Annotated in this window: 50 protein-coding genes (1 of these 50 running past the window's edge); 23 read left to right on the forward strand and 27 right to left on the reverse strand. The window is 68.2% G+C overall.

Going from position 1 to position 57,671, the window contains the following annotated elements; translation table 11 throughout:
• Positions 1-83: 83 nt before the first annotated feature.
• On the reverse strand, positions 84-1,334 hold the full coding sequence (locus tag AB0F41_RS16395; protein ID WP_357424481.1) for a cytochrome P450: 1,251 nt from the start codon (positions 1,332-1,334) through the stop codon (positions 84-86).
• Between the two features lie 360 nt (positions 1,335-1,694).
• Positions 1,695-2,018, reverse strand: coding sequence for a hypothetical protein (locus AB0F41_RS16400; RefSeq protein WP_357424483.1), 324 nt, complete (start codon positions 2,016-2,018; stop codon positions 1,695-1,697).
• Between the two features lie 614 nt (positions 2,019-2,632).
• Between AB0F41_RS16400 and AB0F41_RS16405 the strand changes: the two genes are divergently transcribed.
• From AB0F41_RS16405 to AB0F41_RS16415, 3 genes are all read left to right on the forward strand, one after another.
• The gene (locus AB0F41_RS16405; protein WP_357424485.1) at positions 2,633-3,154 is read left to right on the forward strand and encodes a pyridoxamine 5'-phosphate oxidase family protein; all 522 of its coding nucleotides are present in this window, start codon (positions 2,633-2,635) and stop codon (positions 3,152-3,154) included.
• A gap of 5 nt (positions 3,155-3,159) precedes the next feature.
• A complete protein-coding gene (locus AB0F41_RS16410) occupies positions 3,160-4,242 on the forward strand; it encodes a serine hydrolase domain-containing protein (protein ID WP_357424487.1) in 1,083 nt (360 codons plus the stop codon).
• Between the two features lie 334 nt (positions 4,243-4,576).
• Entirely contained in the window at positions 4,577-5,626 is a 1,050-nt protein-coding gene (locus AB0F41_RS16415; RefSeq protein ID WP_357424489.1) for a zinc-binding dehydrogenase, read from the forward strand.
• A gap of 111 nt (positions 5,627-5,737) precedes the next feature.
• On the opposite strand, the gene AB0F41_RS16420 is transcribed toward AB0F41_RS16415, so the two are convergent.
• Positions 5,738-6,271 (reverse strand): hypothetical protein, encoded by a 534-nt coding sequence (locus AB0F41_RS16420; protein WP_357424491.1) that lies wholly within the window; start codon positions 6,269-6,271, stop codon positions 5,738-5,740.
• A gap of 131 nt (positions 6,272-6,402) precedes the next feature.
• Here AB0F41_RS16420 and AB0F41_RS16425 point away from each other — a divergent pair, with 131 nt between their 5' ends.
• Entirely contained in the window at positions 6,403-6,993 is a 591-nt protein-coding gene (locus tag AB0F41_RS16425; protein WP_357424493.1) for a GNAT family protein, read from the forward strand.
• Between the two features lie 119 nt (positions 6,994-7,112).
• Here the strand turns inward: AB0F41_RS16425 and AB0F41_RS16430 are convergent, their stop codons facing one another.
• Positions 7,113-7,544: a DUF6069 family protein gene (locus tag AB0F41_RS16430; protein ID WP_357424495.1), complete on the reverse strand. Its 432-nt coding sequence runs from the start codon at positions 7,542-7,544 to the stop codon at positions 7,113-7,115.
• 221 nt (positions 7,545-7,765) lie between these two features.
• Between AB0F41_RS16430 and AB0F41_RS16435 the strand changes: the two genes are divergently transcribed.
• Both AB0F41_RS16435 and AB0F41_RS16440 read left to right on the forward strand, forming a co-directional pair.
• Complete coding sequence (locus AB0F41_RS16435) at positions 7,766-8,206, forward strand: DUF2267 domain-containing protein (RefSeq protein WP_357424497.1); 441 nt, start codon at positions 7,766-7,768, stop codon at positions 8,204-8,206.
• 47 nt (positions 8,207-8,253) lie between these two features.
• Complete coding sequence (locus AB0F41_RS16440; RefSeq protein ID WP_357424499.1) at positions 8,254-9,180, forward strand: DUF5996 family protein; 927 nt, start codon at positions 8,254-8,256, stop codon at positions 9,178-9,180.
• Between the two features lie 23 nt (positions 9,181-9,203).
• Here the strand turns inward: AB0F41_RS16440 and AB0F41_RS16445 are convergent, their stop codons facing one another.
• On the reverse strand, positions 9,204-9,782 hold the full coding sequence (locus tag AB0F41_RS16445; protein ID WP_357424501.1) for a hypothetical protein: 579 nt from the start codon (positions 9,780-9,782) through the stop codon (positions 9,204-9,206).
• A gap of 342 nt (positions 9,783-10,124) precedes the next feature.
• Between AB0F41_RS16445 and AB0F41_RS16450 the strand changes: the two genes are divergently transcribed.
• Positions 10,125-10,583 (forward strand): nitroreductase/quinone reductase family protein, encoded by a 459-nt coding sequence (locus tag AB0F41_RS16450; RefSeq protein ID WP_357424503.1) that lies wholly within the window; start codon positions 10,125-10,127, stop codon positions 10,581-10,583.
• Between the two features lie 155 nt (positions 10,584-10,738).
• On the opposite strand, the gene AB0F41_RS16455 is transcribed toward AB0F41_RS16450, so the two are convergent.
• Positions 10,739-11,527, reverse strand: coding sequence for an adenylate/guanylate cyclase domain-containing protein (locus AB0F41_RS16455; protein ID WP_357424505.1), 789 nt, complete (start codon positions 11,525-11,527; stop codon positions 10,739-10,741).
• A complete protein-coding gene (locus AB0F41_RS16460; protein ID WP_357424507.1) occupies positions 11,527-12,309 on the reverse strand; it encodes a MerR family transcriptional regulator in 783 nt (260 codons plus the stop codon). Before AB0F41_RS16460 ends, AB0F41_RS16455 begins: the two co-directional genes overlap by 1 nt.
• A 233-nt stretch (positions 12,310-12,542) precedes the next feature.
• Here AB0F41_RS16460 and AB0F41_RS16465 point away from each other — a divergent pair, with 233 nt between their 5' ends.
• Positions 12,543-13,886, forward strand: a complete 1,344-nt coding sequence (locus tag AB0F41_RS16465; RefSeq protein WP_357424509.1) for a helix-turn-helix domain-containing protein — start codon at positions 12,543-12,545, stop codon at positions 13,884-13,886.
• Between the two features lie 55 nt (positions 13,887-13,941).
• Here AB0F41_RS16465 and AB0F41_RS16470 read toward each other — a convergent pair whose 3' ends face one another.
• From AB0F41_RS16470 to AB0F41_RS16485, 4 genes are all read right to left on the reverse strand, one after another.
• On the reverse strand, positions 13,942-15,231 hold the full coding sequence (locus AB0F41_RS16470; RefSeq protein WP_357424511.1) for a lipase family protein: 1,290 nt from the start codon (positions 15,229-15,231) through the stop codon (positions 13,942-13,944).
• Positions 15,232-15,532: 301 nt separating this feature from the next.
• Positions 15,533-16,132, reverse strand: a complete 600-nt coding sequence (locus tag AB0F41_RS16475) for a dihydrofolate reductase family protein (protein WP_357424513.1) — start codon at positions 16,130-16,132, stop codon at positions 15,533-15,535.
• Positions 16,133-16,221: 89 nt separating this feature from the next.
• On the reverse strand, positions 16,222-16,893 hold the full coding sequence (locus AB0F41_RS16480) for a hypothetical protein (RefSeq protein ID WP_357424514.1): 672 nt from the start codon (positions 16,891-16,893) through the stop codon (positions 16,222-16,224).
• A gap of 1,314 nt (positions 16,894-18,207) precedes the next feature.
• Positions 18,208-24,171 carry a helix-turn-helix domain-containing protein gene (locus tag AB0F41_RS16485; protein ID WP_357424516.1) on the reverse strand — a complete coding sequence of 1,988 codons (5,964 nt, stop codon included), beginning with the start codon at positions 24,169-24,171 and terminating at the stop codon, positions 18,208-18,210.
• Positions 24,172-24,898: 727 nt separating this feature from the next.
• Between AB0F41_RS16485 and AB0F41_RS16490 the strand changes: the two genes are divergently transcribed.
• Together AB0F41_RS16490 and AB0F41_RS16495 are read left to right on the forward strand one after the other, a co-directional pair.
• Positions 24,899-25,885 (forward strand): HEXXH motif-containing putative peptide modification protein, encoded by a 987-nt coding sequence (locus AB0F41_RS16490; protein WP_357424518.1) that lies wholly within the window; start codon positions 24,899-24,901, stop codon positions 25,883-25,885.
• Positions 25,886-25,950: 65 nt separating this feature from the next.
• On the forward strand, positions 25,951-26,904 hold the full coding sequence (locus tag AB0F41_RS16495; RefSeq protein WP_357424520.1) for a hypothetical protein: 954 nt from the start codon (positions 25,951-25,953) through the stop codon (positions 26,902-26,904).
• Here AB0F41_RS16495 and AB0F41_RS16500 read toward each other — a convergent pair.
• Entirely contained in the window at positions 26,895-28,805 is a 1,911-nt protein-coding gene (locus tag AB0F41_RS16500) for a prolyl oligopeptidase family serine peptidase (protein WP_357424522.1), read from the reverse strand. The two genes, AB0F41_RS16495 and AB0F41_RS16500, sit on opposite strands and share 10 nt — an antisense overlap.
• Positions 28,806-29,071: 266 nt before the next feature.
• Here AB0F41_RS16500 and AB0F41_RS16505 point away from each other — a divergent pair, with 266 nt between their 5' ends.
• The 3 genes from AB0F41_RS16505 to AB0F41_RS16515 all read left to right on the forward strand — a co-directional run bounded on the left by AB0F41_RS16505 (position 29,072) and on the right by AB0F41_RS16515 (position 31,693).
• Complete coding sequence (locus tag AB0F41_RS16505; RefSeq protein WP_357424524.1) at positions 29,072-30,406, forward strand: DUF2252 domain-containing protein; 1,335 nt, start codon at positions 29,072-29,074, stop codon at positions 30,404-30,406.
• A 128-nt stretch (positions 30,407-30,534) separates the two neighbouring features.
• Positions 30,535-30,942 carry a spore-associated protein A gene (locus AB0F41_RS16510; RefSeq protein ID WP_357424526.1) on the forward strand — a complete coding sequence of 136 codons (408 nt, stop codon included), beginning with the start codon at positions 30,535-30,537 and terminating at the stop codon, positions 30,940-30,942.
• A gap of 283 nt (positions 30,943-31,225) precedes the next feature.
• Positions 31,226-31,693, forward strand: coding sequence for a polyketide cyclase (locus AB0F41_RS16515; RefSeq protein WP_357424528.1), 468 nt, complete (start codon positions 31,226-31,228; stop codon positions 31,691-31,693).
• A gap of 5 nt (positions 31,694-31,698) precedes the next feature.
• Here AB0F41_RS16515 and AB0F41_RS16520 read toward each other — a convergent pair whose 3' ends face one another.
• Positions 31,699-31,935: a hypothetical protein gene (locus AB0F41_RS16520; RefSeq protein ID WP_357424530.1), complete on the reverse strand. Its 237-nt coding sequence runs from the start codon at positions 31,933-31,935 to the stop codon at positions 31,699-31,701.
• A 138-nt stretch (positions 31,936-32,073) separates the two neighbouring features.
• Here AB0F41_RS16520 and AB0F41_RS16525 point away from each other — a divergent pair, with 138 nt between their 5' ends.
• Complete coding sequence (locus AB0F41_RS16525) at positions 32,074-33,618, forward strand: acyl-CoA carboxylase subunit beta (RefSeq protein ID WP_357424532.1); 1,545 nt, start codon at positions 32,074-32,076, stop codon at positions 33,616-33,618.
• 251 nt (positions 33,619-33,869) lie between these two features.
• On the opposite strand, the gene AB0F41_RS16530 is transcribed toward AB0F41_RS16525, so the two are convergent.
• From AB0F41_RS16530 to AB0F41_RS16550, 5 genes are all read right to left on the reverse strand, one after another.
• Positions 33,870-34,937, reverse strand: a complete 1,068-nt coding sequence (locus tag AB0F41_RS16530; protein ID WP_357424534.1) for an acyl-CoA desaturase — start codon at positions 34,935-34,937, stop codon at positions 33,870-33,872.
• Between the two features lie 108 nt (positions 34,938-35,045).
• Positions 35,046-35,873 carry a carbohydrate ABC transporter permease gene (locus tag AB0F41_RS16535; RefSeq protein ID WP_357424634.1) on the reverse strand — a complete coding sequence of 276 codons (828 nt, stop codon included), beginning with the start codon at positions 35,871-35,873 and terminating at the stop codon, positions 35,046-35,048.
• Between the two features lie 20 nt (positions 35,874-35,893).
• Positions 35,894-36,772, reverse strand: a complete 879-nt coding sequence (locus tag AB0F41_RS16540) for a sugar ABC transporter permease (protein ID WP_357424636.1) — start codon at positions 36,770-36,772, stop codon at positions 35,894-35,896.
• A 71-nt stretch (positions 36,773-36,843) separates the two neighbouring features.
• Positions 36,844-38,151 carry a sugar ABC transporter substrate-binding protein gene (locus tag AB0F41_RS16545; RefSeq protein WP_357424536.1) on the reverse strand — a complete coding sequence of 436 codons (1,308 nt, stop codon included), beginning with the start codon at positions 38,149-38,151 and terminating at the stop codon, positions 36,844-36,846.
• Between the two features lie 160 nt (positions 38,152-38,311).
• On the reverse strand, positions 38,312-39,808 hold the full coding sequence (locus AB0F41_RS16550) for an alpha/beta hydrolase (protein ID WP_357424538.1): 1,497 nt from the start codon (positions 39,806-39,808) through the stop codon (positions 38,312-38,314).
• Positions 39,809-40,076: 268 nt separating this feature from the next.
• Here AB0F41_RS16550 and AB0F41_RS16555 point away from each other — a divergent pair, with 268 nt between their 5' ends.
• A complete protein-coding gene (locus AB0F41_RS16555; protein WP_357424540.1) occupies positions 40,077-40,475 on the forward strand; it encodes an SSI family serine proteinase inhibitor in 399 nt (132 codons plus the stop codon).
• A 16-nt stretch (positions 40,476-40,491) separates the two neighbouring features.
• Here AB0F41_RS16555 and AB0F41_RS16560 read toward each other — a convergent pair whose 3' ends face one another.
• Genes AB0F41_RS16560 through AB0F41_RS16575 form a run of 4 tightly spaced genes read right to left on the reverse strand, consistent with a single transcriptional unit; the run spans position 40,492 to position 42,920 of the window.
• The gene (locus AB0F41_RS16560; RefSeq protein WP_357424542.1) at positions 40,492-40,770 is read right to left on the reverse strand and encodes a cytochrome C oxidase subunit IV family protein; all 279 of its coding nucleotides are present in this window, start codon (positions 40,768-40,770) and stop codon (positions 40,492-40,494) included.
• A 6-nt stretch (positions 40,771-40,776) separates the two neighbouring features.
• Complete coding sequence (locus AB0F41_RS16565; RefSeq protein WP_357424544.1) at positions 40,777-41,388, reverse strand: cytochrome c oxidase subunit 3; 612 nt, start codon at positions 41,386-41,388, stop codon at positions 40,777-40,779.
• 30 nt (positions 41,389-41,418) lie between these two features.
• Positions 41,419-42,183 carry a hypothetical protein gene (locus tag AB0F41_RS16570; protein WP_357424546.1) on the reverse strand — a complete coding sequence of 255 codons (765 nt, stop codon included), beginning with the start codon at positions 42,181-42,183 and terminating at the stop codon, positions 41,419-41,421.
• Positions 42,180-42,920, reverse strand: coding sequence for a hypothetical protein (locus AB0F41_RS16575; protein ID WP_357424548.1), 741 nt, complete (start codon positions 42,918-42,920; stop codon positions 42,180-42,182). Before AB0F41_RS16575 ends, AB0F41_RS16570 begins: the two co-directional genes overlap by 4 nt.
• Before the next feature lie 264 nt (positions 42,921-43,184).
• On the opposite strand from AB0F41_RS16575, the gene AB0F41_RS16580 reads away from it, so the two are divergent.
• The 8 genes from AB0F41_RS16580 (at position 43,185) to AB0F41_RS16615 (ending at position 50,861) form a co-directional block, all read left to right on the forward strand.
• Positions 43,185-43,934, forward strand: coding sequence for a GntR family transcriptional regulator (locus AB0F41_RS16580; RefSeq protein WP_357424550.1), 750 nt, complete (start codon positions 43,185-43,187; stop codon positions 43,932-43,934).
• A gap of 227 nt (positions 43,935-44,161) precedes the next feature.
• The gene (locus tag AB0F41_RS16585; protein WP_357424552.1) at positions 44,162-45,355 is read left to right on the forward strand and encodes an acyl-CoA dehydrogenase family protein; all 1,194 of its coding nucleotides are present in this window, start codon (positions 44,162-44,164) and stop codon (positions 45,353-45,355) included.
• A gap of 97 nt (positions 45,356-45,452) precedes the next feature.
• Positions 45,453-46,241, forward strand: coding sequence for an enoyl-CoA hydratase/isomerase family protein (locus AB0F41_RS16590; protein WP_357424554.1), 789 nt, complete (start codon positions 45,453-45,455; stop codon positions 46,239-46,241).
• Positions 46,238-47,464, forward strand: coding sequence for a CoA transferase (locus tag AB0F41_RS16595; protein WP_357424556.1), 1,227 nt, complete (start codon positions 46,238-46,240; stop codon positions 47,462-47,464). Before AB0F41_RS16590 ends, AB0F41_RS16595 begins: the two co-directional genes overlap by 4 nt.
• Positions 47,465-47,540: 76 nt before the next feature.
• On the forward strand, positions 47,541-48,281 hold the full coding sequence (fabG, locus tag AB0F41_RS16600; RefSeq protein WP_357424558.1) for a 3-oxoacyl-ACP reductase FabG: 741 nt from the start codon (positions 47,541-47,543) through the stop codon (positions 48,279-48,281).
• Positions 48,278-49,186, forward strand: coding sequence for a MaoC family dehydratase N-terminal domain-containing protein (locus AB0F41_RS16605; protein WP_357424560.1), 909 nt, complete (start codon positions 48,278-48,280; stop codon positions 49,184-49,186). The genes fabG and AB0F41_RS16605 overlap by 4 nt, the downstream gene beginning before the upstream one ends.
• Positions 49,183-50,394 carry an acetyl-CoA C-acetyltransferase gene (locus tag AB0F41_RS16610; protein ID WP_357424562.1) on the forward strand — a complete coding sequence of 404 codons (1,212 nt, stop codon included), beginning with the start codon at positions 49,183-49,185 and terminating at the stop codon, positions 50,392-50,394. The genes AB0F41_RS16605 and AB0F41_RS16610 overlap by 4 nt, the downstream gene beginning before the upstream one ends.
• The gene (locus tag AB0F41_RS16615) at positions 50,391-50,861 is read left to right on the forward strand and encodes a MaoC family dehydratase (protein WP_357424564.1); all 471 of its coding nucleotides are present in this window, start codon (positions 50,391-50,393) and stop codon (positions 50,859-50,861) included. The genes AB0F41_RS16610 and AB0F41_RS16615 overlap by 4 nt, the downstream gene beginning before the upstream one ends.
• Positions 50,862-50,995: 134 nt before the next feature.
• Here the strand turns inward: AB0F41_RS16615 and AB0F41_RS16620 are convergent, their stop codons facing one another.
• The 5 genes from AB0F41_RS16620 to AB0F41_RS16640 all read right to left on the reverse strand — a co-directional run.
• Positions 50,996-52,132, reverse strand: coding sequence for an extracellular solute-binding protein (locus tag AB0F41_RS16620; RefSeq protein ID WP_357424566.1), 1,137 nt, complete (start codon positions 52,130-52,132; stop codon positions 50,996-50,998).
• A 37-nt stretch (positions 52,133-52,169) separates the two neighbouring features.
• Positions 52,170-53,924: an iron ABC transporter permease gene (locus AB0F41_RS16625; RefSeq protein ID WP_357424568.1), complete on the reverse strand. Its 1,755-nt coding sequence runs from the start codon at positions 53,922-53,924 to the stop codon at positions 52,170-52,172.
• A 1-nt stretch (position 53,925) separates the two neighbouring features.
• Positions 53,926-55,044: an ABC transporter ATP-binding protein gene (locus tag AB0F41_RS16630; RefSeq protein WP_357424638.1), complete on the reverse strand. Its 1,119-nt coding sequence runs from the start codon at positions 55,042-55,044 to the stop codon at positions 53,926-53,928.
• A 94-nt stretch (positions 55,045-55,138) separates the two neighbouring features.
• Positions 55,139-57,256, reverse strand: coding sequence for an acetate--CoA ligase family protein (locus tag AB0F41_RS16635; RefSeq protein WP_357424570.1), 2,118 nt, complete (start codon positions 57,254-57,256; stop codon positions 55,139-55,141).
• Positions 57,253-57,671 carry the 3' end of an MmgE/PrpD family protein gene (locus AB0F41_RS16640; protein WP_357424572.1) on the reverse strand. Its footprint extends 979 nt past the window's final position, so the window shows 419 of its 1,398 coding nt (coding positions 980-1,398); its start codon lies off the right edge, out of view; it ends in the stop codon at positions 57,253-57,255. The genes AB0F41_RS16635 and AB0F41_RS16640 overlap by 4 nt, the downstream gene beginning before the upstream one ends.

Here is a 57,671-nt window from a genome sequence, read left to right on the forward strand (position 1 = left end):
AGCTCTTAAGTGAGGGGTGGTCAGGCGTGGGGGGGGGCCGCACCCGCGCCCCCCACCACCGCTTGATATCGGGCGTTACTCGATCAGACGAGACGCATCGGCGGGCACGCCGGAAACTCGACCGGTAGCGCCGCCAACGCGCGATGGAACGGCCCCTGCCGCCACGGTAGTTGCTGCGCCTCTACTTTCGGGCGGATATCCGGGAGGGCGTCGAGCAGCAGGTCGATGCCCTGCGCGGTAATCGTCTGGGCGAGGGTCTGGGCCGGGCAGCCGTGCGGGCCGCCGCCCCACGCGAGGTGCGACCGGTTGCCCCTGCGGTCACCGCCGACGACGCTGGGATCGTTGTTGCACGCGGCCAAGCTGATGATCACCGGCTGATCGGCGGGCAGCCACACGTCGCCGACGAGTTGCGGCTGCCTGGGGTAGCTCGCGCACCAGTTCGCCAACGGCGGATCCTCGAACAGCACCGCGTCGATGGCGTCCCGGGTGGCCATGGCACCGCTGAGTACCTCACCTCCGTACTGCTCGTCGGTCATCAACAGCAGCAACGCATTGAGGATGAGATTGCAGGTCGGCTCCGTACCCATCGAGAACAGGAGCGCGGCCTGATTCACCATCTCCATGGCATCGAGCCCGTCCGGATGCTTCAGCAGCTCCGAGGTCAGATCGTCGCCCGGCTCGGCCCGCTTCTGCTCGACAACTCCGATCAGAGCCTCGACGAAACGCTGCTGCCCCTCTTCGGCGCCCACTCCCTCCAGCATCGCGGCCATACCGTGGTAAGCGGCGGTCGCAGCGTCTTCGGGAAAGCCCATCAGTTCACTCAGGACCCGGAAGGTCAACGGATACGCGTAGTCCGTTCGCAGATCGGCGGTACCGCGTTCACAGAAGTCGTTGATCAGCGCATCGGCGGCCCGGGCAACCGCACCGTGAACCTTGTGCATATCGACGGTATCCAACGCCGCCATGATGGTTCGCCGGTAGCGCTCATGCTCCAGACCCGCGGTTCGCAGCGCATTCTGGCGATAGCCCAGCATCGGCACCATCGGGGAGTCCGCGGGTGCGGTCTTCTCCCATCGACGTGGATCGGCGGGGAAATGGGGCTCGTCATTGAGGATCTGCATGGCCACCTGGTAACCGATCACGAGCGTCGCCGGCACACCCGGAGCAAGCTCGATCGGCACCAATGGGCCGTGACGTCGCATTTCCGCGTAGGCGCGGTGCGGATCGGCCGCGAACGAAGGGGTATCCAGCCGGACATGTGACGACCCGGCCGATACCGGGCACCCCTGGGCGATCAGGGATTCTCCCTGCGAGCCCGGAGCTGGATTGCTCAACGCGTGACTCCCCCGCGCGACGCCTCCTCGTGTCCCGGTCGGCCTGCTGCCGCGCGGCCTGGTATTCGTTGCGTGGACATGCTGGCGCATGCTACCGGGAAACGTTACGGTCCAACATTTTTGGCGGAGCCTCGAACACAACCTGCTGCGTATACATGACTACCGGCGGGCACGGGTGCGTCGCCGCGGCAACCGGTCCGAGCTTCCGGCGGTCTCGACCTACCTGTTCACTGCTGTACCCGGGGACCACCGACCGGTCGATGACGCTCGGCCCGGCCCCGACGCCGGGTCGGCTGCCCAGTTGGATAGCACGTGACGAGTCCGCTGATCGCGCAAGTCACCGGCGCCGGGTGCCTGCGGTCAGCCGTCCACGTTGCTCACGGCCGACACTCCGCACCGGCCGAACTCATGATTACTCTTCTCGTCGGGAGCGAGCCTGGTTGTCCAATTACCGCACCCGTTCTCCGCCGGATACACCGTGACGCCCTGCGTCGAATTACAGCGATTGTGGAAATAGACCGTGGTGTGCATGATGCCCGCCTCATACGAGTAGGCGATGCAATCGTCTACGCCTCTTTCTGCCGACGCGGTGCCGGTGGCGACACCGAGACCAGCCGCCACGAAGGCCGCAACCGCAACAATTTTCGAAACGACCGATTTCCACATAAAATGTTCATTTGACACGGAATGATCCTGCGGGCCGACAAACGATCTTGTCAACTGGAGTCTCGGTCCGTGGCATGCGCTGCTACGACCCTGTACTGGCACGATGCACCGTCCAAGGCATCCCGCGAGCCAATCATCCGGAGAGATTCGGCGTGGATCGCATGCAATTGTTTGCGGGAGATCATAACTGGGTAACGCTATTATCGAGTGGTCTGTACCCGCCGTAATTCCCTGACGAGCGGGTTATCTGATTCAGCGGGAAATATATTGCCCACCAAGCAGATCAGACAGGCTTCCGACTTTGGGCCCGAACATAATTCGGCGAGGTTCGCCCGGCCTGTCAGAAAGGGACCAGGCACCTTGTTCCGGCTACGCCGAGGTGGACCCGACCCCCTCGGCGAGGTCCTCGACGCTTCCGGCCATGAGTCCGATGATTCCCCGGTCGAGGAGAACAGGGCCACGTGGTTCTCGCCAGCTCTGATACCTGCGCTGACCGATGAGTTTCCCGGCGAACTCACGTCATCACTACATGGCCACGCAAACCCGCGGGCGGGCGAGCCGGGCGGCTTGCCGTCACTGTTCGAACCGGTGTCGGCCGACCGAGCAAGCCCGGTCGGCCTCGAGGAGGTGACATGTCGGACCGTGAACCGGATGTTGTGCTGGGACCGTTCTCTTCTCCGGACGCGCAGGCGACGCCGTGGGAGTCGGCATCGGCGGTCCTCCGGGCCGCGGAAGTGTTCTGGCTTTCCACGGTGCGCCCGGACGGACGACCCCACGTGACGCCGTTGCTGGCGGCGTGGAGTCTGGGTGGTATGTGCTTCACCACGGGTGGTCAGGAGCGTAAGGCGCTCAACCTCGACCACAATCCGCACTGTGTGCTGACGACCGGCACGAACACCTTGACCGGTGTGGACGTGGTGATCGAGGGTGCCGCGTCCGTCGTGGATGAGCGCTCCGAGCGCGCACAGGCCGCCGCGGACTTCGAACGGAAGTACGGACCACATCTGACCGACCGTGCGGGCAGCTGGTATCGGCTGGGTGAGGCGGTCATCACCGGCGACGTCAGGCTGTATCGGGTCGCGCCGACGGTCGGTTTCGCGTTCGGCAAGTTACCGACCTCCAGCCAGACCCGCTACACATGGCCGAGCCGGTGACGACGATGCCCGCATTGCAGCAGCGGATCCAAAGCGCCATCGACCAGTTCGTCGATACCGGTGCCGAAACCGGCTTGCAGGTCGCCGTATACCGGCACAGCGCACTGGTTGTCGACGCCGGCGCCGGGATCGCCGACAACGCGACCGGGCGCCGGGTGACCCCGGAGACTCCGTTCTTCAGCTTCTCCGCCGGCAAGACCATGGCGTCGCTGATCGCGCACCTGCTGGTCCGGACGGGCGCCGTCGGATACGACACACCGGTGGTTGATCTGTGGCCGGAGTTCGGCGCCCACGGGAAAGAGTCCGCGACTCTGCGACACGTGCTCACCCACACGATCGGTGTACCGGCGATGCCTCGCGATATCGGACCCGCAGACCTGGCCGACCGGACGCGAATCTGCACCGCCATCGCCGCCGCCGAACCGCTGTGGCGACCCGGGACCGCGACGGGGTACCACTCGTTCACCTTCGGCTTCCTCGTCGGAGAGATCGCGCGCCGGGCGACCGGCAAACCGATGCGGCAACTTCTCCACGAATGGATCGCCACCCCTTTGGGCCTCGACGGCGAGCTGTACTTCGGTGTTCCCCGAACCGACCTGCCCCGGCTGGCACGTCTCGAAGACACCGGCCCAGCGCCCCCGCCCGGCAGCGATACCGTCCTGGCGCCCTGGGAAATGCAACCGACCGCGGCCATGGGCAACAGTCGCGAAATCCTGCAGGCGGACATCCCCTCGGTCGGCACCTTCACCGCGCGGGGAATCGCCGCCGCGAATGCCGCGCTCCTCGACGGCCGGCTCATCGACGCACACCAGCTCGCCGAGGTCACCGCCGTGGCCTTCGAGGGCACCGACCAGGTGTTCGGCACCCCCGCGCGACTCGCCCTGGGCTACCCCCTCGGTCGCCTGGGCGCGCGGCCGGATGAGTCATCGACCGCGTTCGGCTGGGTCGGTGGCGGCGGCAGCTACGTCTATGCCGACACCGCCACCGGCCTCTCGTTCGCCATGACCAAGACCCGACTCACCCCGCAGTTCGACACCGCGCGACGACTCGCGGAACTGACCGCAGCCGCGACCGACCCGCCGGCTTGAGTCTCGAGGTGTCCACGTCGGCCTGATGATCGGTCTGATCGCGCCGGGACGGTGCGGTCGCCCTTCCCGCCGTGGAGCCGATGGAAGCGCTCGGCAGGTGGGGCGCATCGACGAGAACGGCACGAGCGCATTCGTCCGGCCCGAGCGGGGGCCGGCCCGGCCTCGCCTGCGAGATCCGGGGTGCGATGACGCCGTCGAGGAGAGCGTCGATCAAAGCGTCCGCCCGCATCAAGTCACTCACGCCGACCTCGCACTGTCCAACGTGGCGCCACTCCGCCGAGCCACCTAGCCTGGAGGATGTTCACAGATCGGTATACCCAGAGGAGGTTGCGGAATGACGACATCCGAGACCATGCGTGCGGTGCGGATCGCGCACCACGGCGGTCCCGAGGTGCTGGAGCCGGTGGACGTGGCGGTGCCCAGCCCGGAAGCAGGGGAGGTGCTTGTCCGGGTGAACGCCGTGGCGCTGAACAACACCGACCTGTGGACCCGCGAGGGCGCGTACGGCCGCCCGGGCGACCCGCGGGCACGGTCGGGCTGGCGCGGCCCGATCGACTTTCCGCGCATCCAGGGCGCCGATATCGCCGGGCGGATCGCCGCGGTCGGACCGGGCGTGGATGAACGCCTCATCGGTCGCCGGGTGGTCGTGGACCCGGCGATCTACGACAGCGAGGGGCCGGACGCGAATCCGGTGGGGTTGATGGGAAGCGAACGCGACGGCGGTTACGCCGAATATGTGACAGCGCCGGCCGACCGTGCGCACGACGTCACAGAATCCGCGCTGACCGACGATCAGCTCGCGAGTCTGCCGACCGCCTACGGCACCGCCCTGGGCATGATCGAACGGGGCCGCCTGCGGGAGCGGGAAACCGTTCTGGTCTCGGGAGCGTCGGGTGGTGTCGGCCTCGCGCTGGTGCAGATCGCCCGCGCGCGAGGCGCACGAGTGATCGCCATCAGCACCGGATCCAAAAGCGAGTCGGTGCGTGCGGCGGGCGCGGACGAAGTCGTCGACCGCGCGAGAGATATTGCCGAGCAGGTCCGGGCCACCGCCCCGGAAGGGATCGATGTGGTGCTCGACGTCGTCGCCGGCGATCTCGTGGCCGCGGGACTGCCGTTGCTACGCGAGGGCGGCCGGTGGGTCGTCGCCGGCGCACTCGGCGGCTACGACGTGCACTTCGATGTGCGGCGGCTCTATCTGCACAACGCGCAGCTGATCGGCTCCGCGATGCATACCCGCACCCACTTCCGCCTCCTCGTGGACCTGGCCGTGCGCGGCGCGATCCACCCGGTCATCGCCGCGGCCTACCCGTTGGAAGAAGCCGCCCTGGCGCAGGAACAGCTCGCCCGCCGGGGGCATGTGGGCAAGATCGTCCTGCACCCCTGAGTTCTGCCCGGAAGCCGTGCGAAGGCGGGCGCAACCGGGATTCCGCTGCGCCCACCCGGTCGGCACGGCGGGCCTATCGGCCACGTGCGGTCATGATCGGTGCGGTGCCGGTCAGGGGACGAACACTTCGGCCGTTGCCGGAATGCCCGGACGGTCGGTGCGCACCGTGAGCGCGACCCGCCCCGGGCCCGAGTCCACGTGCAAGTAGAACGGCCGGGTACTGGTGTTGCCGGCAGGGATGAAATGGCTCACCGAACCGGTCCGGCCGGTATCGAGGTTGCGCCAGTCCACGATCGCCGTCACATCACACGCCAGGAGGGTCGGCGCGTAGTTGCCCAGCGGGGAGAAGCCCTGTGTGATCCGCAGTTCTATGGAATGGGCCGTCCCCGGAAAGGCGCTGTACCGGTCCAGCGGGCCGTCGTAGGCGACCCCGGCGGCACTCAGCATGCCGACGCAGATACCGTTGCCCAGCGTCCAGGCCGGAGCCGTCCGCACCTCTGTCATGGCGCAGGTCCGGGGCCCGACGTTCGACCATCCGAGCTGGCAGGGATCGGCGGCGCCGGCGACGCCCGGCGCTGTCACGGCCATCGCCGCACCGACGAGACCGGTCGCTGCTGTCGTGGCCAATTTCCGTGCGATCGTCATGCACAAATGATCGCGCACCGCCTCGTATCCATTACATTTCACCCACCGCGGCAGTGCTTTCCGGTCGGGGCAGCGGTCGAGATCACTGCCGTCGTCGGCGTGATCGGTCGAAACAAGCACATAATGGATCGGTGCCCCAGCTCGCGGATTTCGCTGTCAAACCTGTACTCACGGGCCGAGAGGTGCTGCTGCGGCCGTTCGTCGACGAGGACCTCGACGCCATACGCGAGGCGTTGCGCGACCCGGAGGTCCGCAGGCTGACGGGCAGCGTTGCCGACGAGCCGGCGGAACTCGCGCCCGAGGCCCCGGACGAGGTCCGGGCGCTGCGGGAATGGTACGCGAGCCGGGACGCCCAGCCGGACCGGCTCGACCTCGCGGTCGTCGACAAGACCGGCGGCCGGTGCGTGGGGGAAGCCGTACTGAATCGGTGGGATCCCGCCAACCGCAGCTGCAATTACCGCATTCTGCTCGGTCCCGCCGGGCGGGGACGCGGGCTCGGCACCGAGGCCACCCGCCTGCTGGTCGGCTACGGTTTCGAGCGGCTCGGCCTGCACCGGATCTCGTTGGAGGTCTATGCCTTCAACCCGCGGGCCCGCCGCGTCTACGAGAAGGTGGGTTTCCGGGCCGAAGGAGTCCTGCGCGAATCGCTGCGTTATCGGGACGAGTGGATCGATGCGACGCCGATGTCGATTCTCGCGCACGAATGGGTCGCCGGCCGCTGAATTCCTGCGGGAACTCTCCTCCGGCCTCCCCGCCGATGCCCGTACGGCCGCTCGGGCCCCGATCTTCGACAGCGAGTAGGCCCGCATCCCTCGGATGCGGGCCTACCGGTCAGTTCCTGTCACCCCTCGATCAATGTGCGGCGCAGGCCCTCCGTGGCGACGACGAGGGCGGGGACCAGCGTCAGGTGCGTGATCGACAGCGCGATCGTGGACGCGGTATCGAAGTCGGCACTCACCGTCATACCGATGGTGGCGATCGCGAGCACCGAACCGATCACCGCGGCGACCCGCAGCACACCGACCCATTTGTAGGACAGCAGCACTGCCGCGCCGAGACCGATCAGCAGCGGGACCACGGTCAGCATGACGATTCCGCCGGGAGCGACGCTCTGTGCCGTGCCCGCGTCGGTCATTTCGAAACTGCCACCGGCGGCCGCACCGAGCAGCCAGACGACGATATTGGCCAGGAGCGCGGCGCCGATCGCACCGAAGAGGGCGACGGGACGATTCAGTGCGGGGATGCGGGCTGCGGTGGCGGTGGTGGTGCTCATGGCGGTCTCCTGAAGCTGTGAAGTTCGTGTGAGACCATCCTGAAACCTCAACAAATATTTAGGTCAATCCTTCGGGTCGCGGCGTGTCGCAGATCACTCTCCAGTCGGTCGCCGGTGCGCCGTGGAGACCGGAATCGAACCTGCTGTCCGGCCTGGTGAAGCCGTAGAATTACGGTATCGACCCGCGCATCGGACCGGCCACCTGGAAGGCAGGTACACCAATGACGCATCACAGTGATCCCCTTGCCGCCGGCATGCACACCGCCCACACCTGGCTGCGCGCCGTCGCCGACGATATGGGCACCGAAGATCTCACCTTCACGCTGCGCGCGCTGCGCGCGTGGATGCACACCGTCCGGGACCGGATAGGCGTGGCGAATTCCGCACACCTCACCGCCCAGCTACCCGATTTCCTGCGCGGCATCTGGTACGAGGGGTGGGTACCGAGCCGTGTACCGGGGAGCCACGGTGTCGCGGAGTTCGCCGACGAGTTCGCCGAACGCGCCGGCATCTCGGTGGGCGACGTTTCGTTCACCGCGGGCTGCGTCACGTCCGCACTGGACCGGATGATGTCGCCCGGCCAGCTGGATCATGTCTTCGCCGTGTTCCCGGAACGCCTGAGCAGCGTGCTGCGCGGTGAGAGTTCGATGGCCGGAGCCTGACGCACCACCGCCCGATCCCCCGGGTGCGCCCAGCCGAAGGGACGGATATGCGCACCACCTCGAACGAAGTCTGGCCGGCTCTGCGGGTCGACGACTGGACCGGCACCCGCGACACACTGCATATGTGGACACAGATCATCGGCAAACTCCGCCTGGCCCGCGCCCCGATGGTCAACCACTGGTGGCAGGTGACCCTCTACGTCTCCGCACGGGGTTTGACGACCTCGGCGATCCCCTACGACTACGGGACGTTCGATATCGAATTCGACTTCATCGACCACGAGCTGCAGATCCGGTCCTGCACCGGCGCCCGGCACCGGATCAATCTGGAACCCAAGACCGTGGCCGCGTTCTACGAAGAAGTGATGACAGCCCTGGACGCGCTGGGTATCGACATCACGATCCTGGCCAGACCGGTCGAGGTGGAAAACGCGATTCCGTTCGCCGAAGACACGACGCATGCCACCTACGACCGGGACCACGCCAATACCTTCTGGCGCCAGCTGGTGGCCGCCGACCGCGTCCTGAACCAGTTCCGCGGGGAGTTCGCCGGCAAGACCAGCCCCGTGCACTTCTTCTGGGGTGCGATGGACCTGGCCTGTACCCGGTTCTCCGGACGCACCGCCCCACCACATCCCGGCGGCGCCCCGAACTGCGCCGACTGGGTGATGGTCGAAGGCTACTCACACGAACTGGCCAGTGCCGGTTTCTGGCCCGGCGGCTCGGCCGAGGGCAGTTTCTACGCCTACGCCTATCCCGAGCCCGACGCCTACGCGACGACACCGATCCGGCCGCAGGACGCCTACTACGACGCATCCGTGCACGAGTTCCTGCTTCCCTACGAGGCCGTACGCACCGCCGCCGAACCCGAGACCACCGTGCTGGAGTTCCTCCGATCCACCTACGGCGCCGCCGCCGACACCGCCGGCTGGGACCGCGAACACCTGGACGCGATCGCGCCTCGGATCCGGTGAGCGTCGCGGCCGGTCCGCCCGCTTCACCCGATGGACGTGACCGTCCACCTCGCCAGATCGGCTGCACGAGAAGGCGTCCCGTTCCATGGATAGTTCCGGAAGTCCAGGTCGCGGAGATACTCGTTGTACCCCACCGGATACGAATTGACGATCCTGAGTTCGTCCGTCCGCCGCCCGAGCTCGCTTTCCTTCCACAACCGCGCGATATGGGTGGCCACCGGGCGTAGATCATCCGGTTGTGCCGCCGCGGGGGCAGAGACGCCGATGTAGAAGGCCAGCCAGTCGTCCGGCCGCCCATGGCTTTCTACCGGACTCACCACGGTCACACATGCTCCCGCCGGAAGGTCCGCTGTGGTGACAGCAGTCTTCAGATCCTCGAAACCGGGGGCACCGACATCCCAGACCTCCGGCGCGGGACAGTCTTCGGGAACGGCTGTCGTCGAGGTCGCCGCACCGGTCGGCTCCGCCGCGGCAGCGGTCGATGTTCCGGCCGGCTCCGCCACGGTATCCACCGGACCTCCGGAACCGCAGCCGGCCAGCACCGCGACACCCACGGCAGCAATCATCAACCGTGATCCGGTACGCACTGAAGAGGTCGTCATTTCTCCCCCACTCCTGTCGACACAGCCGACCGTCGCCCCAGAACTCGGCCGCGGCCGCTTCCAGTGGACCCAGCGGCCCATATTCATGTGATCCTCCCCGGCCCGGCCGAGACGTAACCGGTTCCGGCTCAGCGGATCCGACACTACCGACCACGGCGTTCGTGGGTAGACCCCAACTCTTGGGGTGGGCTCGAAACCGTACGGGCGGTCCGAGCCCCACAGCCGGCAATGACGTCGGCGGGCTCCGAGATGCGTCCGGCCGGCGTAGTGGACGGTGTCGATCGGCTGCCGGGCACCCCTTTCGGCCGGGCGCGGCGGCGTTCGGGGACTAGTATTCCGCAGATGTCGTTGCCGAGTGATATGCGCGCGTTCAATCGGTCCGTGGTCGAGGATTTCCGCGCCAACGGTGGGGAGATCACGATGGACGGGATGCTGAAGGGGGCCGACCTCGTCCTGCTGACCACCGTCGGCAGGCGCAGCGGGCGGCAACATATCGTGCCGCTCGGCTACCTGACCGACGGTGGCGATCGGATCGTATTGTGGGCGTCCAATATGGCGGCCGCCGAGCATCCGGCGTGGTACCGGAATCTGGTCGCCGAACCACAGGTCATCATCGAGCGTCCGACCCCGGCCGGAATCGACCTGTTCACCGGTACCGCGGCCACCGCCACCGGAACCGAACGCGAGCGGCTGCTGGCGATGCTGGCAGAACGGTTCCCGCATATGGCCGCGCATCAGCAGCAGACCGAGCGGGAGATCCCGCTGGTGGCGGTGGAACGGGTATCGGGTCTGTCCGGCTAGCGCGGGTGTCGCCCGGCGAGGATCTCCACATAGTGGACGTTGCTCGTGATGCCGCCGGGCGGGCCGGACCGGACCCGAACTGCCCGAGATGATTCAGCGCTTGCGGTGCGGGGCGAGCTCGCCGCGCTCGGCGCGGAGCTGGTCGGACGGGACGGTCATGCCGCTCCCGCGGCGACCGAGTACAACTGGTAGGACCCGCTGAACCCCTTCAGTTCGGCTTCGCGAGCAGTGCTGACGGCGATATCCGGCCGGCCGGCCACAGCGTCGCGCACCTCCTCGCTGACGAGGATCTCGCCGCCCTGCGCCTGCGCGGCCACCCGGGCGGCCATCGCGACATTACGGCCGAAGAGATCGTCACCGCGGCGAACCGAGCGGCCCATATGGATCCCGATGCGGACGCGGACACCGGCCATGGGTCCGGCGCCGGTGCCGAGGGCGCCCTGCACCTCCAGGCCGCAGCGCACCGCCTGTTCGGCGTCGCCGAAGGCGATCATGAAGCCGTCGCCCTGGCTTTTCACGATATGCCCGTCGTGCCCGGCGACGAGTCCGCGGATCAACCGGTCGTGCCGGCCCAGCAGGGCGACCCACGCGCGATCGCCCAGCCGTTCGTTGAGCGCGGTGGATCCTTCGATATCGGAGAACGCGATGACGACATCGCCCCCGGCGGTGAGTCGCGCCAGATCGGGTCTTTCGACCTGCGCCCAACCGGCCAGGTCTTCGATCGAGCTGAGTACCGCCGCGCGCAACCCCTTCCGGCGCACCAGGCTCGCGGTCTGCCAGACGGTTTTCACCGCTTCCCGGCCGCCGTTCATCAGCAACTGCCGGGTGTCGGGCCGGCGCTGGAGTTCGGCCAGCTCGTGCCGGCTGCGCACCAGCAACCGCCACAGCACGATCAGGCCGACGGCCTCGGATACGGCGATCGCCGCGAGAACATAGGCGAGCATCACCGCGTCCCGTCCGGTCCCGGATCGCGGGGCGTGGATTCCGGTCCGGCGGCCGCGCTCAACTGCTGGGAGACCTCGGGCAGGTCCGCGTGGATACGGCGGTCCATGGCCCGGGCCAGGAGTTCGTCGGCGACCAGGCGCACCGCCGGACGGAGTTCGGCGAGGGTGCCGGCGAGGTCGTGTAATCGTTCGGGAGAGGGGTCTTCCAGGACCTGGTTGACCAGGTTGACCCGGAACTCACGGACGAACGCGAAGGCCATCCGGTCGAAAGCCGCCTCCAGTTCCCAGCTCAACGCGAGTATCGAGCGGAGCGGGAGGCCCACGGCGACGAACGCGGACGCGGCCTCCAGCAGCCGCCCGCTGGAATAGACGAAGCGGTCGTCTTCGATGCGCAGATAGCCCAGGGCGATCGCCTCGGTGATGGCCTCCGGGGTCGCCTGTTCACCGAAGCGGTCCAGCATTTCGGAGAAGTCGATATCGACTTCGTCGTCCCCCCATGCCACCGAGGCCGCCGATTCGAATCCCAGCAGTTCCGAGACCCCACCGCCGTGCTCGGCGCTCGTCAGCAGGTCGGCGATACCTTCCAGGCTGTGGCCGCGGGCAAGCAGGTCGGCGACGAGTCTCAGCCGCTCGAGGTGGGTGTGGTTGTAGAAGGCGTGCCGGCCTTGCCGGCGCGGGGCCTCGAGCAGGCCGCGTTCCTGGTAGTAGCGCACCGTGCGTACCGCGACACCGGCGGCTTCGGCCAGTTCGGCAACTCGGTACTCCTGTGTTCGTGGCGTCATTGTCGTCCTCCCACTCACCGGTCCGCGAGCCGAATGACGGCAAGCTTAGCCACACTGTCTCAGTAGATGCTGGTTCGAACACAGCAATCTTCCGGCTCACTTCGCGTCAACGCTGGATACGAGCGCCTCGATTGTGGCGCAACTCACCATCGGTTACAGTTTCTACTGATATGGACGGAGCGCTCAGCGGATTGCGCAGAGTCCGTCCATAGATAGCAAGGAGGTCGACGCCGGTGCCGACGAGCAGCTCTCACGCCATTCCGGAACTGGAGATCGCCGGGATACCCGCGGTGACACATCTGAGCCGTACGCCCCGGCTGTCCCAGCGGTTGCTGGACCATCTGGCCGGTACCGACGGTGCCGAATCCGGTGTCACGATGCCGTGCGGTGTGCTGCGCCGCGAAGCCGCCGAGGTGGTGGCCGGGTGCCTGGACCTGGTGGCGGCGGCGTTGCAGGGCCGTACGGTGCGCGCCGTCCCCGAGCCGCTGGCGAGCAGGATCGAGGGCTGGGCCGCGGAAGGGGTGGCGCTGGAAGCCGTGCAGCACGCCACCCACCTCGGGTTCCGGTTCGTGCTGGACTTGCTGGCCGGACGATCCGACAGCACCGACAGTCCGATGATGGTGGCCGCCGGCCAGCGGCTGGCCGCGCTACTGGACCAGGTCAACACCGGCTTCACTCGGGCCTACCTGCGTGAGTTGCGGGCCCATACCGCGGCCCGGCACGCCGGGGCCGAGGCGCTGGCCACCGCGCTGATCTCGGGTACGAGTACCGCGGAGACGGCCCGCGAGAGTGGTTTCCGGAGTGCGGATTCCTACGCGGTGCTCGCCCTCGCGCTCCCCGGCGCCGCCGCCGGTTCCGGCGACGACGGTATCGAGACCCGGCGCCGGCTGCGCCGATTGCGCGCCGAACTCTGTCTCGGGGGTGAGATGCCGCCCGCCCGGCTCAGCGAAGCCGGCGGCACCGTCCTCGTACCTCAGCACAGACCCGACGATTCCGCGGTGACCCACCTGTTCGAGCGCCTGCGGAGCGCGACCCGTGAACCGCTGCTGGCCACCGTCGTGCACGCGCGCCACGACGAGGTTCCCGACGCCACCCGCCGCGCGCACGAACTGCTCGACCTCGCCCAGCGTCTGCACCGGCCCGCCCGGCTGTACCGGATCGCCGATCTGGCGGTGGAATACCAGATCACCCGGCCGGGGCCGGCGCGGCGGCAGCTGGCGACGGCGCTGGACCCGTTGCTGTCCCAGCCCGAACTGCTGCAGACTCTCGCCACCCACCTGGCCAACGACCGCAACCGTCAGATCACCGCCCGCGCGCTCTACATCCACGCCAACACCCTCGACTACCGGTTGCGCCGCATCGCCCAGCACACCGGCCTGGATCCCGCCCGCGCCGACGATCTGTGGCATCTCCAGGCGGCCCTCGTCGCGGGCGCCTACGAAACCGGCTCGATGGCGGCGGCGATGCCGGTACCGGCATCGGCGAAGAGCCCCGGGCACCCCGCGGTCGCGGTGCAGGCGTCCGCCGGCATCCGGCCGGTGCCCGCGGTCCCGGCCGAACCCGCCGGGGTCGGCTGACGGCGATCGCAGATCCCGCCGGGTCGGCGAGTGCAGCGACCGACCGCCCGCACGACTAGGGCAGGGCCGCGCAGTTCACGGGGGCCGGCACACCGGCGAGGCGATCGGTCACCCACTGCTGCGAGGTCGTCAACGACGGGATGAACGCCACATCGTGGGTGCCCAGGATGCCGGACAGCGGGGGCACCGTGGCATCCGCTTCCAGCTGGACGGGCGTCCCGCCACCGCACCAGCTCGCGGCGATACCCCGCACGAGCGGGTACGGAGCGACCCCCTCATCGTTGCGGGCCGAGTAGACACGCACCGGTACCGCGGGGGCGGACCCGCCGAGCCGCTGCTCGCCGAACGCCTTCTTCAGTTCCGGAGAGCCGTCGATCACGGCCGCGATGGGCAGTCCGCTGGTGGTCCAGCGGGACGTGTTCTGGGGTTGCGCCATGATGCTGGAGAGCCCGCCGCCGCATTTGCCCATCGAGTCGCGCAGGATCGCCTTACCGGTGTCGTTGAGCGCGGCATCGAGCACCGGGCGGGTATCGGGATAGTCGGCGGCGATGCCGTTCAAAATCCAGGCGATGGCGGGTGCGACGCCGGGCTGACCGTCGCTGTGCGCGATGTATTCGTGGGGGCCCGCCAGCGGCCCGCCCACGTAGGCGCCGCGCACGTCCAGATCGGGGGCGTATGCCGGTTGCAGTTCGGCCGCGGCCGCGGACGCCATCCCACCCTGCGAGTAGCCGTACAGCATGACCGGCGAGCCGGAATGCAGACCGGTGCCCGGCAGTCGCAGCGCGGCGCGCGCCGAGTCCAGGACCGCGTGGCCCTGCGTTTTCCGGTTGAGGAAGTTGTGGGGGCCCGGGGTGGCGAGATCGTGATAGTCGGTCATCACGACCGACATACCGCGGGCCAGCAGTTGATTGATCGCGATCAGGTCGTATTCGACGACCACATCGGCCGGCGGCTGGAACCGGACCACCTGCGACACCATCGCCGAGGGCGCGCACTCGGGCCCCTGCCCCTGCGTGCCGCCCGCGTACGCCACCAGCGGGCGTTCGCCCGGGCCGGTCCACGGCGCGAGCGGCTCCAGATACGTTCCCGCCACCGTGGTCGGCGCGTCATTGGTGTCGCTGCTGGCGTAGGTGAGGCGGGTCGCCCGCGCCGATACCGCCCCGGGTATTCCGGGGGCCGACCACGCCGGACGCGACGCTTCGGCACGCAGGACTTCTCCCCCGGCCACCTCCGGCTGCGGAGACGCCGGCTGCGTCCATGCCGGCGGTGCGGCGATCGTCCCGACCGCGACGGCTACGAGAGTTCCGGTCAATGCGGCGACCCAGGCACGTTTTTCGCTCTTCATACCGACCCTTCGCGATGTGGTTCCAACCAGGGCAGCTACTGAACCGAAAGGCCCGATCGCCACAGACGCGATGCGACTCTGCCGGTCAGCGGATCGTGAGCAGGAAACCGTGACGTTTCGATTCAGTAGATCTAGATCGAATACTGCGAGTGAGCTGTTCGAGCGCAGAACCAGGCAATTCATGGTGCCGAAGCCAAAGCCTAAGCCATAGAGCGGGCAGAGGTCCGGAGGTCGCGACCGTGATTCGGGCGGCGTCGGTCCACCGCCCACCGGGCCGGGTCCCGGTGGATGGCCGGCCCGGTCAGCGGCGCACGCGATATTTCAGGTGCAGCACCCGGTCTCCCTGGACGACCACATCGGGGTCCTCGAGCAGATGCCGGGTATCGACCGGGCCGAAATACCTTTTGCCCGAACCGAACACCACCGGCACCACGTCCATCGCCACCTCGTCGACCAGGCCGAGCGCCAGCGCCTGCCCGCCGACCGCGCCGGCGCACACCGCCACCACCCGATCGCCGGCCCGGCGTTTCGCCTCCGCGACGGCCGCGGCGATATCGTCGAAGAAGGGCACATCCGCCTCGGGATGCCAGCCCTCGGGCTTGGGCCGGTGCGAGACGACGAGCAGATGTTCGCCGGCGGGTGGGCTTGCCTCCCAGCCGTTGGTGATGTCGAACAGGTGCCGCCCCTGGATCATGGCGCCGATGCTGTCCCAGAACGGGCGGGTGTATTCATAGGAGCGACGGCCGAGCCGGAACGGGGCGTGGTTGCGTTCGAGGTCTTCGTCCTCGACCAGCGGTACTTCGCCGTTGAAATACCAGTCGAAGAGGGGTCCGACGTCATCGTTGTCATCGGCGATGAAACCGTCGACCGAAACCACCGCGTGCATTGTCACTGGCGCCATACTGTGCAGACGCCGGCAACAGCCCGGATTCATCGGGTGGGGGCTGTCGAGAATGGCCGGCGGCCGTGGCCCGGCGGGAATACGACCGGTCAGGTTCGTTGTCGCGCGGTGTCCACCAGCAGTTGGTGGAGCGCTCCGGCCGCCGTGCTCGCCCGGTCGCCGAGCAGCTCGACCTCGGTGAATGCCTCCACCAGTGCCGCTCCCGGGTCGAAAGGGGTGGCGGGTGAACATCCGCTGAGCCGATCGCGCCAGTGCCGGTAGCCGCCTGCTATCCGGCCCAGCGGATCGCGCGTATGGCCGGGGCCGGCTGTTCTCAGGTATTCGGCGATCAGCGTGCGCTGAGTGCGCCGGTGTGCCGCGTTGTCGCCCACCGCGGCCAGTGCGCGGCCGAGTTCCCGGACCAGTGTCGCGTACAGCGGGCGGTCCGATGACCCGGACGCCGGTCGGCGGCCCCCGGTCGCCCTCTCGAGGGATGCGGCCAGGGTGGCAGGGTCGGTGGTGGCGGCGCGGTCCAGCACGATATGCGCCGCGCGGACTTCCGGTTCGCCGGGGCCCGAGACGACCGGTCGGTCCAGGCGCGCGGGCAGTGCGTCGCCCAGGTCGGCGATCGCCAGCGCCCGCAGGTCGATGGTGTGGTGTCGTTCCAGCACCCGGTCGACGGCGGCGGCGATCTCCCGGGCCGTGGGCTCGTCCAGCCCAGCAGTGTCGAACCCGATGATCTGGAGGCCGTGCCGGGCCGCCAGCTCGTCGACTATTCGCATTACGGCGGGGTCCGTGACAGATCGCGGTGGCGTCCCCCCGGTCGGTGAGTTCGTTGGGCGCGGTTTCGGTGTGCCGGCGGCGGGTCGCCCGGCTCGGTCGTGGTGGCCGGTTCGTCCCGGCGGTGCGGGCCGGGGCGAGGCGGGGCGGGGCGGTGCGCCCTGTTGGTCCGGTGCGGACACACGTGGTGTAGCCGGGGCCCGGCGGTCTCCCGGGGGTGACTGCGCGGCCGGTGAGCGCCCGGACCACGGCGGTCTGGCAGTAGGCGGTCGGGCAGTGCCACGGTCCCCGGGCGCGTGTGGCCCGGCGCCGCGAGGCGGCTGTGCCGATGAGCTTTCCGTGCGGGTGGGACCGGTCGCGGGTCCCCCGGAAGCCGGCGTTCCGGTGACGGCCCGGCTCGTATCCGGGCGACGGCCTGCCGGCCCGGCGGACGTACCCGGCGTGGGTGCGTCGGCTCCTGCCGCGGGTGGTGTCCCGGGTTCGGAAGTCGCGGATTCCACTGCGTTCTCCGCCCCTGGTGCGGTCGCGGGACCCGCCGGCGGTGCGGCCGGGTGACGACCGAACCCCTCTGTAGCGTCAGGGGCACGACGGATGGGAACGTCCGCAGGTGAAGACGGCCGGTCATCCGGCGATCGTGCTCCGTTGCGCGCAAGCGGTGGCTCCGGCACCTCGGCCCGGTCGCGCACGGACCGGGCGGCGGCGATATCCAGTACTTCGAAGGCCGAAAGAGACTCGGCGAGCAGCGACCCCATTTCCCGGAGGGCGCCGGCACTGTTCTCCAGCGCGTCGATCCCCTCGTCGGCGCTCGGCAGATAGTGCTCCGCGAACGCTCGGCCCATCTCGTCATCGCCCCAGCCGGCTGCGGTTTCGGTCATCCCGGCAGCCGTGAGCGCGTCCCGCAGATCGCTGGCTGTCCGGGCCGCATCGTCGGCGATACCGCGTAGTTCGTCGGTCAGGGCACGCACCGCGTCCGGATCGATATGAAAGGAATCGCCCGTCTTCGACTCCGCGCGGTCGTCACTGCTCACCGGTCACGTCCTGACTCCGGTTCGAACCCCGGGGGAATCCGACGTCCGCTTCCTGGTCGTTGGACAGTGTGTCCAGCAGATGGTGGAGCGCCCGGATCGGCTCCGCAGCCTCGTTCCCGCCAACTGAGTTCGAGCATCCAGTCGCTATGGTTTTTCCCGGTTTCCGCTGCGAGCCGACGGGGGTACGGCTCGGCGTGCCGACCCGCGAGGTGACCGCTCGCATAGTCGAGGGCATGGCCAGCGACCGCCGCGGGCTCCGTAATGCCTTGCGGGCGGCGATTGTCCAACTCACGGCGTATCCCGGCCAGCGGCCAGGGCCTCTCGGAGAATCAGCACGGACTCGTCGAGAATGTCCTGCGCCACGACCCGTTCGAGACCGAGTTCTACGGCCGCTTCCGCTATCGGCTGGTTGTCCAGGAAGCATCGCACCACCAACTCCTCCGCCAGATCGGGCCGGCTGTGCGCAGCCGAGAGAGCCTCCCGCACGGTCACACGCAAGTCTGTGGTGTCCGCGTGGGCCGATGAATCAGCGAGTTGGTATCCGGGATAGTGCTCGCGCGGGGGCGAGTCCGTGTATACGACCGGCCCGCGCCGCAGAATTTGCAGGGCTTCGTGAACACGATCCGGATCGAGCCCTGTTTCCTCCGCTATCTCGGATTCACCGAAACCGTCATTCGATGACCTCGAATGACGCCGGAGGTACGCGGCAACCGCAACTACTGCGTCGCGTGTCCTCCTGTCGAGGTGCGGGTATTCGTCCTCGTGATAAGCGCGCAAGGCAGTGGCATGGGCCGTGGCCGCAGCATGCCGTTCGAACGGCCCGAGCAATGGATCATGGTTGGCCGCTGCCCGCCATATCGCCAAGTGCATCTGCTGGGCGAGGTCGTCGCACCGAGCGGGATCGGTCCGCCGCGGAATGTTGGACCGGATGAACTCCGGCAGGGTGACGAGCTTTGTCGAATAGATGGTGTACGGATAGGTTTCAGTGATTTCGTGCAGCAGTCGCCGCTCCTCGCCGGAGCCGGGCCGGGTTGCGATCAGATCCCAGAACTTCTGCTCCCACTCGGGTGGATCGCGGTGGTCTGCCGATGAATCCCCGGAAAAATGTTCCATAGCGGCGCGGAGGGTCCCGCTGGACATACCCGTGGCATCCCGAAGCGTTCGCAGGTTCTGTAACCGAGGGTGGTACCTGCCGATCTCCCATGCCCATACCGTGCCTTTCCCGACCCCGAGGAGCCGCGCGAAATCCAGCTGGCTCGTTCCGGACCGGGCGCGTAGACCGCGGAGCCAACCGGCCCATTCGAGGTAGGTATCGGGCGCGTCGACATGCGGCTCCAGGGTCGGAAAGTGTGCGCACATACGGGCCAGGAGATCGGTCGGCAGCACTGGTGTATCGCGCGTGCCGGACGGTGTGAGGGGCACGATCTTGCCGAGGAAGGTCCGCAGTTCCTCTACCGACGGCTGACGCCTGCCGGCTTCCCGCTCGGAAATGGTTTCGGCGGTGGTTCCGGCCAGTCGCGCGAAGCCCTCCGGGGTGGCTCCGCACCACTCGCGGACATCACGGAACCAGCGCCCCAGACCCGCCGGAGAGCCGGCATAGGCGCGAGGATCCTCGACCCGGGGGATGAGCGGCCCGTGCGCGGTATCCGGATAGTGCTGTCGGTACAGGGTGTTCACCGTCTCGGCCGGTATTGCCGCTTTGTCGATCAACGCCCGCAGGGCATGAGGCGAGGGTCGGGACAATCCGGTCTCCCACGTGCTGATCGTCGACCGGTCGACGCCGAGACGGTCGGCGAGCTCCGCTTGGGTGAGACCGCGGTGCCGGCGGAGACCACGTAGCTCCGCGCCGAGAAGCCGGCGACCGTCAGAGGATCGGTCACCGATTCGCTCGGCCGGGGCGGCGCCGGTCCGCGACCCGAGCACCTCGGACATGGTATGGGTGTCGTCCAACAGATCGAGATATGCCGCGATGACCTCGGCCGGCGGTCTCCGTGCTCCCCGCTCGAACCTCGACACAGCATCTTGATATGTTCCGGCCCGCACCGCCATCTCGGTCTGCGTGAGCCCGGCCGTAGTGCGCAGCCGGCCGAGACGCGCGCCGAGTTCTCTGTTGTCGAGGTGCACTACGCTCACCGCGATATCGCGGGCGCGTGAGGGGCCGGCCTCCACAGCCGCACGCCGGTATGCCTCGACCACATGCACCGGGGCGGGGGCCGATCCGCTCTCGTAACGGTTGATGGATTGCTGGCTCATACCGGCCCGCTTCGCCATCTCGGTCTGAGTGAGACCGGACGCCGCACGCAGAGCCCTCAGATCCTGGCCCGGATGCTCGGTGGTCCCGCTGACCGCCTCGAGCGCGGTAGGTGGTGGTTGCGTGCGCTCGACGAATCCGATGCACAGGACCTGACTGTCGTAGTCCGGCCAGCCGGCGAAGAACTTCGCCGGACTGCTCTGGTAGACGATCATCGGATCGGCGGCGCGGCCGGCCGGATCCGGATGCTCCATATGGTTGGCGTACCACCAGCTTCCGGTCCGCGAGTCATACCAGGCGAAGTTGTAGTTGCCGTAGCCGGGTTTCGGCAACAAGGTATCGACCGCCATCGTCACCTGACCGGTTTCCGGGTCCGGCACGAATTGCTCACCGTCGGGATCGGCCCGCACTTCGAAGACTTGTCGACCGTGCCGGTCCCGCACCGGGTTGCCGCCCGCATCGATCGCCGGAGCCTGACCCGACCAGTACTGCTTCGAGAATATGACGGCCTCCCACCCGGATGGGTTGCCGCCCGGCAGGTGTTTTCCCACATCACGTAATTTCGCGAGGACTTCGTCCGCTTGGACCAGCCGCAGGAATTCCTGTGAGTCGTCGGGGTTCCGGGCGAGAATCGCATTGAATCTCTCCGCATACGCCGCGACTCGCTCGAAGGTGCGTGCGCCACCCTCGACCCGGAGCCGGGACCGGGCGTCCTCGAGTTCGCTCCGATATTCTTCGGATATCCCCGCAAGCTTCCTGTTCACCTCTGCCGGGGCCAGAACTCTTTCCACCTCATGGTTCGCCAGGTGGGCCGCATGGTCGTAGAAGGCAAGGTTCAGCGGCGGCCGGATCATATGCGACCCCAGGCGCAGGCGCACCACCCCGACACAGCCGGATTCGAGAATCGTCAACTCGCGCCGGGTGAGCGTGCGGCCGATCTCCCGTTCCCACATGCGCGCATAGTCGTCCTTCCGATATGAACGCTGCTGTTCAGCGCCCTCCAACGGGGTCGCCAGCAGGTGTCTCCGGTCTTCGTGCCCCCCATGCTGCGCGGCAGAGCCGGTCGACGGGGTGACGGCCGGCCGGTCCGGTGGCACCACCGGTCCGGTGTCCGGCCGCCGGGATCCGGCCGTGCCGGCGAGTTCGCCCGACTCGGTCGGACCGGCTGCCTGCGCGGAGGATCTCCCGGCCGATCGGGTCAGCAGGTCGTACAGCTTCCGCACCGGTTCCGGCGGGGAGTCCTCCTTCGCACCGTGGACCACGTGAACGGCGAAAGCTTCGCCCAGCCCCTCCCCCAGATCGTTATCGCTCTCGCCGGAGCCGGACGGGCTGTAACGGTTCAACCAGCGGGCGTGGACGAAGTCGTTCTCGGCGAGATTGCGCAGGTATGCCCGGGCCCGCCATGAGGTCGCCAGCATGCTGCCGTCGTAAAGCGCACGGCCGAATGCATGGGCCACGACGTGGAACACGGGCTCTCGGAGTGCGGTCGGCGAGTACACATCATCGGCGACGCCGGCCACCAGCGCTGACGCGAACAGTTGCGCGTCAGCGGCGTGCCGGTGATCGAGGATCAACATGTCCGGGTGCCGGATACCGGTATGCGGATCCACGTAATCCCCGACCATCGCGAGACGGCCGGAGTCCAGGGCTGCGATGCCGACACCGCGCACCGTGAGCGGGAACTGCCGGACCAATTCCACTGTCGCGACTGCGAACTGCTGCGCCACTTCCGGGACGACACCGCGATCGAACCCGAAAATCCGGAAGTCTTCGCGGCGTGTGATCGCCTCCAGCGTGCCCAGTAGTTTCGCACCGACCGCAGGTGGTGTCAGGGATGACCAGTTCGCATCGACGGGAGTGCCCAGAATCGCGGTGACCGTTCGCCGCACGGTTTCGCCCGCCCCTGGATGGTCGTCACCATCGGCACCGGAACCGTCGGGGCCGCCACCACCGCCGGACCCAGCGCGACCGCCGCCGTTGCCACCGGACGCGTCGCGGCCGCCACCCGCACCACCGGCGCCGGGAGCGCGGGTGGCACCAGTGCCGGTCGTAGTGGGTGGCTTCCCGACCACGACTTCGGATTCGCTGCGCGGCGGCGCGTCGCCGGCCGGCGGAGTCACGGTCCCGCGCGGTTCGGGGGTCGGCCGGCTGCCGGCGGGTGGTGCGGTGGGAGATGCCACGATCACCGTGCTGGTTGCGGTGGATCCGCGGGCGAGCGGGGCGCGTGCGACGGACGCGGCGCTGCCGAGCATGGCTACGCCACGGCGGCCGGGAGGGGCGGCGAACTCGGACAGGATCGGAGCAGCCGGCACGGTCCCGACATAAGCCGGTGCGCGGGTTACGGCCTCGAAGGGCAGGCCCGCTGCGCGCGCGGGCCAGGACGGCGTGGTGTGCCCGGCCGGCGGTGGCTCGACCGGGGCGGGTGCGGAGATCTGCTCGCGCGACCAGGGCGTGTCCCCTCGATGGACGAAGAGGTCGACAGTTGTCGAAGTCCTGCGGGTGGTCTGCGGGTCGAACACGGGACCGGTGTGCGCGGACGCTGTTTCGGGAAGCCCCGGTCTGGTGCTGGTGGGCGACGCGCCGGCCCGATCGGTCTCGGCGGCGGTTGCCGGTGTATCGGTTGTCCCCGGTGCACCGACGATGGCCGGGATGTCCGCCGCGACGCCCGGAATCCGGCCGATCGGTGTGACCGTGGCCCCCGAGACCGTCGCGGCCTGAGGTGCGGGTTCTGGAGCGGGCGGGGTCGCGGCGGGCGTGGCGGGACCCGGGTCCCGCGGGCCTGCGCCGAACGCCGAGGGGGCAGCCGGCGCGGGGTGGAGGCCGGAGCCGATACCCGTCCGGTCGCCGTAGGAACCGTCGCGGCGGACTGCGAACGAGGCATCCGCCGCGATCACCTGCTCGATACCGGTGGACCCCTTCGATACACGAGTATCGAGTAGTCCGGCGACTGCGTCCGTGACCGCGGTACGCGCGTGGTTTCCGGCGTCGATCAGCCCGCGAGCCACGGCTTCGATATCGCCGGGGGTCTGCCCGGCGGGGCCGGGCGGTGTGATTCGCGGAGCCGATGCGTCGCGGTAAGCGTGCACAGTATGCGCCCCACCGGAAATCAGCCCTTCCAGCACACCGTTGACCATGCTCGTCCACACCTCGGTCTCCCGCGGCGCCGCCCACGACCCCGCGTACGCGCTCGCCACTCCTGCCGCGCCCACCGCGCCGCCCGCGCCGCCCGCGGCACCCGACACCCCGCCCGCGAACAGCACCGCGCCCGCGGTCCCCGCCCCCGAACCGGCTCGGTGCAACCGCGCCAGCACGGCGTTCACCGGCCGCAGAGAGAGCGCCCCGGCACTCGCCACACCACCCGCGAGGCCGCCGCCGGCCGCGATCGCGACCGACTGCCAATCGATCTCGGCACGCCGCCCCTGACCCTGCTGCCACACCTGCGCACCCCAGGTGATCCCGCCACCGAGCCCCGCACCCAGCACCCCGGCACCCAGGGGCAGCGCCACCCGCGACCCCGAGAACCGCTGCCCCGACAAGGTCAACAGCTCCACCAACCGCGTCAACGCCAGCCGCCACCCGGCTCGCGCCGCCGCCCGGTGCGCCGCCGCCGCCACCGGTGCGCCCCCCGCCAGGAACATATCCGCCACCAACTCGGCCACCAGCACCAACGCCATCCACCGCCACGTCGTCTGACCCAGGTCGGTCGCCAGCGCCGCCTCATCGCACTGTGCGGCCAAACTCCCGCAGAAGTCGGCCTGCCGATGCTTCTCTGCCGCCGATCCCGCCAACAGCCGCTGCAGCTCCGCACCCGCCGCACCGCCGAACCTCGCCGGCACCGACGCCGCCACCGCCTCCAGCCGATCCGCCTCGGCCCGGCACGCCTCCCCTGCCGCCGACCACGCCGCCGCTCCGGACCACATCTCGCCCGCATCACCTCGCGGACACGGCCCCATCACCTGCTCACACAACGCCAGCGGGAACCCGTCCGGAAACGCGACCATCCAACCCACCTCGATACGACCGCCGGCACATCGACCTACGTTTCGGTCCCGGCCCCCATCCGACGTCCACCGGGAGACCTGCCACCGCGCCCTTCACGAGAACTCGGACCGGCGCGTATCGGCGGCCATAGTGGTACCGGGCGCCACTCCCCACCGCCGGATAGGCGCGAACCGGGGAGGGAGTGAGCGCCCGCGTGCGGCAGGCAGAGGATGGGAACACTCGGCGCCGTACCGGGTCTGCGACGCGGACAGCGCCCGGCGATCGCCATGGACTTCGACGGTGGCGCGGTACGGGATAATTCTCGATTGAATATCATCGGTCGAAATTTCGATCACAGATGACACTTCCCGCACTTCCCGTGGGACGAATTCAGCAACGATTCATGCGATCCGCGGTCGCCGCCATTCGATTCTAGCCACCGATTCGACACCGGACAATATGCCGGAAGAACATAACAAGAGAAAGGCATTGTGCACTTTGCACACAATGTAGCGCTGTCACCAGGAATGGTGAGGCGGACAACATATTTGCAGCTCGGGCGCCCTAGACTGGCAACGTCCTTCGCACAATAATTCAGGAGCCATGTCATGTTCGATAAGTCAGTGAATGTCGATCTGTCCCTCGACGATATCGACGGATTCAGTAATATCTACGGCGGCATCGTCGATGAAGAAGGCGCCCACGAGACCGGCGCCCGCTGATACGAAGACCTGATCGGAAACCGATATGACACTCCGTCCGGCGGCAACTCCACTCGACGGTGACCTCGGCCGCCGGATCCCACCGCCGGACGGAGGACGGGCCTTTCTGCGCCTTTACAGCACGGCACTGAACCAGCGGGTGGCCGGCACCTGCGCCGCACTCTTCCACCCGGTGGATCGACAGCAGGTCACCCGGATCGAGGCCCTCTTACCCGCGCTGACCGATACCGGCTGGACCACACCGGAACTCGCCCACGCCCACTTCGTGGGTTTGGCCGACGAGCGGCGCCGGCACGCTACGGCCCAGCGGGCGGTGGCGCAGCTCGAGCAGATCGTGGCCGGTCCACCGCCCCCGCTCGATCCGTCGACCTCCGGCGACAACCCGCCCCCATGGGTGGAATACGCGCTGGCCGGATTCGTCGACGATCAGCGACGCAACGACGGTCTCGCGGTCGAACTGGAAGCGGTCACGCCCGCCGCGGCGACTCTCGAGGCAGTAGGGAACGCGCTCACCCACCTGGCCGGCACCTGGCCGGAAATGAGTCGTGTCACCGAAACTCTGGTGCGGGAGATCCGCTGGACGACGGGCTCGGCGCACGGCTCCGCATCGGCCACCCTGACCCAGACCTACGGGGCCGTGTTCATCCGGGCCGACCTCGCCCGGCCCGTAGTGCTCTACGAACTCCTCGTGCACGAAGCCACCCACCTGGAGCTGATAGCGCGGATGGCGCTGGACAAGTTGCTCACCAACGGATCCCTGCGCGCCCCTTCTCCGTTCCGGTCCGTGGCCCGCCCACTCACCCGGGTATTACACGCAACGCTGGTCGCAGCCCGGCTCGCGGAGGCGATGCGCCGCTACCACCCGGCCACCGCTCAGGAACGAGATCTCTTGCGGCAGCGGGCGAGCCGGTTCGCCGAGGACCTCGCGGTCGGGCTGGCAACCCTCGCCGAACACGGACGCTGGACGACCATCGGCCACGAATTCTTCACCGACCTACGTGCCGCGCTCTGAGCGTCGTGACGCGGCAACACAGAATCACCGCGGTCACGCGCGGTGGACGCAGAGTTTGTAAGGCGGTGCGATACAAGGTGTTCGGCCCTTCGAAACTCATCCGAACCTGTCAGGTTCTTCCGGACACACTGACCTGGCACCTCGGTAGAGCCGCCTCGGCACTGTCGAGCGATACGCGTTCCAGTGCCCGGATCCTGCACGGGCTGGACGAGGTGGTCGACGATATGGAGGGGAAGGGCAGCCGGACGCTGTCCGGCCAGGTGAGCGGTGTCGCGGTGCGAGCAAAGGATCCGGAGACAGCACCGGTATTCGATCCCACCCGGCCGGTCGGAATCCACAACCTGCCCCCGATCGAGCAGCTGAGATTCACCGAGTTGCGCCATAACGCTTTCCTCGTCGCATACGACAGTGCTCCGGTCGGAATCTACAAATGGCGCGAGAACCCCAAGTACACCGAGAACGAAGCGCGCGCCTACGAGGCGAGCCTCTTACTGGGGTTGAGCGTGGTACCGCCCACCAGGACTTTTGCCGGGCAGCTGGGGAAGGGCTCATTCCAGGAATACGTCCTGAATCGAGGCGGGTCCCGGGACACCAGGAGTCCGGACGGTCAGGAGATCGGCGCCTTCGACTACATCATGGCCCATGGCGACCGGACACCGGATAATGCCCTGGCACTGGTGCACCCACGGGGAAAGATAGCCGCGACCGATAACGAACTCATCATGCAGGAGCGGGTGCCGTTCGAGAACGGGAACATCATCGTCTCGGGCTTCGCCGCGGACAACCTGAATCAACCGCTGGACTCCCCGCTGCTCGACAAGCTGAAAGCAGTGGAAGCGGGAGATTTCAGCAGAAGTCTGCAGGCGATGGGATATTCGCGGGACGGCGCCGACTGGTCCGCGGAGCGACTCGCCGAGATCCAGCGCGAGGAAATGATCACCGGCGCGGCCTGGGGTGGGCCGATCATCCGCCCGGGTGAGCGGCCCACCTATCTGCCGGTGTCCGAGTCCTACGACTGACCGCCGAGGTGCCGGGCGAAATGCCGCTCGATGGCGCGGTACAGCATGATCCGGTTCTCCGGGTTCTCGAAACCGTGCCCCTCGTCCGCGGCGACCAGGTATTCGACCGGGACACCGCGATCGCGCAACCGGGCGACGATATTGTCGGATTCGGCCTGTACGACGCGGACATCGTTGGCGCCCTGGGCGACGAGCAGCGGGGTGCGGATCCGGTCGACCATGGTGATCGGTGAGCGGGTCAGCATATCGGCCTCCTGCTCGGGGATCTCGGGGTCGCCGACGTAGCTGTACCAGTTGTTGACGTTGAAGGCCCGGACGAACGGCGGCAGGGTGCGCAGGAAGTTGGCGAGGTCGGAGATGCCGACATAGTCGACGGCGGCCGCGAAACGGTCCGGGGTGACGGTGATACCGACGAGTGCGGCGTACCCGCCGTAGGAGCCGCCGTAGATGCCGATGCGGCCGGGGTCGGCGTAACCGCGGCCGACGGCCCAGTCGACGGCGTCGATCAGATCGTCGTGCATCGCCCGGGCGAACTCGCCGATCGCGGCGGTGACGTGACGTTTTCCGTAGCCCAGCGAACCACGGAAGTTGACCTGCAGCACCGCGTAACCCCGGTTGGCGAGGAACTGCGCGTCGGGGCTGTACCCCCACGAGTCGTGATACCAGGGCCCGCCGTGCACCACCAGTACCAGTGGCAGGTTCCGCGGCTCGACGCCGACCGGCAGAGTGAGGAAGGCATGCAGCGGCAGCCCGTCGCGGGCCGGGAAACCGACGGGTTCCATGGGGGCCATGGCATCCGGATCCCGGTCCGGGTAGGCGCGGAACAGCAACCGGGCCGCGCCGGTGGTGTGGTCGTAGAACCAGGTGACACCGGGGTCGCGGTCGTGGACGAAGGTGGCGAGCCAGCGCTGTCCGGAATCGTCGCACGACAGGGTGCCGAGCACGCCGTCGGAGAGTTTCGCCAGCTGGTCGTGGATTTCGGCGAAGTGCGGGTCGAGGACCTCGAGATGCGGTCGGTCGGCGACGAAGCGGGCGGCGAAGACCTCGCCGGTGCGCCGGCAGGTGTAGACCGGTGGCGGCAGCACACCCGGCAGCATCGTGCCGCTGATATCGAGGTCGTGACCGTCGACGGCGGCGACGACGGTCTCCTCGCCCGTCGCGTGGTCGATGCGGACCAGCCGCAGATCGTCGCCGTCCTGATAGGACCCGACGAGGAGGCCCTTCCCGTCGGCGGTGACCTCCTGGGGATGCACACCCATCGGATGTTCGGCACCGCCGAGGCGGCGCAGCAGCCGCACCTGCCCGGCGCCGGGGTCGATCGCGGAGATCTCGACCGTGCCGTCCGCGGCGAGCGCGGTCCGGAAGACCGGCTCACCACGGCGGTCGAGCAGGACGGTGGCGGTCGGGTCGTCCTGTTCACGATGCAGGGTCGTTTCGCCGGTGGCGACGTCGATCCGGAAGGTGTCGAATAACGTCGGCCGCCGGTTCATCGTGACCAGCACGCTGCCGGGCACGGACGGTAGCGGGTCGGCGCCGACCACGCGCGAACCCGGGTCCATCGGGGTGAGGTCTACGGCGGGTGCGGACGGGTCGTCGAGGTCGACCCGGTACAGATGCCAGTCCTCGTTACCGTCGGTGTCCTGGAGGTAGAGCAGCCACCGGGGGTCGTCGGTCCAGTGGTAGGTGGTGATCCCGCGACGGGTGTCATGAGTGACGGGGACGGCCTCGTCGTGGGTCCGCTCGATATCGCGGACCCAGACGTTGCGGCGGCCCCGGTGCGGGGCCAGATAGGCGATGCGGGTGCCGTCCGGTGAGATCGACGGGTTCGCGAACTGCGGGTCGGCGAAGAACGTTTCGAGATCGATCAGGGCCGGTCGCCGGCCGCTCGGTCCTCCGGTCATGGTCATTCTCCACTCCGCTGGGCTCCGGGAACGATTACGCCCTCGATCGAACACTGTGCCGTCGCGGCACACTCAAGCGTGGCCGCCACCCTCGAAGATCCGGTGCGTGCCGACGTCCGGGGGACGGTTCTGGCACGATCGAACCCAGGGCCGCGCGGTCCGCACCGCGGAGGTGCAGCGTAGTCGGCCGGCGGCGGCACAGCGCAGCCGGCACAGCGGCAGCGACGACGAGAGGACCGGCCCGAACCGTGGGTACACACGACGGCATGAGCGAGCAGAGTCCGCACGACCGCATGGCCGAGATCGTCGAGGTCTTCACCGTCGCCTTCGGTGACATGATCACCGAGGACCCGGCCGCGTTCCGGAAGAAATTCCGCAAGATGGCAGACAACCCGTTCGCCTTCTATCGCGGATCGGCGTGCCTGTTCTACAACGATATGGCCACCGCGGAGGACCGGTGGGCAGATGAACGCACCAGCAGGATCTGGATCCAGGCCGATCTGCATGCCGAGAACTTCGGCACCTATATGGATTCCGCAGGCCAATTCGTCTTCGATGTCAATGATTTCGACGAGGCCTACCTGGGCTCGTTCACGTGGGATATCAAACGGTTCTGCGCGAGTGTGGCGCTGCTGGCCCGCCGTAAGGCAGTGTCGGACGCCGATATCGAGATGTTGATCGAAACCTACGTGCGCTCCTATGTGGACATGGTGCGCGCGTTCCACAACGGCTCGCGTGCCGAACAGGATTTCAAACTGCATCTGCGCAATACCGAGGGCCCGGTGCACGATGTGCTGCTCGACGCCCGGATGAACACCCGTATTTCCCTGTTGGCGAGCACGACGGTCGTCGAGAACTACGAGCGCAGGTTCCGTCCCGGCAAAGGCGTCCGGCGCCTCGGCGAGGACGAGCACGCGCTGGTGTTGCAGGCTTTCACCCGGTACCTCGACACGATCCCGGAGCACAAGCGGTTCCGGAGCATCACCTACGACGTGAAAGATATCGTGGGCCGCAGCGGATTCGGGATCGGTTCGGCGGGCCTGCCCGCCTACAACATTCTCGTGGAGGGCCAGACCGAGGCGCTGGAGAACGATGTCATCCTCTCCATGAAGCAGGGGAACGTGGCCGCGCCCAGCCGGATCGTGCAGGACGAGCGGATCCGGAACTACTTCCGGCATCACGGCCACCGCACCGCCGTCTCCCAGCGCGCACTACAGGCACACGCCGACCCGTGGCTCGGCTACACCGAGATCGGCGGGGCGGGCTATATCGTTTCCGAACTCTCGCCCTACGTCAGCGACCTCGACTGGTCCGATCTCACCGAGCCGAACGAGATGCGGCCGGTCGTCGAGTACCTCGGCCAGGCCACCGCGGGTATGCACTGTGTCTCCGATGCCGATTCCGATCAGACGCTCGTCGAATTCCAGAGTGAGGAGGCGATCGTCGCGGCCATCGGCTCCGGTGAGGAGGAATTCGTCCGCGATATGGTGGATTTCGGCCAGTCCTATGCCCGCCGCACCCGCGCGGATCACGAACTCTTCGTCGACGCCTTCCGCAATGGCGAGATCCCCGGCCTCGAACGCGCGGCACCGGGCGACTGACAGCGGCTCGGTCGGCTCCCCCACCTCAGAGAACCGAATCACCGTTCTTCACCACATCTGGGAACAAAGAGCACTCTTCTAAGTGGTACAAAATTACGCGTAGTACGGCTTTACGAGAGGGACTCCGCATGATTTTTGCCAAGAAGACCGTTGCCGCGTCGGTATGCGCGTTCGGCATCGCCGCCGCGGGGGCGGCGTTCTTTCCGGCCACCGCCTCCGCCGCGTCCTATGGCGGCCAGTGCGGCGCCGGATACGACGTGATCAACTCGCACGACGTCAAGGGTGGCACGGTTTTCCTCACCTACAACGGTGAGCAGAACTGCGTGGTCACGGTCCGCAACGACCCGGGCGCGCGGAAGCAGATGGGCGCCGGAGTGCAGCTTTCCAACGGGAAGAAAGAGCTGAACCAGCAGGAAGGCGAGTTCACCGAATTCGCCGGTCCGGTGTACCTGCCCGCCAAGGGCAAATGCATCAACTGGGGCGGATACATCGAAGACGATCAGTACGTGGAGTACGACGTGCACTGCGGCAAGTAGGCCGGGACAGAACGCCTTGCAACCACCCGCCGCCGAGTTCACCGCGGAGAACGGAGGAGGTGTCTACGCAAAAGTGACCAACACCAATGACCCGGGGGGTGTGCTGGGCCGAGAACGCGGACACCGAAGTGGGCACCGTGGAGGTGACCGGCGCCGGCATTCCGCTGTTCGGCAGTAGCTGACACCGCCTCGGCCCCGCCGGCCGGCGGGGCCGATCCGTGCAGACCCGGCCGGCTCCGGCCGCTACACCCGGCCGTACGAGGACTGTGCGAGGGTGGATCTCATGAGTGAAGAGCGGTTCGACGTCCGGCGTGAGATCGCGGCAGAACCCAGTGAGATATTCGCCCTGCTGTGCTCGCCCGCCGGACATGTGGCGATCGACAGCTCGGGCATGCTGCAGTCCGCGGAAGGTGCCGACGTCACGGCCGTCGGAGACGAATTCGTCGTCCATATGGACCGCGAATCGCTCAACGATTTCCCCATGGGGAAATACGACGTCACGGTGATCATCACCGCCTTCGAACCGAACGCCCGTATCGAGTGGACGATCTCCGGGACGATCCAGCCGCCGATCGAACACCTCTACGGCTACCGCCTGGAACCCAGCGAGACCGGCACCCTGGTGACGTCGTACTACGACTGGAGCCGGATCGCGCAGCCCTACCGCGAGGCGGGCATCTTCCCGATCATCCCCGAATCCGGGCTGCGGGCCACGCTCGGCATCCTGGCCCGGACCGTGGAGAACAAGTAGCCGATTCACTCCGGCGCGGAAGCCGGGGAGCCGGGCGGCAGCCGCGCGAGACGGATGTTCAGGCGCTGCACCACACGCAGCTGCGCCCGGTTGTACAGCGCGATCACCGTCCGCGCGATCGTATCCTCGGCATGCCTGGCACCACCGGGTGCGTCCGCGGCGAGCTCGCCGGGTACATCCTGGCCGCCCTCGACGAGCTGCCCGCAGCGAGTGCGTCGCTGCGCTGATTCCCACTGCCGCAACGGCGCACCATCCGCCGAATGTGCCGGACCGGGATCGGTGAGAGCTCACAAACCCGCACGGCCGTGAGTCCGGGTACGGTATCAACCGCCCCCGATCACGGTGCGGCGTGTTCCCGCTGATCAACCTGGATGTCATAGATGAGTTCTACCGCCGAAAAACTTGCCGACCTGCGCAAGAAACTCGAGATCGCACAGGAACCGGCCGGCGAGGCGGGAGCCGCAAAACGCGCGCGCAAAGGCATACCGTCGGCCCGCGACCGCATCGATATGCTGCTGGACCCGGGTACCTTCGTCGAAATCGGTGCGCTCGTGCGCAACCCGGCCGACAAGGACGCTCTCTACGGTGACGGCGTGGTCACCGGACGCGGGCTGGTCGACGGCCGGCCGGTTGCCGTGTTCTCCCATGATCAGACCGTGTACGGCGGCACCATCGGGGAGATGTTCGGGCGCAAGGTCGCCGCGATCATGGCATTGGCGGGCAAGATGGGCTGCCCGCTGATCGGTATCAACGACTCCGGCGGCGCGCGCGTCCAGGAGGCCGTCACCTCGCTGCGCTGGTACGGCGAACTGGCGACCATGATGGAACCGCTGTCGGGCGCGGTGCCGATGGTGTCGCTCATTCTGGGCAACTGCGCGGCGGGTGCGGTGTACCAGCCGATCTGCACCGATGTCGTGGTGGCCACCGAGAGCGCCCATATGTTCGTCACCGGCCCCAAGATCATCGAGGACGCCATCGGCGAGAAGGTGGATATGGAGGAGCTGGGCGGCGCCTACAACCAGGCCGCCTACGGCAATATCCACCACGTCGCCGAGGACGAGGCGGCAGCGTTCGCATGGGTCCGCAACTACCTGAGCTACCTGCCCTCCAGCGCGGTCGAACTCCCGCCGATCGTGAACGCCGGCCTGGAACCGCAGGTCACCGAATCGGATCTGACCCTGGACACGCTGGTCCCGGACTCGGATAACGCTGTCTACGATATGCACGATGTGCTGCTGCGGATCTTCGACGACGGCGAGTTCCACGAGATCGGCGCGGCGGCCACCAAGAACCTGATCACCGGATTCGCCCGCGTCGACGGCCGGCCGGTGGGCGTGGTCGCCAACCAGCCGACGGTGCTGGCGGGCGCGCTCGACGCCAAGGCCGGCGACAAGGCCGCGCATTTCATCCATATCTGCAACGCGTTCGAGATCCCGCTGGTGCTGGTGGTCGACACTCCCGGCTTCCTGCCCGGGGTGGAGCAGGAGAAGGTGGGCGTCATCAAGCGCGGCGGGCGGTTCCTGTTCGCCTATGTGGAGGCCACCGTACCCAAGGTCACGGTGGTGATCCGCAAGGCCTACGGCGGCGGATGGGCCGTGATGGGCGCGAAAGCCCTCGGCTGCGATGTCTACCTGGCCTGGCCCACCGCCCGCATCGCGGTCATGGGTGCCGAGAGCGCGGTCGGACTGACCCAGCGCAAGGTCCTCGACGCCACCCCCGAGGATCAGCGCGCCGAACTCCGCAAGCAGATGATCGACTTCTACAACGCCACCGTCGCGACCCCGTGGATCGCGGCCGAGCGCGGCTATATCGACAGCGTGATCGAGCCGTCGGCTACCCGCCTGGAGCTCCGGCGGGCCCTGGCGCTGCTTCGCGACAAGAAGGTCATCCGCTACCCGCGCAAACACCATCTGCTGCCACTCTGAGAACAGGGTCAACACCTGCCCCAACCTTGGCCCGGGGTATTGACTGATCCCCGATCAGGAGGAGACTGGACTTACACCGGAAAACCGGAGAATGTGATTCGCCCGAAGAAGACGTTCCGACAGGCGTGGTGGCGTTCTCGAGAGATCCGGCCAGGCCCCCGGCAAGTCAGTCGAAGACCGGAGCCATCAGCGACGACTGAAGCTCCCGAAATCGACGCAGACTACCGGGGACTGCTCTGTTCGGGGGGGTCTCAGGCGGTTCGGGGTTCTCCGGCGCCGCTGCGCAGCGGCGCTCCCGCACGGTGCAGATGTCGCAGTGCCTCGCCGTACGAGGCGAGCAGTCCGGTCTCGTGATACGGCACGCCGATCTCCGCGCAGTATTCGCGGACGATCACCTGGGCGTGCCGCAGGTTCGGGGTCGGCATATTGGGGAACAAATGGTGCTCGATCTGGTAGTTCAGGCCGCCGAGCGCGAAGTCGGTGAGGACGCCGCCGCGCACGTTGCGTGAGGTCAGCACCTGCCGGCGCAGATAGTCGGGGCGGTCGTCGCCGGTGCGGGTCGGCATGCCCTTGTGGTTCGGCGCGAATATGCAGCCCATGTACAGGCCGAACAGCGCCTGGTGCACAACCAGGAACGCGACGGCCTTATCGGCGGGCAGCACCACGAACAGCGCGGCCAGATAGCCCGCGAAATGGGCGAAGAGCAGCGAGCCCTCCAGCGCCCGGTGTTTGACCGACCGATTGCGGAGCGCGCGGACACCGGCCAGATGCAGGTTCAGGCCCTCGAGCATCAGCAGGGGGAAGAACAGGAACGCCTGCGCCCGCCCGATCACCCGGGTCAGGCCACGGCTCGCCCGCGCCTGCCGTTGTGACCAGACGAGAATATCGGGCGCGACGTCGGGATCGAGTTCCTCGTGATTCGGATTGGCGTGATGCCGGGTGTGCTTGTCCTGCCACCAGCCGTAGCCGAGCCCGATACCCGCGTTACCGGCGATCCGGCCCACGATCTCCGTCGGCCGCCGCAGCCGGAAGACCTGGCGATGCGCGACGTCGTGCATGACGAGTGCGACCTGGGCGCAGGTCACGGCCATGACCGCCGCGATCGCAAGGGTCCACCACGAGTCGCCGACCAGGGCGAACGCCACCCAGGCGGCCGCGAAGGCGATCCCGACCAGGGTCAGCCGGACCGCGTAGTAGACCGGACGCCGGTCCATCAGTCCCGCGGCGGAGATCCGGCGCAGCAGACGGGCGTAATCTCCTTCGGCACGGCGTCGCGGTGATCGTGGCTTCGCCTCTGGGGCCAGGGCCGATATCGTCATGAAAGCGAGACTATGGCCGGAAGTCTCGTTGCGGGTAATCCCGTGGTACGGCTCGGAGTAGCACTGGGGGGTGATACCGGAGGTCCACGCCGCCGGCCGGGGCCACCGCTACCGTCCGCCGAAACCGGATACGGCGATCCCGCGGGTGAATGCCTTCTGCGCGAAGGCGTACACGATCAGCATCGGCAGCAGGATGAGCATCGACGCCGCCATGAGCACCGGCCACTTCGAAACATACTGCCCCTGCATCCAGACGAGGCCGAGGGTGACCGTGGAGATGTCCTGGCGCTGGATCATCACCAACGGCCACAGGAAGTCGTTCCAGACACCGACCCAGGTGAGGACACCCAGCACCATCACGGCGGGCCGGGCGTTGGGCAGCAGTACGCGCCAATAGATCTGCCAGGGCGAACAACCGTCGAGGATGGCCGCTTCCTCGAGTTCGGCGGGCAAGGTGCGGAAGAACTGCCGCATCAGGTAGGTGCCGAAAGCGCTGCCGAACAGGCCGGGCAGGATCAGCGCCCACGGGGTATCCGTCCAGCCGAAAACGCGCATCAGCACGAACTGCGGAATGACGGTGACGGTCAGCGGCACCATCAGGGTGGCCAGGTAGGCCACGAACAGCACGTCCCGCCCGGGGAACCGCAGCCGGGCGAACGCGTACCCGGCCAGTGAGCAGAAGAAGACCTGACCCGCCGTCACGCAGGCGGCATAGACGACGGTATTGACGAACATCCGCCCGAACGGCATCAGTTCGAACACCTCGCCATAGTTCGACCATTGCGGATCCGCCGGTATCAGCGCCGGTGAGGTGACCTCCGATTCCTTCTTCAGCGAACCCGACAGCGCCCACAGAATCGGGAACAGCGCACACCATCCCATCGCGATGAGCGCGGCGTAGAGCGCGGCCGCGCGAACGAGGCCGCGCCGATTCATTCGCCGGGCCGGAGCGGGCGTCATCGCAGATCCTCGTCCCGGCGCGCGAACCGGAGTTGCACCACGGTGAGCACCAGCAGGATTACGAAAATCACCCACGCGATAGCGGACGCGTACCCGATATCACCGAAGGCGAAGGCATTCTGGAAGATCATGATGCCGAAGATGTAGGTGCCGGTTTCCGGGCCGCCGTTACCGCCGGTGAGGGCATAGACCTGATCGAACGCCTGCACCGTGTTGATGATCGAGACCACGAAGACGAACGACAGCGCGCCCCGGATCAGCGGCAGGGTGATCCGCAGGAATCGCTGAACATCGCCGGCCCCATCGATTTTCGCCGCCTCGTAGAGGTTTTCCGGGACGCCCTGCATGGCCGCGAGCAGCACGACGGTGGCGAACGGAATACTGCGCCAGATACTGACCAGGCACAGCGAAACCATCGCCCAATCCGGGTCGACCAGCCAGGGCACGGGCCCGATACCGGCCCAGCCGAGCATGATGTTCACCAGGCCGTTGTTGGTGTCGAAGGCGAATCGCCACACCACGGCCATCACCACACTCGACACCGCCAGCGGCAGCAGCAGCACCGTCCGGAAGAGGCCGATTCCCCGGACTCTCCGGTTCAGCGTCGCGGCGATCACGAGACTGATCGCCACCGTCGGCACCAGACTTCCGGCGGTGAAGAGCACGGTGTTGCGCACCGCGATCGGGAACAGCGGATCTCCGGTGAACAGCCGGCGGAAGTTATCCGTTCCGGTGAATCGCACCGGGCCGAACATATCCCACCGCTGGAAGCTCAGGTACAGCGAGAAACCCAGCGGGAACAGCATGAACACCGCCACCGCGAGCAGGTTGGGCGCGACGAACAGACGGGCGGCCCGGGACTGCCGCTTGGCCAGATCGGTTCGTCGCGGCCGGCCGGCGGGCGCCGGGGCGGGGGTCTTGTCGACGACGGGCTCTCCGGTGACGGTCATCGGTTGCGCAGCACCTCATCGGTATCGGGAGCGAGACTGTCCTGCAGCGAGGTCGCCGGCCGCGCGCCCCGCAGCACCGGGCCGATATTGCGATCCATCAGCGCGTCGATCCGCGCCCATTCGGGGGTGACCGGGAGTGGACCGGAGTTGGCCGGTCCCTCGGTGAGGATGCCGAGGTTGCCCACCTGCCGGTGGGCCGCGGCGAATCCGGCGGAACGCACCGCCGACCGCAGCACCGGAACGAACAGCCCGGTTTCGGCGATGATGGCCTGACCGACCGGCCCGGCGGCGAACTTCACGAACTCCCAGGCCTGTTCGCGCCGTGGGCTGTCGGCGGCGATCGCCAAACCGGTGGCGCCGATATTCGAGCGGGCACCCGAGCCCCGCGGGCCCGCGGGCAATGCCGTGATATCGATGTCGATATCGCCGGTATCGGCGAAGGTCCGGTAACGCCAATGACCGCCCATGGCCAGCGCCGCCTCACCCCGGGAGAACAAGTCCATCGCCGAGATCGACTGCTGGTTGTCCGGGGCCGGCGCCACCCGGTGTTCGATGGCCAGATCCGCGTAGAACCGAACCCCCTCGAGGAACGCGTCGTCCGCGAAATGGCAGCGGGCCGGGCGAGTTCGCGGGCTCATCCATTCGGCGCCGTTGTTCATCCCGAACAGCCCGGCCGAATAGTAGGGAACCCAGGTGTCGACGAAACCCCACCGGGTCACCCGACCGGTGCGGTCGCGGACGGTGAGCGCGCGGGTGATATCGAGGAATTCGGCGAAACTCCAGGCGTCGTCCCAGCGTCGGGGCGGCGTCAGTCCGGCTCGGGCGAAGATTTCCCTGTTGACGAAGAGGAAGTTCCCCGACCACTGTTCGGGCAACGCGTACTGTCCGCCGTCCAGGGCGAACGTGTCGTAGAGTGCCGCGACGCTCTCGGATTCCAGGACACCCGCGAAGGCCGGATCCCGGGCGAGCAACGTATTCAGGTCGAGCAGGACGCCGCGGTCGGCGAGACCGGCATAGGTCTGTTCCCAGGCCATCAGCACATCCGGGCATTTTCCGCCCGCGCAGAAGGTCGACATCTGCTGTATCGGGTCCGGTCCCGAAAGCACCGTGCGGATCCGGATATCGGGATACCTGCGGGCGAACTCGGCGATGACCCGCATCCGCCCCTCGGACTCTTCCGGGTTGGCCTGGAAGAAGAAGGTCAGGGCGTCCTCGTCACCACCACAACCAGTCACCGCCGAGGCCGCGAGAGATGCGCCGGCGGCACCCACACCGCGCAGAAACGCCCGTCGCGCCAATCGCATGGTGACCCGAATTCCCTCTGTGACGGCACACCCGGTATCGAGACCGAATCGAGTATCGCAGGAATGCCGTCACAGCAGCCCCGATGCCGCATCACCCGGGCATGTCGCTCGCCCGGCGGCCACCCGGCGGGCGGCGAATCGCGGCGTCACGACCCGGTTCTCAAGCACCGGCCGCCGGGCAGGACACATCCCGCTCCGGCATCGTGCCGTCGACCAGGTAGCGCGTGGTGACATCCATCGCACAGGGGTTGTCGCCCAGGATGTAGGCCCCGTGCCCGCTCGCGTCCACCCGCACCAGCCGGGACCTCTCACCGAACTTCTCGTCGAGCAACTCCCCGCCGCGCAGGGGTGTGACCGGGTCGCGCCGGTTCTGCACGATGAGGACGCCGGGCCCGTCCTCGGAGATCGCCACCGGCGGCTCGAGCGGCGGCTGCCAGTAGGCGCAGGGCATGATGTTGGCGGCGGACGACCCGTACAGCGGGTACGTTTCACGGTCCTGCGCGACGGCCCGCTGATAGCTCCGGACATCCTCGGGCCATTCGACGTCGTTGCAGGTCACCGCGAGAAATATCGACCAGGGGCTATCGCCCGGCGAGGGCGCCGGCGGGTCCACCGGCGGATTCGGCGGGGGCGGCCCGGCGGCGAGCAGCGACTGCCACTGCTGCGCGGCCTGCTCGTAGGACCTCGGACTGTAGAGAGTCACGAAACTGGCCAGCCGGAAGATACTGCCGTCGATCCCGTCCACCGGGGTCCGGTCGAGTTTCCCGGCGAGGGTGAAGTAGGTGTCGCGGACCTCGTCCGGTGTGCGGCCCAGGCCGTAGGTGTCGTGCCGTTCGGCCGCCCATTTCGCGAAGTCCGGGAAGGTCTCCTCCGTTCCCCGGGCATACCTGCGCATCCCGTCCTGGTCGAGGAAGGTGTCGCCGATATTGCTGTCGAGCACGACCCGGTCGGAACTCTCCGGGAACATCGAGGCGTACGCGGCGCCCAGCGCGGTCCCGTAGGAATACCCGAGGAAGCTCGCTTTCCGCTCGCCGAGCGCGGCCCGGATCCGGTCCAGGTCGCGGGCGGTGTTCGCGGTGGACATATGGCGCAGCCGGCCCTCGTGGTCGTTCGCCGCGCACTGATCGGCGACACCTTTCACGATCGCCGCCCGCTCGGTGACGGCCGCGTCGTCGGCCGCATGCGGCGGGATATTGCCGTAATACGGCTGATCGGTGGTGAAACCGCAGCTCACCGGCGCCGAATGCCCGATACCGCGAGTATCCATACCGATCAGGTCGTAGCTGTCCAGGACGCTCTCCGGCATACCCTGGGAAACCAGGAGCTGGGCGAACCCCAACCCGGACCCGCCCGGACCACCCGGGTTCAGCAACAGCACCCCGCGCCGCTCATCCGGGTTCTTCGCGGCCAGCCGGGAGATCATGATCTCGATCTGCGCGCCGCCGGGATCGCGGTAGTCGAGGGGTACCGGCACGGTCGCGCACTGCAACACCGGCGGGTCGTTCGGGACATCCGCGGGGCACGCGCCCCAGTGCACCTGCGCCGCGGGTTCGGCAGGCGGTTGGGCGGCCGTGGGCGACACCCCGGTCAGCCCCGCGGCGAGGGCCAGCACGGTCACCAGGGTGACGCGCCGCCCGATCGTCCATTTTCGATTCATGATCTCCCACTCCCCGGCCTGATCGCACAGTTGGTCTTGCCGGTTCCCACTGCACACCGTGCCCTCACGGCACAGTCAAGGCAGCTCCGCGAGGCGTGGGTCACGGAATGGCCCCGGGAAGTCGCCGCCCAGGGCCCGGAACGGGATTACTCTGCTATGAGCTGCGCAGTCGATACAGCGGAGAACACGGGAGCGGGTCCCACCCAGTACCGCAGGCGACGACTCCGCGCACTCCCACTGCCGTCGAAGATTCGAGAAAGGCCAGGAAATGCCGTCGATCGGTCGCACCGCCGCCGCGGTACTCAGCTGCGCAATATGGTTCGCGCCGGTACCGGCTCAGGCCCAGGAACCTCCCGCCGCGATCTCGGCACTGGCGCTGTCGGCGGTCACACGCTCCGGACCGCCCGAGTTCCGCACCACGACCCTCCTGTGCGCACCGCAGCAGACCGGATCTCATCCCGACCCGGTCGGCGCGTGCACCGAATTGTCCGCCGCACAAGGTGATTTCGCCGCCCTCACCGGCGAGCCCGCCGCCTGCCCGATGATCTACGAACCCGTCTCTCTCCTGGTGGTGGGGGTGTGGGACGGTAGGCCGGTGTCCTACCAGCGCGAGTTCGCGAACAGTTGTGTGCTGGCGAACGCCGCCCGGCACGTCTACAAGTTCTGAACGGCGTCGTGGCCGGCTACCACAGGTAGATTCCCAGCACCGCGCCCCACAGCACGACCAGCCACAGATCGGTGGCGATCCGCAGCCAGCGCGGCGCGGTCCGCGCCTCCATGAAGTACCCGATGATGAGGCGGCCTTTCAGCGCCCCCAGCGCGACGACCGCCAGCGTGATCGGAATACTGGGGGTCGCCTGCGATTGGCCGTGTCCCGGGGCCAGCGCCCAGGACAGCAGCGTGATGACGGCCAGCAACAGCCACACCACGGTGGTGGCGTGCACGGTGACGGGTCGGGTCATGCCGATTCACCTCATGACGTAGAGCAGGCCGAATATGACGATCCACAGCAGATCGACCATATGCCAGTAGACGGCGCCGGATTCGGCCACCGTTATCCGCCGGCGCCGCGGATCCCGCAGTTCCCGGACCACCACCCCGAGGATCAGCAGACCCAGCGCAACGTGGAACAGGTGGACGCCGGTGAGCATGTAGTAGAAGGTGAAGAACTCGTTCGCCGAGAACGTATGGCCGGCACCGGATTCGGCGGACCATTCGCAGGCCTTGATGCCCATGAACACCACACCGAGCCCGGCCCCGGCGTAGATCCGGCGCAGGCCGCGATCGAACGCACCCGCCCGGACCGCCTGCACACTGCGGGCGACGAACCACGAACTGGTCAGCAGGATCAGCGTGTTGAGGGTGCCGAGGTCGAGGTTCAGATGTTGCTGGGCGGCCAGGAATTCCCGCGGCGCCAGGGCGCGGTGCACCATGAAGATCAGGAAGTACGCACCGAAGATCAGCAGGTCGCCGAGCACCATCACCCACATATGCCCGTCGCCCGGCAGCGGGAGACGAACCCGCTCATCCGATCGGTCGGGGCCGGTATCGGTGGTTACGGCGCGGTCGGTATCGGTCATCGCGAACACCTCTCGTACAGGTACTGCGGTTCACGGCAGCGGCGGTTCGCCGGCGGGCTGTAACTGCCCCGCCTTGCGTAGAAAGGTGATGACACACATCAGCCAGAATCCGAAGACGACGGTCCCCATCCAGAACGAGACCGAACCGTTCCAGGCGAACGGCCCGGCGGTGGAGAGGAATACCGGCGCGGCCATGATCTCGGTGACGATCTGCCAGATCGTCACATAGCCCAGCCAGGTGGGGAAGATCCCGTTGCGGTCGTAGAAGATCGCGAGCGCGAACCCGAAATACGCGGTCACGAAACAGCCGAGCGATCCCACATACGAGAGCAGGCCGAGGTCGTAGAGCAATGCGAGCAGTTCGGGGTCGCGGTCGTCGCGGTACACCGCGACCAGGAAACAGAACGCCACCAGCAGGCAGCCGGGGAGCGCCCCGACGGCCATACCACCCATATAGATGTAGGCGCCCACCGAACCCACCGACATCCGCTTCATGTGGTAGACGACGATGCCGTTCGATATTCCCGCGCCACCGACTATGAGCAGCAGTATCGCGAAGCCGATTTTGATGGTGAGGGTATGTGCGTCGAAGAATTCGGCGATCTGCCCGGGATCGGTATCCGGCCGCGGCGGTGGCATGACCCGGGCGAGCAATACGAAGATCAACCCGAAAGCGGTGTAGAACGCCGGGACGATCGCGAAACACAGCCAGACATCTCTTTTACCGGCCGGTGCCACGGTATCGCGCGATCGCTGATCCGGCACCGCGCCGGGAGCGGGCATCGGAAGTCTCATAACGCCGCCACCTCCTCGGCCTGCCTGCGCAGGGTGCGCCGCAGCACCACGAACATCACCGCGATGAACAGCGCGAACGCGCCGCCCCGCAACCAGAAGGAGAGAGCGCCGTCCCAGGCCAGCGGACCACTGGTGACGACCGCCGCGGCAGTGGCCGGGGCCATCGCGATCGCGGTGGCGACCGCGAAATGCCCTACCCAGCGCGGGAATACCCGCTGCGGCCCGTTGTCGAAATACACCGCCGCGGCCAGCAGCAGATTCTGCGCGACCAATACGCCCACGGGCGCGATGAAGATTATCCAGGCCATATCGTTGAGCAGCAGGATCAGTTCGGGATCGCGGCCGGGCCGGAAAGCGGCCACCAGGTAGAAGATATCGGCCAGCGCGAAGATCGTCGCACCGCTGACGGTGGCGGTCAGATAGCAGTAGGCGAATACATGGCTCTGCGTGGTCATCCGTTTCAGCTGCGCCACGATCACCATGAAGAACGGAATGAGCATGATTCCGCAGAGATTGAAAGTGATCATGCTGAACCGGATGAGAGGCTGGTTCTCGGCATAGAAATCCGCCACCTGCGCCGCCGGCAGCTGCGGGGACAGCGGCGGGAAGAAACCCGGAAAGGCCACGAACGCGATCGCGAGGATCACACCGGCCACGGGCCCGGTCCATACGCAGATCGATTGGATCTCGAGATCGGCCCCGGAGTTCGACCGGCCGGAATCGGCAAGAGTCTGCATCGCACCTCGATTCACTCGTATCGGCATCGGATTCAGAGTGACTGCTCTGGTATCGGGTGAAACACTCGACCTAGCCGATCGGCTAGATAGAAGAGTAGGTCACACGGCCGGCGTTGTCGACCCCCGACCGCTCTGCCGCGCAACCGATTACCGCCCCGGCAGGTCGAGGAACAGCGCGGAGACCACGGCCGCCGACCTCCGGACGGGGCGAGGGTGGAAAATATCCGCGACGGGAGCATCCCCAGATCCAGAGGGCAGGAGCGCATGAAGGCAGACCGGGAACGGGCCGCGGAACCCGCGCATCAGGTGGTGTCCCGGGAACTGCGGGCGGGTATCGCCGCCGGCGACTACCGCGACGGCGGCAAACTGCCCACCGAAGCAGAACTCGCCCAGCGATATCGGGTCAGCCGGCAGACGGTGCGCCGCGCCTTCCAGGATCTCGTCGCCGACGGCACGGTCTACCGCGTACCCGGCCGCGGCACCTTCGTCACCGAATCCGAGGGCCAGTACCTGCGTCATCACGGCTCGATCGAGGATCTGATGAGTCTGTCCTCCGATACGACCATGGAGGTCCTCACACCGCTACACCGCCGTGCCGATATCGACGCGGCCAGCAGGCTGCGCCTCGATACCGACATCGTCTACACCGTCGCCTTCCGCCGGATACACGAAGGTGTGCCGTTCGTGCTGACCACGGTGTACCTCCCCGAGCACATCGGCAGGCATATCGCCGGGCGCACCGAGGTGGGCGCCGGCGGGGCGAGTTCCCATACCGTGATCGGGTTGCTCGAACCGCACCTCGACAGCCCGATCGTCGAAGCGGCGCAATCGATCACGGTGTCCGCCGCCGATACCGAAGTCGCGGCCGGGCTCGGCTGCGAACCGGGCCATCCCATGCTCCGTATCGATCGGCTCTACTCGGACACCACCGGCCGGGCCGTCGATCTATCGGTCAGTTACTTCCTGCCGGAGCACTACACCTATCGGGTGACGCTGCGCCGCAGCAACCGCTGACGGCACCCGCTCCGGGCCCCACCGGCTCACCACCGCGGGGTCCACACTCGGTCTCGCCACCGACAGCCGCGTCATATGTATGCATTCATACTGCATTTGTACGTACATATGATACAAATAGCCGTATTTAAGGTGCCCGATCCCACCCGGCACAGAACGCCCGGCGGTCGGCAGCACACGATCGAGATCGTGCGCGAAGCACGGTCACGGAACGAGGAGAACGCGGTATGAGCCGGCTATGCAGCACCGACGGACTGACCGAGGATCAGACCGCGATCATCGAAACGGTCCGCGCCTACGTGGAGAAGAAGATCCTGCCGGTGGCGACGGAACTCGAACACGCCGACGAGTACCCGCACGACATCGTCGACGGACTGAAGGAACTGGGCATCTTCGGGCTGATGATCCCCGAGGAATACGGCGGACTGGGTGAGTCGCTGCTGACCTACGCCCTGTGCGTCGAAGAGATCGCGCGCGGCTGGATGAGCGTTTCGGGCGTGATCAACACACACTTCATCGTGGCCTACATGCTCATGCGGCACGGGACCGACGAGCAGAAGCGGAAATACCTGCCGAAGATGGCCACCGGCGAGGTGCGCGGATCGTTCTCGATGTCGGAGCCCGGTCTGGGCTCGGACGTGGCGGCGATCAAGACCAGGGCGGTCGAGGGCGAGGACGGCTGGTACACGATCGACGGCCAGAAGATGTGGCTGACCAACGGCGGTACGTCGAACCTGATCGCGGTGCTGGTCCGAACCGAGGAGGGCGCCGACAGCGTCTACAAGAACCTCACCACGTTCTTGATCGAGAAAGAGGCCGGCTTCGGTGAGACCGCCCCGGGCCTGACCATCCCCGGCAAGATCGACAAGATGGGCTACAAGGGCGTCGACACCACCGAGGCCGTCTTCGCGGGCCACCGGGTTCCGGCCGACCGGATTCTCGGCGGGACGCCGGGTAAGGGCTTCTACCAGATGATGGACGGTGTCGAGGTCGGGCGCGTCAATGTCGCCGCCCGCGCCTGCGGTATCGCGCTGCGGGCCTTCGAACTGGCGATCGCCTACGCCCAGCAGCGCGAAACCTTCGGTAAGCAGATCGCCGGCCACCAGGCGATCCTGTTCCGGCTCGCGGAGATGGCCACCAAGGTCGAGGCGAGCCACGCGATGATGGTCAAGGCCGCCCGGGCCAAGGACACCGGCGGACGCAACGATGTCGGCGCCGGAATGGCGAAGATGCTCGCCGCGGAATACTGCAACGAGGTCGTCCAGGACTCCTTCCGCATCCACGGCGGCTACGGCTACTCCAAGGAATACGAGATCGAACGCCTCTACCGCGAGGCCGCCTTCATGCTGATCGGCGAGGGCACCTCCGATATCCAGAAGATGATCATCGGTCGCGCCCTGCTCGAGGAGTACCGGCTGTAGGCCCGGCTCGGCGTACCTCGAACACCCACCGGATGGCTTCCCGTCCCATGTCCCGTCCTCGACAGGAGATGGAGTCATACTATATTTTCTATAGATTATGACGTCCGAGATAGCTCAGGCACCCGTCCATCAGGAAAACCCGAGCCCCGGGGTCACCGTCCTGAGACTCGACCGTCCGCAACGCCGCAACGCGCTCGACACGCAGACCCTGGAACTGCTCGGGACCGGCCTCGCCGCCGCCGCCCGCCGCGGGGACGCCGCAGTGGTCATCACCGGGGGCAACGACTTCTTCTCGTCCGGAGGTGATGTGGCCTCGATGCCCGGACCGGATGACGGCGTCCTCGCCCCCGCGTCGCGGTTGACCCTGGTGCACGATCTGGTGACCTCCATGGTGCGTGCCGACCAGGTGATCATCGGGGCCGTCGAGCGGTACGCGCTCGGCGCCGCCTGGGGCATCGTCCTCGCCTGCGATCTGGTCGTCGCCGGGGAGGACGCCTACTTCAAGGCGCCCTTCGCCGCCCGCGGGCTGACGGCCGACGCCGGGACGGCCTACCACCTCCCGCGCCGGCTGGGACAACAGCGCGCCGCGGCGCACCTCTTCCTCGGCGAACCCCTGACGGCCCGGGACGCCCGCGCCGCCGGTCTGATCACGGAGACCACGGCGCCCGGGCAGGCGACCGCGCGGGCCGTCGAACTCGCCACCACGCTGGCGGCGGGCCCGACCCAATCGAACGCGATCACCAAATCCCTGCTCGCCCAGGACCGCGCGGACCTCGCCCAGTTCCTGGCCAACGAGCGCACCGCGATGGCCCTGGCGGGCCACGGGCCGAATGCACACGAAGGCCGCAGCGCCTTCCTCGAACGACGGGAGCCCCGCTTCTCATGAACGCCACCCCCCTGGCCCATCTCCAGGTGGTCGAATGCGCCACCTTCGTCGCCGGGCCCTCCTGCGGTTTGAGCCTCACCCAGCTGGGCGCCGAGGTCATCCGGGTCGACCTCCCCGGCGGCGGCAGCGACCGGCTGCGCTGGCCGCTGGCCGACACCGGCGCCAGCCTCTACTGGGCCAATCTCAACAAGGGGAAGCGGTCGGTCGCGCTGGACTACCGCACGCCGGAGGGGCGCGAGCTGCTGCTGGCGCTGTGCACCAGGCCGGGGCCGGGGGCGGGCATCTTCGTCGACAATATGGTCGGACGGCACCGGGTGACCCACGACGACCTCACCGCACGTCGCCCCGACGCGATCTCGGTGCACGTACTCGGCTTCCCCGACGGGCGTCCCGCGGTCGACTACACGGTGAACGCCGGAGTCGGGATCCCGGATATGACGGGGACGGGCGGCGCCGCGGAACCGGTCAACCATGTACTGCCGGCCTGGGATCTGCTCGCGGGTGCTTCCGCCGCGCTCGGCGTAGTGGCCGCGGTGAGCCGGCGCGAGCAGACCGGTGCGGGGTCGCGGCTGGATATCGCCCTGGCCGATGTGGCCCTGTCGGCGGTGGGATCGATGGGCTGGCTGGCCGAGGCCGAACAGCACGGGGACCGGGCGCCGCACGGCAATCACCTCTTCGGCAGTTTCGGGACGGATTTCGCCACCGCCGACGGCCGCCGGATCATGGTCGTCGCCCTGACCGAGGGGCAGTGGCGGGCACTCTGCGAGGCCACCGGGACCGCACCGGTTTTCGCGGCGCTCGAATCGGCGCTCGGCACCGACCTGCGGGAGGAGTCCGCGCGCTACGAACTGCGCGAGACCATCGCCTCGATCCTGCGGCCCTGGTTCGCGGCGCGCTCTCTCGACGAGCTGACCGAGCTGCTGACCCGGGCCCGGGTGCTGTGGGGTCCCTACCGGTCGATGAGTGAGGCCGCCGCGCTGGCCCGCGCGGATCCGGATTCGGTGGCGCGGCCGGTCCACCAGCCCGGTATCGGCGAGATGCTGGCCACCGGGTATCCGCTCCGCTGGGAAGACCACAGCTCGGCTCCCGTGCCCGCCCCGCGTCTGGGCGCCGATACCGACGAGGTGCTGGCGCAGGCGCTGGGACTGACCGGCCACGAGATCGGCCGTCTGCACGATCAACGGGTGGTGGCATGCGACCCGGCGGATGCCGCCACCCGATGAGGTGGTCGCCGATCGTCGATCGGGCCCGCCGCTCCTCCCCCACATCCCCCCCGCAGCACCGACAGGAAGAATTCTCATGACCGCACTCCTCACCGGTAAAACCGCCGTCGTCACCGGCGGCGCCCAGGGCATCGGCCTGGCCATCGCCAGGCTCTATCTCGAGCACGGCGCCCGGATCGTCATCGGCGACCTCGACGAAGCCGCCGCGCAAGCGGCCGTGGCGGAGCTCGGCAGCGACCGGGCCCGCGCCGTGCGGTGTGATGTCGTCGATGCCGCGCAAGTGCAGACCCTGGTCGATACGGCCGTGGATGCCTTCGGCTCGCTCGACGTCTTCGTCAACAACGCCGGTATCACCCGGGACGCGACCATGCGCACGATGACCGAGGACGATTTCGACCTCGTCGTGCGGGTCCATCTGAAGGGCACCTGGAACGGAACCCGGCTGGCGGCGGCCCGGATGCGGGAGCAGAAGTCGGGTGCGATCGTGAACATCTCGTCGCTGTCCGGGAAGGTCGGCATGGTCGGCCAGACCAACTATTCGGCCGCCAAGGCCGGGATCGTCGGGCTCACCAAGGCTGCGGCCAAGGAGATGGCCCACCACGGGGTGCGCGTCAACGCGATCCAGCCCGGCCTGATCCGGTCCGCGATGACCGAGGCGATGCCGCAGAAGGCTTGGGACGGGAAGATGGCGGAGATCCCGATGCAGCGGCCGGGTGAGCCGGAGGAGGTCGCCGGTGTCGCGCTGTTCTACGCCTCGGCGCTGTCCTCCTATATGACCGGCACCGTAGCCGAGGTGACCGGCGGACGGTTCATGTGAGCACGCCGCGGGAAAGCGTCGCCGACCTGGTGGTCGACCCGGTCGCGGTAGCGGGTCTGGCCGGTTTGCTCGGTACCACGGACCTCGATCTGCGGGCGGGCGCCGCGCTGCCACCCCTGTGGCACTGGGCCGCGCTCGCACGCTGGCCCGACCCCCGCATGCTGGGTCCCGACGGGCATCCGCGCCGGGGCACCGGCATCATGCCGGAGGTCGCCCTGCCACGGCGGATGTTCGGCGGCGGCAACCTCACCTTCCATGCGCCGATACCGGTGGGCGGCGAGGTCACCGTCACCTCGCGGGCGTCGGAGCCACGGGAACGGGCGGGCCGTTCCGGACCGCTGATCCTGGTCGATCTGACCGTGGCGGTGCACGACCGGACCGGCAGCCTGCTCCTGGAGGAGATCCAGAACCTCGTCTATACGAACGCGCGCGCCGAGTCGGTGCGGGTCGAGCCCTCCCCCGCACCACTGGCCGACGAGCTGATCGGCTCGGCCCGCGACGGTGCGGAGGGCGAGACGAGGTCGGACCTGCGCACCGACCCGGTGCGCCTGGCCCGGTTCAGCGCGCTCACCGCCAACTCCCACCGGATCCATACCGACTGGCCCTACGCGACGGGAGTCGAAGGCTACCCGGGCCTGGTCGTCCACGGCCCGCTGATGGCGATCGCGCTGGCCGAGGCGGGACGGCGAGCCGGGGCGTCCCCGCCGCGGACGCTCCGGCATCGCGGTCTGGCACCGCTGTTCTGCGGGGAGCCGGCCGAGCTGGTGGCACGTCCGGGCGCGTCCACGCTGCTCGAGGTCGTCTCCCCCGGCATCGCGGACGCGGCGTCGCGTGTCCACGCCCGCGTCGAACTCGACTACGGCCTCCGCGAACCACATGAGAACTGCACCGAGGGAGAATCATGAACGAGGCTGTCATCTGCGAACCCCTGCGCACCCCGATCGGCGGATACGGCGGCGTCTTCCGTCCGTTGACAGCGGTGGACCTCGGGGTCACGGTGCTGCGTGAACTCTTGGCGCGCGGGCTGCCCGCCGACGCCGTCGACGATGTGATCCTGGGGAATTGCAACCCGAACAGCGAGGCACCGGCGATCGGCCGGGTGGTCTCCCTCACCGCCGGACTCCCGGTGGAAGTACCGGGCCAGCAGCTCGACCGCCGGTGCGGTTCCGGCCTGCAGGCGATTCTCAACGCGGCGATGGCGGTACAGACGGGCGCGGCTCGGGTAGTGGTCGCGGGTGGTACCGAGAGTATGAGCAATGTGCCGTTCTACACCACCGACGCCCGCTGGGGCGCGGCCCGCGGCGGTATGACGATGCACGACGGGCTGGCCCGGGCCCGCGTCACGGCGGGCGGGCCCGACTATCCGGTGCCCGGCGGGATGATCGAGACGGCGGAGAACGTCCGGCGCGAGTACGGCATCACCCGCGAGGCGCAGGACGCGCTGGCGTTGGAGTCCCACCGCCGCGCCGTGGCCGCTCAGACGTCCGGGGCATTCGCCGAGGAGATCGTGCCCGTGACGGTGCCCGCACGGCGCGGCGAAACGGTCGTCGATACCGATGAGCACCCGCGCGCGGACACCACCCTCGAATCCCTGGCGGCCCTCCGGCCGATCATGGGTCGGACCCTCGACGACGCGACGGTCACCGCCGGTAATGCGAGCGGGCAGAACGATGCCGCGGCGATGTGCGTGGTCACCACGCCGGAGCGGGCGGCCGAACTGGGTCTGCGGCCGTTGGTCCGGCTGGTGTCCTGGGCCGTGGCGGGTGTCCCACCGCGGACCATGGGCATGGGTCCGGTTCCGGCCACCGCCGCCGCTCTGGAGCGGGCCGGTCTCACGCTCGCCGATATGGATCTGATCGAACTCAACGAGGCCTTCGCGGCCCAGGCCCTCGCGGTGCTACAGGAATGGAAGCTGAGCGGCAGCGATCTCGAGCGAGTGAACGCGCACGGCTCCGGGATCTCGCTGGGCCATCCTGTGGGCGCCACCGGCGCCCGGCTGGTCGGCACCTTGGCACGCCAGCTCACGCGGATCGACGGCCGTTACGGCCTGGCCACCCTGTGCATCGGCGGCGGGCAGGGGCTGGCGGCGGTGGTCGAGCGGGTCGCGAGTTGAGTGCGGCCGGCCCCGCCGTCGTGCGGACCCGGGACGAGCTGGAGTCGCTGGTGGGTGCCGAGCTCGGACCCGGCCCGTGGCTGACCGTCGACCAGGAGCGCATCGACCTCTTCGCCCGCGCGACAGGTGATCACCAGTGGATCCATGTCGACGCCGAGCGTGCCGCCCGGGGCCCGTACGGCCGCACGATCGCCCACGGCTATCTGACGCTCTCCCTCATCTCCGACCTCGCCGCGCAGCTCTACGACTTCCGGCTGGGAACGGCCCGGCTCAACTACGGTCTGGACAAGGTGCGCTTCCCCACCCCGGTCCCGGTCGGCAGCCGGGTGCGGCTGCGCTGCACCATCGCCGAGGTGGTCACCCGGGAGGACGCCCTCCTGGTGCCCATCGACTTCACCGTGGACCTGGCCGGAAGCGAGCGACCGGCCTGCGTGGCCCGCAAGATGTCACTGGTCCTGCTCACCTGACCCCGGGACGTCCGCACCCGCCACGGTGGAACGGCCGACCGCTCCACGTCCCCCGGAAAACACACGGTCGCCGTAACCTCCCTCATCGAGGTTGCGGCGACCGTGGTGTGCGCCCGAGCGTGCCGGGCGACGTCTCAGCCGCTGAAGGCGAACGTCTCGTTCCACCGGGCCACGATGTCGCGGCCCCGGTTCCTGGCGTCCTCCGGGGTGTAGACCACGAAGCCCTCGTCATCGGCCTTCGGCAGCTGGTAGTGACCGGTCGGGACCTGATCGATATCGGTGCGGGCGCCCACGAAACCCTGCGCCGCCGCGAACTCCTGGCCGGAACGGGACATGGTCCAGTTCATGAAGAGCCGCGCCGCCGGGTTGTCCGCACCCGCCCGGGTGAGTCCCTGCATGTTGAAGGTGCCCGAGACCCCCTTCTCCGGGACCACCAGCTCGATCGGGGCGCCCGCCTCCTCGGCACCGTAGCTGCTGTTGAAACCGACCGTGGCCACCTGGATCTCGCCCCGGGCCAGGGCGTCGAGCTGGACCGAGGTGGTGTCGAAGACGCGCGGCTCCTGACCGGCCAGACCGGCCCAGTAGTCCGCACCCAGGACCCGCTCCTGGAAATCGGCGAGGCCCTGCACGGTGCCACCGGCACCGGCGTTCACCACACCCAGCTTGCCCTCCCACTTCGAGTCGAGCAGGTCCTCCCAGCGGGCGGGGGCCTCGTCCGCCTCGACCGCCAGGTCGTTGTAGGCGAACGCGTAGGCCGAGTAGTAGACGGTGTAGTACCGGCCCTCGTTCCAGACCACGTCTCCCATAGCGGCCAGCTTGTCGTAGGTCGGGGTCCGGTACGGGGCGAAGACGCCCGCCGCGGCGAAACCCTCGGCCAGAATCGGATCGGTGATGGTGACCACCCCGGCCGACAACCGGCCGGCGCCGTGTTCGCTGAGGACCCGCTCGTTGAGCTTGCCCGACGGCAGCCGCGTCATGTTCACATCCACGCCGGTCTCGGCCTCGAACCGGGCGGCGGTGAGCCCGGCACTCTCCGCCCCCGACGCCGTGTACCAGTTGAGCGACTGACCGCGGGCCGCCGCGAGGAGTTCGGCGTCGGCGATCTTCTCGCCGTGGATGACGAGCCCGTCGCGGTCGTCGATCTCGGGCATCGGCAGCATCGCCGCGGCGACGGCGACGTCGTCGGGCCGGCCCGCACCGCCGCCGCAGGCGACGAGCGAGGCACTGAGGAGCAGGGCGGCCGCCGCGGCGCCCCATCGGGTGAACTTCATTGTTCTGGTTCCTTCTCGAAACGATGTCGCCGGTTCGTCACTGACGGGCCAGTCGGCGGGGGATATAGGACAGGACGAACATGAACGCGGTGTAGATCACGCTCATCGCGGCGGCCTGCCGCAGGGCGCCACCGTTCTCGAACGCGTCGTAGATCGCGATCGAGAGGATCTCGGTCTCGCTGGTGTAGAGGAACAGCGGAACGGTGAGCTCGCGCATGCTGAGCATCAGGAGCAACAGGAAGGTGGAGAGCAGGCCCACCTTCATCAACGGCACCGTGATGCGGGTGACCGCCCGGGCGCGGCCCGCGCCCAGCATGACCGCGCTGTCCTCGAGGTCGCGGTCGGTCGCCATGATGGACGCGGTCACACCCCGGAAACCCTGGGGTGCCTGGACCGCCAGGAACGCCACCACCAGCACGGCGAGTGTCCCGTAGAGCGGTACCGGCAGCACCAGCCAGGTCCACAGCAGCCCCATCCCGAGAACCACCGCGGGAATGGCCAGCGGCATCATCGACACCGTCTCGACCAGGGTCCGCCCGGACGCCTTCGACCGGTAGACCACGTAGCCGCAGAGAAAGGCCAGCACCGTGCCCGCGACAGCGGCGAAAACACTGACGATCGCGCTGTTGAATGCCGCCGAGCGGAACCCGGACGATCCCAGGACCTCACCGAAGGAGCTGAAATCCAGGCCGCCGGACGCGGTCAGCTGGCTCATGGACGTCAGGTAGGGCGAGGTCTGGCCGGCGGCGACCAGCAGCGCCAGGATCGGCAGCAGGATCGAGACGCCGAAGAAACCGAGGGTCAGCAGGAACAGCGGGATACGCGCCCGGCCCAGCGCGAACTTCTTCTGCCGCACCCCTTTACCGGAGACGGTGGTGAAGGAGCGTTTGCGCAGCGCCCGGTTCTGCAGCCACGTCACCAGGACGACGATCGCGACCAGCACCACCGCGATCGCGGCGCTCTCGTTGCCCCGCGACGGAGTGGCGTTGAGCAACCGGAAGATGAAGGTGGGCAAGGTGTCGACCCCGCCGGGTGTCCCCAGCACCTGGGCGACCGGGAAATTCTCGAAGATCAGCGTGAAGGTGAGAATCGCCGAACCGATCAACGCCGGCAGCGCGAGCGGGAAGGAGACCCGGCTCAGCATCCGGCGCGGTGTCGCGCCGTGGATCCGGGCGGCCTCTTCGAGGTCCGGGCTCATCATCGACATCGCGCCGTGGACCAGGAGGAAGGTGTACGGCGAGTAGTACATGGCGAAGACGAAGATCATCCCGGGCAGGGAGTAGATATCGAACGGCACCGACCACCCGATATCGCGCTGGGCGATATTGAGCAGGCCGGCGACCGGGCTGCCCAGGATCGACCAGGCCAGGGCGCCCACATAGGACGGCAGGAACAGCGGCATCAGGCCGATCAGATAGACGAACTTCGGCATCGGGATATCCGAGCGGGCCGCCAGGAAGGCCAGGCCGCCCCCGATCACACAGGCGAGCACGGTGGCGCTCACCGCCAGTACGACCGAGTTGACGAATGCCTCCTGCACCTGGGGTGCGGAGAAGATGCGGAAATTGTCCAGGGTCAGATCGAAGCTGATGTTGCCCGGACGCGGCACACTCGTGCTCAGGGCGGCGAGCAGGACCAGCGCGGCGGGCAGCAGGATCAGCACCGCGAGAACCACCAGCAGCGTGCCCGAGGGCAGCCACCGTTTCCGCCACGGCAGGGTGGAGCGGCCCGAACGCGGGGGCTTGCGCGCCGGCGGCATCGGCGCCTCGGGGGCGGAGGTCATGAGGGCCATATCAGGATTCCTCTCCGGGAGTGCGCACCTCACCGGGCAGCACCCGGACATGTTTGGGATCGACCTCGACCACGACGCGGTCGTCCTTGCGGAGCAGACCGGCCGCCTCCTCGTGGCTCTGTACCTCGATCACCGGTCCGGCGTCGAGCCGTACCGAGCACCGGGCGAACGACCCCTGGAAAACGCTGATCTCGACCTTCCCGGGCCAGGTGTTCGGCCGCTGCGGCGCCGCCTCCCGGCCGTCGGCCGAGAGCCGCACATGCTCGGGCCGCAGGCATACGCTCAGATCGCTCGTATCGCCGGGCAGTTCGGTACCGAAGGCGATCTCCAGCTCGTGTTCCCGCAGCCGCAGCCGGTCGGACCGCTGCGCCGGCGGCCGGACCGGGAAGATATTGGAGACACCGAGGAACGCGGCGATGGACGCCGACGCGGGCGCCCGGTAGGTATCCCACGGGTCGGCCAGCTGCGAGATCCGGCCGTCCTGCATGATGGCGATCCGATCCGCCAGCGCCAGCGCCTCCCCCTGGTCGTGGGTGACGTAGATGCAGGTGAGGCCGAGTTCCAGCTGAAGCCGGCGCAGTTCGACCCGCAGATCCTCACGTAGCCGGGCGTCCAGGTTGGAGAGAGGCTCGTCGAGCAGCATCACCGCGGGCTCCATCGCGAGACTGCGGGCCAGCGCGACCCGCTGCATCTGCCCGCCGGACAGCATGCTCGCGCCGCGCCCGGCGAGATGCGCCAGGCCGACCAGCTCCAGGGTCTCCAGCGCCTTGGCCCGCCGTTCGGCCTTCGGCCGCTTCTTCATCTCGAGCGGGAAGGCCACATTGTCGAGCACGGTCATATGGGGCCACACCGCGTAGGACTGGAAAACCAGGCCGACGTTGCGCTTGTTCGGGGCGAGGTTGACCTTGCGCCCGGCGTCGAAGACCGTCGTGCCGCCGATGGTGATCGTGCCGCCGCTGGGATCTTCCAGGCCGGCCACGCAGCGCATGGTGCTGGTCTTGCCGCACCCGGACTGCCCGAGCAGCACCAGGGACTCACCGTCCTGGATGTGAAGGTCGAGATGACTGACGGCGGTGAACTCACCGAAGGTGAGCGAGAGGTCGTCGATGCGCACGTCCATGGTGATCACTGGCTCCTGCGGGGATGGAATCTGGGACAGAATCGCCGGCCGGCGGCAGGCCGGGGGCGGGATGTGGGTTCGAGCACGGTGGGTCTCACTTCTCCTGGGACAGACGGACGAGCGCGTCGAGGGCGACCACGCCCCGGCCGCGCGGCTGCACCGCGACGGGATTGATCTCCGCCTCGACCACATCGGGTCGTTCCCGCGCCAACTGCGAGACGAGCACCACGGCCTCGATCAGGGCGTCGAGGTCACCTTCGGGGCCGCCGCGGAAGCCACGCGCGATCGCCGTCGCCTTGACCTCCTCGACCATCTCGCGCGCCTGCTCCGCGGTGACCGGCGCCAATCGCAGCGACGAATCCTCGTAGATCTCGGTGTAGACGCCGCCCGCGGCCAGCAGGACCAAGGGTCCGACGGCCGGGCTCACCCGGTAGCCGACCAGCGCTTCGAACACCGTCTCCTCGACCATCTCCTGCACGAGGAACCGGTCGAGAGTCACCGTAGCGTCGTAGGCCTCGACACCGGCCACAATGGCGGAAATCGCGTCCCGCAGCCCGGCCCGATCCCGGACCCCCAGGACCACGGCACCGGCCTCGGACTTGTGCGGCAACCGCTCGGACAGCGCCTTGACCACCACGGGGAATCGCGGCTCGGCCTCGGGTACACCGTCCGTACCGCACGTTGTCGTCATCGGGAAACGGAGTCCGAGGGCAGCGAGAACCTCGGCCGAGGAGGCCTCGTCGAGGGCGCGGCCACCCGCGGGGACTTCGGTCCGGCGGCCGCGCAGGGTCGCCGGGTCCACCGGCCGGCGGCCCAGGGTCGCGGCGACGGCCTGGGCACAGGCCTCCGCGGTGCGGAACGCGGGAACACCCGCCTCGTGCAGGCGCCGGACCGATTCCAATGCGTCCGGGAGCGCCCAGGCCGCGACCGGGACCGGGCCCTCGGCGTGCTCGGCGATCGCGCTCACCGCCAGCTCGGGATTGAGCCGCGCCGAGGAGCCGATGACGAAGAGCACGAGGTCGAACTCACCGCTGGCCCGCAGCACCTTCAGGGACCCGTCGACCAGCTCGTGCCGGGTGCCGGCGAGAGTGAGGTCGACGATCAGGTTCTCGGCCACGTCGAGTCCCAGTTCCGCGAGCCGGTCGAAGACCGTGCGGCTCGGCCGGGTGACCGTCACGCCCAGGGTCTCCAGCTGGTCCACCAGGATCGCCGCACCACCCCCGGTGGAGGTGATCACGGCGACACGGTGGCCGCCCGCCGTGGTGGGCGGGCCCACGCGGCGCTGGAGCGCCTCGGTTTCGAACAGCGCCTCGAAGTTGTCGACCCGGGCGAACCCGCAGGCCCGGAAGAATGCGTCGGCCTCGTCGTCCTCACCGGAGAGCGCACCCGTATGGGAGACGGCGAGGGCCGCGGCGGCGTCGCTGCGCCCGAGCTTGTAGACGGTCACGGGCTTCTGGCGGGCCGCCGCCTCGACCGCGAAGGCGCCGAGGGTCGCCGCGTTCTCCAACGACTCCATGAAGAGGGTGTACGAGCCGACCTCGGGGTCGTCGAGCGTCGCCGCACAGATCTCCCCGAGCGTCAGATCGACCTCGGAACCGGTGGAGACGAAACCGGAGAAACCCAGTCCGCGGGCCTTGGCCCGGGTCATCAGCGCGCCGATGACGCTGCCGGACTGGGAGGCCACGAAGGACGACCCGGCCGGAATGCCTTCCTCGGCGAAGGCCGCGTTGGCCGTGAGCATCAGCCCGTTGCGCGGGTTGACCACGCCGATACTGTTGGGACCGATCACGCGGACGCCGTACTCCGCGGCCACCGCCAGCAGTTCACGCAGCCGCTCGGCGCCCTCGGCGGACTCGCCGAAGCCCCCGGACAGCACGGTGACGAGCGGGACGCCCGCCCGGCCGCAGTCCCGGACCGCCGGTACGACCAGCCGGGTGTCGGCCACGATGAAAACGTGGTCCGGCACCTCCGGGAGGGAGGCGATATCGGCCCAGGCCCGCTCCCCGAGCACGGTCTCCCGGCGCGGGTTGACCGGGTAGACGGCACCGGTGAAGCCCTGCCGGCGCAGGAACCGAAGCGGCCGGGCGGTGGTTTTGCGAACGTCGTCGGACGCGCCGATGATCGCCACGGAGCGGGGGGCCAGCAGGGCCCGGCCGAGGCCCGCCGCATCCGGCAATCGCGCCGCGGCGGGCTGGTCGGTCAGCTGGGTCATGACTGTTTCCTCACGTACTGGTCGGCGCGGGCGATGATGTCGAGGGACTCGAACGCCCACAGGTCGGCGGCCAGCTCCTCGGCGACCTCGGCCCCGATCACGGGGGCGGCGAGCCGGACGAATTTGGCCGTCATCTCCGTGTCGGTCACCGGGTTGCCGGGCTCACCGTAGGGCAGATCCACCCGGTGCGAGACGACCCGTCCGTCGTGCAGCCGCAGCTCCACCGAGGCCGGACGCAGCCGCGGATACTCCCGGTCCGACTGCTCGTCGGCCAGGACCTCGACACGGGTGGCGAAATCACGGATCCGGGGATCCCGGCGCGCCTGGTCGCCGAATTCGGTGAGCCCGACCTCGTCATGGGCCAGGGCGGTGGCCAGCGCGAACGGGATGCTCATCTGGGCGTCGAGGAGGGAGT

It is taken from the genome of Nocardia sp. NPDC024068, from assembly GCF_040638875.1.
In the GTDB taxonomy this organism is placed as follows: domain Bacteria; phylum Actinomycetota; class Actinomycetes; order Mycobacteriales; family Mycobacteriaceae; genus Nocardia.

Excerpts from the sequence above, each read along its gene's own strand:
- AB0F41_RS16405 (WP_357424485.1), top strand. The coding sequence starts at position 2,633 with ATGTCGGACCGTGAACCGGATGTTGTGCTGGGACCGTTCTCTTCTCCG.
- AB0F41_RS16410 (WP_357424487.1), top strand. The coding sequence starts at position 3,160 with ATGCCCGCATTGCAGCAGCGGATCCAAAGCGCCATCGACCAGTTCGTC.
- AB0F41_RS16415 (WP_357424489.1), top strand. The coding sequence starts at position 4,577 with ATGACGACATCCGAGACCATGCGTGCGGTGCGGATCGCGCACCACGGC.
- AB0F41_RS16420 (WP_357424491.1), bottom strand. The coding sequence starts at position 6,271 with ATGACGATCGCACGGAAATTGGCCACGACAGCAGCGACCGGTCTCGTC.
- AB0F41_RS16430 (WP_357424495.1), bottom strand. The coding sequence starts at position 7,544 with ATGAGCACCACCACCGCCACCGCAGCCCGCATCCCCGCACTGAATCGT.
- AB0F41_RS16435 (WP_357424497.1), top strand. The coding sequence starts at position 7,766 with ATGACGCATCACAGTGATCCCCTTGCCGCCGGCATGCACACCGCCCAC.
- AB0F41_RS16440 (WP_357424499.1), top strand. The coding sequence starts at position 8,254 with ATGCGCACCACCTCGAACGAAGTCTGGCCGGCTCTGCGGGTCGACGAC.
- AB0F41_RS16445 (WP_357424501.1), bottom strand. The coding sequence starts at position 9,782 with ATGACGACCTCTTCAGTGCGTACCGGATCACGGTTGATGATTGCTGCC.
- AB0F41_RS16450 (WP_357424503.1), top strand. The coding sequence starts at position 10,125 with ATGTCGTTGCCGAGTGATATGCGCGCGTTCAATCGGTCCGTGGTCGAG.
- AB0F41_RS16455 (WP_357424505.1), bottom strand. The coding sequence starts at position 11,527 with ATGCTCGCCTATGTTCTCGCGGCGATCGCCGTATCCGAGGCCGTCGGC.
- AB0F41_RS16460 (WP_357424507.1), bottom strand. The coding sequence starts at position 12,309 with ATGACGCCACGAACACAGGAGTACCGAGTTGCCGAACTGGCCGAAGCC.
- AB0F41_RS16470 (WP_357424511.1), bottom strand. The coding sequence starts at position 15,231 with ATGAAGAGCGAAAAACGTGCCTGGGTCGCCGCATTGACCGGAACTCTC.
- AB0F41_RS16475 (WP_357424513.1), bottom strand. The coding sequence starts at position 16,132 with ATGGCGCCAGTGACAATGCACGCGGTGGTTTCGGTCGACGGTTTCATC.
- AB0F41_RS16480 (WP_357424514.1), bottom strand. The coding sequence starts at position 16,893 with ATGCGAATAGTCGACGAGCTGGCGGCCCGGCACGGCCTCCAGATCATC.
- AB0F41_RS16485 (WP_357424516.1), bottom strand. The coding sequence starts at position 24,171 with ATGGTCGCGTTTCCGGACGGGTTCCCGCTGGCGTTGTGTGAGCAGGTG.
- AB0F41_RS16490 (WP_357424518.1), top strand. The coding sequence starts at position 24,899 with ATGACACTCCGTCCGGCGGCAACTCCACTCGACGGTGACCTCGGCCGC.
- AB0F41_RS16500 (WP_357424522.1), bottom strand. The coding sequence starts at position 28,805 with ATGACCGGAGGACCGAGCGGCCGGCGACCGGCCCTGATCGATCTCGAA.
- AB0F41_RS16505 (WP_357424524.1), top strand. The coding sequence starts at position 29,072 with ATGAGCGAGCAGAGTCCGCACGACCGCATGGCCGAGATCGTCGAGGTC.
- AB0F41_RS16510 (WP_357424526.1), top strand. The coding sequence starts at position 30,535 with ATGATTTTTGCCAAGAAGACCGTTGCCGCGTCGGTATGCGCGTTCGGC.
- AB0F41_RS16515 (WP_357424528.1), top strand. The coding sequence starts at position 31,226 with ATGAGTGAAGAGCGGTTCGACGTCCGGCGTGAGATCGCGGCAGAACCC.
- AB0F41_RS16525 (WP_357424532.1), top strand. The coding sequence starts at position 32,074 with ATGAGTTCTACCGCCGAAAAACTTGCCGACCTGCGCAAGAAACTCGAG.
- AB0F41_RS16530 (WP_357424534.1), bottom strand. The coding sequence starts at position 34,937 with ATGACGATATCGGCCCTGGCCCCAGAGGCGAAGCCACGATCACCGCGA.
- AB0F41_RS16535 (WP_357424634.1), bottom strand. The coding sequence starts at position 35,873 with ATGAATCGGCGCGGCCTCGTTCGCGCGGCCGCGCTCTACGCCGCGCTC.
- AB0F41_RS16545 (WP_357424536.1), bottom strand. The coding sequence starts at position 38,151 with ATGCGATTGGCGCGACGGGCGTTTCTGCGCGGTGTGGGTGCCGCCGGC.
- AB0F41_RS16550 (WP_357424538.1), bottom strand. The coding sequence starts at position 39,808 with ATGAATCGAAAATGGACGATCGGGCGGCGCGTCACCCTGGTGACCGTG.
- AB0F41_RS16555 (WP_357424540.1), top strand. The coding sequence starts at position 40,077 with ATGCCGTCGATCGGTCGCACCGCCGCCGCGGTACTCAGCTGCGCAATA.
- AB0F41_RS16560 (WP_357424542.1), bottom strand. The coding sequence starts at position 40,770 with ATGACCCGACCCGTCACCGTGCACGCCACCACCGTGGTGTGGCTGTTG.
- AB0F41_RS16565 (WP_357424544.1), bottom strand. The coding sequence starts at position 41,388 with ATGACCGATACCGACCGCGCCGTAACCACCGATACCGGCCCCGACCGA.
- AB0F41_RS16570 (WP_357424546.1), bottom strand. The coding sequence starts at position 42,183 with ATGAGACTTCCGATGCCCGCTCCCGGCGCGGTGCCGGATCAGCGATCG.
- AB0F41_RS16575 (WP_357424548.1), bottom strand. The coding sequence starts at position 42,920 with ATGCAGACTCTTGCCGATTCCGGCCGGTCGAACTCCGGGGCCGATCTC.
- AB0F41_RS16580 (WP_357424550.1), top strand. The coding sequence starts at position 43,185 with ATGAAGGCAGACCGGGAACGGGCCGCGGAACCCGCGCATCAGGTGGTG.
- AB0F41_RS16585 (WP_357424552.1), top strand. The coding sequence starts at position 44,162 with ATGAGCCGGCTATGCAGCACCGACGGACTGACCGAGGATCAGACCGCG.
- AB0F41_RS16590 (WP_357424554.1), top strand. The coding sequence starts at position 45,453 with ATGACGTCCGAGATAGCTCAGGCACCCGTCCATCAGGAAAACCCGAGC.
- AB0F41_RS16595 (WP_357424556.1), top strand. The coding sequence starts at position 46,238 with ATGAACGCCACCCCCCTGGCCCATCTCCAGGTGGTCGAATGCGCCACC.
- fabG (WP_357424558.1), top strand. The coding sequence starts at position 47,541 with ATGACCGCACTCCTCACCGGTAAAACCGCCGTCGTCACCGGCGGCGCC.
- AB0F41_RS16610 (WP_357424562.1), top strand. The coding sequence starts at position 49,183 with ATGAACGAGGCTGTCATCTGCGAACCCCTGCGCACCCCGATCGGCGGA.
- AB0F41_RS16620 (WP_357424566.1), bottom strand. The coding sequence starts at position 52,132 with ATGAAGTTCACCCGATGGGGCGCCGCGGCGGCCGCCCTGCTCCTCAGT.
- AB0F41_RS16625 (WP_357424568.1), bottom strand. The coding sequence starts at position 53,924 with ATGGCCCTCATGACCTCCGCCCCCGAGGCGCCGATGCCGCCGGCGCGC.
- AB0F41_RS16630 (WP_357424638.1), bottom strand. The coding sequence starts at position 55,044 with ATGGACGTGCGCATCGACGACCTCTCGCTCACCTTCGGTGAGTTCACC.
- AB0F41_RS16635 (WP_357424570.1), bottom strand. The coding sequence starts at position 57,256 with ATGACCCAGCTGACCGACCAGCCCGCCGCGGCGCGATTGCCGGATGCG.